The 57,459-nt window shown below is 55.7% G+C and carries 53 protein-coding genes and 1 pseudogene (1 of these 54 only partly in view); 42 read left to right on the top strand and 12 right to left on the bottom strand.

All coding sequences use genetic code 11. The features are described from left to right. The 11 genes from coxB to ACFSW5_RS09620 form a co-directional block, all read left to right on the top strand. Positions 1–1,016, top strand: partial view of a cytochrome c oxidase subunit II gene (coxB, locus tag ACFSW5_RS09670; RefSeq protein ID WP_379272013.1) — the 3' portion only. The gene continues 34 nt to the left of window position 1, outside the view; only the last 1,016 of its 1,050 coding nucleotides appear in the window; its start codon lies beyond the left edge, outside the window; it ends in the stop codon at positions 1,014–1,016. 68 nt (positions 1,017–1,084) lie between these two features. Continuing rightward, positions 1,085–2,914 carry a cytochrome c oxidase subunit I gene (gene ctaD / locus ACFSW5_RS09665; protein WP_379272121.1) on the top strand — a complete coding sequence of 610 codons (1,830 nt, stop codon included), beginning with the start codon at positions 1,085–1,087 and terminating at the stop codon, positions 2,912–2,914. Beyond that, positions 2,911–3,528 (top strand): cytochrome (ubi)quinol oxidase subunit III, encoded by a 618-nt coding sequence (locus tag ACFSW5_RS09660; RefSeq protein WP_379272010.1) that lies wholly within the window; start codon positions 2,911–2,913, stop codon positions 3,526–3,528. Before ctaD ends, ACFSW5_RS09660 begins: the two co-directional genes overlap by 4 nt. A 3-nt stretch (positions 3,529–3,531) precedes the next feature. After that, positions 3,532–3,855, top strand: a complete 324-nt coding sequence (locus tag ACFSW5_RS09655) for a cytochrome C oxidase subunit IV family protein (RefSeq protein WP_379272008.1) — start codon at positions 3,532–3,534, stop codon at positions 3,853–3,855. 170 nt (positions 3,856–4,025) lie between these two features. Continuing rightward, on the top strand, positions 4,026–4,922 hold the full coding sequence (ctaG, locus tag ACFSW5_RS09650) for a cytochrome c oxidase assembly factor CtaG (RefSeq protein WP_379272005.1): 897 nt from the start codon (positions 4,026–4,028) through the stop codon (positions 4,920–4,922). A 53-nt stretch (positions 4,923–4,975) separates the two neighbouring features. Then, positions 4,976–5,437: a DUF420 domain-containing protein gene (locus tag ACFSW5_RS09645; protein WP_379272003.1), complete on the top strand. Its 462-nt coding sequence runs from the start codon at positions 4,976–4,978 to the stop codon at positions 5,435–5,437. Positions 5,438–5,625: 188 nt separating this feature from the next. Then, on the top strand, positions 5,626–6,339 hold the full coding sequence (locus ACFSW5_RS09640; RefSeq protein ID WP_379272001.1) for a hypothetical protein: 714 nt from the start codon (positions 5,626–5,628) through the stop codon (positions 6,337–6,339). 33 nt (positions 6,340–6,372) lie between these two features. Continuing rightward, positions 6,373–6,786 (top strand): GntR family transcriptional regulator, encoded by a 414-nt coding sequence (locus tag ACFSW5_RS09635; RefSeq protein WP_379271999.1) that lies wholly within the window; start codon positions 6,373–6,375, stop codon positions 6,784–6,786. Positions 6,787–6,790: 4 nt separating this feature from the next. Next, positions 6,791–7,726: an ABC transporter ATP-binding protein gene (locus ACFSW5_RS09630; protein WP_379271997.1), complete on the top strand. Its 936-nt coding sequence runs from the start codon at positions 6,791–6,793 to the stop codon at positions 7,724–7,726. Next, the gene (locus ACFSW5_RS09625; protein ID WP_379271995.1) at positions 7,727–8,629 is read left to right on the top strand and encodes an ABC transporter ATP-binding protein; all 903 of its coding nucleotides are present in this window, start codon (positions 7,727–7,729) and stop codon (positions 8,627–8,629) included. Then, complete coding sequence (locus tag ACFSW5_RS09620) at positions 8,622–9,944, top strand: ABC transporter permease (protein ID WP_379271993.1); 1,323 nt, start codon at positions 8,622–8,624, stop codon at positions 9,942–9,944. Before ACFSW5_RS09625 ends, ACFSW5_RS09620 begins: the two co-directional genes overlap by 8 nt. 74 nt (positions 9,945–10,018) lie before the next feature. On the opposite strand, the gene ACFSW5_RS09615 is transcribed toward ACFSW5_RS09620, so the two are convergent. Further along, positions 10,019–10,576, bottom strand: a complete 558-nt coding sequence (locus ACFSW5_RS09615) for a TetR/AcrR family transcriptional regulator (protein ID WP_379271990.1) — start codon at positions 10,574–10,576, stop codon at positions 10,019–10,021. A gap of 241 nt (positions 10,577–10,817) precedes the next feature. On the opposite strand from ACFSW5_RS09615, the gene ACFSW5_RS09610 reads away from it, so the two are divergent. The 11 genes from ACFSW5_RS09610 (at position 10,818) to ACFSW5_RS09560 (ending at position 23,048) form a co-directional block, all read left to right on the top strand. Continuing rightward, complete coding sequence (locus ACFSW5_RS09610) at positions 10,818–11,867, top strand: NAD(P)-dependent alcohol dehydrogenase (RefSeq protein WP_379271988.1); 1,050 nt, start codon at positions 10,818–10,820, stop codon at positions 11,865–11,867. A gap of 180 nt (positions 11,868–12,047) precedes the next feature. After that, complete coding sequence (locus tag ACFSW5_RS09605) at positions 12,048–13,025, top strand: aldo/keto reductase (protein ID WP_379271986.1); 978 nt, start codon at positions 12,048–12,050, stop codon at positions 13,023–13,025. 218 nt (positions 13,026–13,243) lie between these two features. Beyond that, entirely contained in the window at positions 13,244–15,016 is a 1,773-nt protein-coding gene (locus ACFSW5_RS09600) for a cache domain-containing sensor histidine kinase (RefSeq protein WP_379271983.1), read from the top strand. Then, on the top strand, positions 15,009–15,836 hold the full coding sequence (locus ACFSW5_RS09595) for a response regulator transcription factor (RefSeq protein WP_379271980.1): 828 nt from the start codon (positions 15,009–15,011) through the stop codon (positions 15,834–15,836). Before ACFSW5_RS09600 ends, ACFSW5_RS09595 begins: the two co-directional genes overlap by 8 nt. Before the next feature lie 131 nt (positions 15,837–15,967). Next, a complete protein-coding gene (locus ACFSW5_RS09590) occupies positions 15,968–17,314 on the top strand; it encodes an ABC transporter substrate-binding protein (RefSeq protein ID WP_379271976.1) in 1,347 nt (448 codons plus the stop codon). 104 nt (positions 17,315–17,418) lie between these two features. Continuing rightward, positions 17,419–18,285 carry a carbohydrate ABC transporter permease gene (locus tag ACFSW5_RS09585; RefSeq protein ID WP_379271972.1) on the top strand — a complete coding sequence of 289 codons (867 nt, stop codon included), beginning with the start codon at positions 17,419–17,421 and terminating at the stop codon, positions 18,283–18,285. Beyond that, positions 18,285–19,112, top strand: a complete 828-nt coding sequence (locus ACFSW5_RS09580) for a carbohydrate ABC transporter permease (protein ID WP_379271969.1) — start codon at positions 18,285–18,287, stop codon at positions 19,110–19,112. The genes ACFSW5_RS09585 and ACFSW5_RS09580 overlap by 1 nt, the downstream gene beginning before the upstream one ends. A 355-nt stretch (positions 19,113–19,467) precedes the next feature. After that, complete coding sequence (locus ACFSW5_RS09575) at positions 19,468–20,667, top strand: acyl-CoA dehydrogenase family protein (protein WP_379271966.1); 1,200 nt, start codon at positions 19,468–19,470, stop codon at positions 20,665–20,667. Positions 20,668–20,957: 290 nt separating this feature from the next. Next, on the top strand, positions 20,958–21,365 hold the full coding sequence (locus ACFSW5_RS09570) for a MarR family winged helix-turn-helix transcriptional regulator (RefSeq protein WP_379272119.1): 408 nt from the start codon (positions 20,958–20,960) through the stop codon (positions 21,363–21,365). Positions 21,366–21,477: 112 nt separating this feature from the next. Next, positions 21,478–22,425, top strand: coding sequence for a ring-cleaving dioxygenase (locus ACFSW5_RS09565; protein ID WP_379271963.1), 948 nt, complete (start codon positions 21,478–21,480; stop codon positions 22,423–22,425). Between the two features lie 11 nt (positions 22,426–22,436). Next, positions 22,437–23,048, top strand: coding sequence for an alpha/beta hydrolase (locus ACFSW5_RS09560; protein WP_379272117.1), 612 nt, complete (start codon positions 22,437–22,439; stop codon positions 23,046–23,048). 196 nt (positions 23,049–23,244) lie between these two features. Here ACFSW5_RS09560 and tatA read toward each other — a convergent pair whose 3' ends face one another. The 6 genes from tatA to ACFSW5_RS09530 form a co-directional block, all read right to left on the bottom strand. Then, positions 23,245–23,421 (bottom strand): twin-arginine translocase TatA/TatE family subunit, encoded by a 177-nt coding sequence (tatA, locus tag ACFSW5_RS09555; protein WP_379271960.1) that lies wholly within the window; start codon positions 23,419–23,421, stop codon positions 23,245–23,247. 42 nt (positions 23,422–23,463) lie between these two features. Further along, a complete protein-coding gene (tatC, locus tag ACFSW5_RS09550; RefSeq protein WP_379271957.1) occupies positions 23,464–24,201 on the bottom strand; it encodes a twin-arginine translocase subunit TatC in 738 nt (245 codons plus the stop codon). Next, entirely contained in the window at positions 24,202–25,926 is a 1,725-nt protein-coding gene (locus ACFSW5_RS09545; RefSeq protein WP_379271954.1) for a GMC family oxidoreductase, read from the bottom strand. Between the two features lie 20 nt (positions 25,927–25,946). Beyond that, positions 25,947–26,732, bottom strand: coding sequence for a gluconate 2-dehydrogenase subunit 3 family protein (locus ACFSW5_RS09540; protein ID WP_379271950.1), 786 nt, complete (start codon positions 26,730–26,732; stop codon positions 25,947–25,949). Positions 26,733–26,992: 260 nt separating this feature from the next. Then, complete coding sequence (locus ACFSW5_RS09535; protein ID WP_379271948.1) at positions 26,993–27,997, bottom strand: aldose 1-epimerase; 1,005 nt, start codon at positions 27,995–27,997, stop codon at positions 26,993–26,995. 153 nt (positions 27,998–28,150) lie between these two features. Next, positions 28,151–28,501, bottom strand: coding sequence for a hypothetical protein (locus tag ACFSW5_RS09530; RefSeq protein WP_379271945.1), 351 nt, complete (start codon positions 28,499–28,501; stop codon positions 28,151–28,153). Positions 28,502–28,700: 199 nt separating this feature from the next. Here ACFSW5_RS09530 and ACFSW5_RS09525 point away from each other — a divergent pair, with 199 nt between their 5' ends. The 5 genes from ACFSW5_RS09525 (at position 28,701) to ACFSW5_RS09505 (ending at position 33,108) form a co-directional block, all read left to right on the top strand. Next, on the top strand, positions 28,701–29,789 hold the full coding sequence (locus ACFSW5_RS09525) for a lactonase family protein (protein WP_379271943.1): 1,089 nt from the start codon (positions 28,701–28,703) through the stop codon (positions 29,787–29,789). Between the two features lie 96 nt (positions 29,790–29,885). Then, positions 29,886–31,103: an MFS transporter gene (locus tag ACFSW5_RS09520; protein ID WP_379271941.1), complete on the top strand. Its 1,218-nt coding sequence runs from the start codon at positions 29,886–29,888 to the stop codon at positions 31,101–31,103. Between the two features lie 299 nt (positions 31,104–31,402). After that, a complete protein-coding gene (locus ACFSW5_RS09515) occupies positions 31,403–32,173 on the top strand; it encodes a DUF2087 domain-containing protein (protein WP_379271939.1) in 771 nt (256 codons plus the stop codon). 23 nt (positions 32,174–32,196) lie between these two features. Next, positions 32,197–32,610 (top strand): GIY-YIG nuclease family protein, encoded by a 414-nt coding sequence (locus tag ACFSW5_RS09510; RefSeq protein ID WP_379271937.1) that lies wholly within the window; start codon positions 32,197–32,199, stop codon positions 32,608–32,610. Between the two features lie 12 nt (positions 32,611–32,622). Beyond that, positions 32,623–33,108, top strand: a complete 486-nt coding sequence (locus ACFSW5_RS09505) for a GNAT family N-acetyltransferase (protein WP_379271932.1) — start codon at positions 32,623–32,625, stop codon at positions 33,106–33,108. Positions 33,109–33,213: 105 nt separating this feature from the next. On the opposite strand, the gene ACFSW5_RS09500 is transcribed toward ACFSW5_RS09505, so the two are convergent. Continuing rightward, positions 33,214–33,975 (bottom strand): DUF1836 domain-containing protein, encoded by a 762-nt coding sequence (locus ACFSW5_RS09500; protein ID WP_379271929.1) that lies wholly within the window; start codon positions 33,973–33,975, stop codon positions 33,214–33,216. Positions 33,976–34,208: 233 nt separating this feature from the next. Here ACFSW5_RS09500 and ACFSW5_RS09495 point away from each other — a divergent pair, with 233 nt between their 5' ends. Continuing rightward, a complete protein-coding gene (locus ACFSW5_RS09495) occupies positions 34,209–35,537 on the top strand; it encodes a hemolysin family protein (protein ID WP_379271927.1) in 1,329 nt (442 codons plus the stop codon). A gap of 93 nt (positions 35,538–35,630) precedes the next feature. On the opposite strand, the gene ACFSW5_RS09490 is transcribed toward ACFSW5_RS09495, so the two are convergent. Then, entirely contained in the window at positions 35,631–35,846 is a 216-nt protein-coding gene (locus tag ACFSW5_RS09490) for a hypothetical protein (protein ID WP_379271924.1), read from the bottom strand. A 133-nt stretch (positions 35,847–35,979) separates the two neighbouring features. Further along, complete coding sequence (locus ACFSW5_RS09485) at positions 35,980–37,176, bottom strand: ROK family protein (protein WP_379271922.1); 1,197 nt, start codon at positions 37,174–37,176, stop codon at positions 35,980–35,982. A 170-nt stretch (positions 37,177–37,346) separates the two neighbouring features. Between ACFSW5_RS09485 and xylA the strand changes: the two genes are divergently transcribed. The 12 genes from xylA (at position 37,347) to ACFSW5_RS09425 (ending at position 54,772) form a co-directional block, all read left to right on the top strand. Further along, on the top strand, positions 37,347–38,660 hold the full coding sequence (gene xylA, locus ACFSW5_RS09480) for a xylose isomerase (protein ID WP_379271920.1): 1,314 nt from the start codon (positions 37,347–37,349) through the stop codon (positions 38,658–38,660). A 20-nt stretch (positions 38,661–38,680) separates the two neighbouring features. Next, positions 38,681–40,177 (top strand): xylulokinase, encoded by a 1,497-nt coding sequence (gene xylB, locus ACFSW5_RS09475; protein ID WP_379271918.1) that lies wholly within the window; start codon positions 38,681–38,683, stop codon positions 40,175–40,177. A 430-nt stretch (positions 40,178–40,607) separates the two neighbouring features. Next, entirely contained in the window at positions 40,608–41,666 is a 1,059-nt protein-coding gene (locus ACFSW5_RS09470) for a LacI family DNA-binding transcriptional regulator (protein ID WP_379271916.1), read from the top strand. After that, complete coding sequence (locus ACFSW5_RS09465; RefSeq protein WP_379271913.1) at positions 41,667–43,544, top strand: sensor histidine kinase; 1,878 nt, start codon at positions 41,667–41,669, stop codon at positions 43,542–43,544. Further along, on the top strand, positions 43,537–45,042 hold the full coding sequence (locus ACFSW5_RS09460) for a response regulator transcription factor (RefSeq protein WP_379271910.1): 1,506 nt from the start codon (positions 43,537–43,539) through the stop codon (positions 45,040–45,042). The genes ACFSW5_RS09465 and ACFSW5_RS09460 overlap by 8 nt, the downstream gene beginning before the upstream one ends. A 112-nt stretch (positions 45,043–45,154) precedes the next feature. Further along, entirely contained in the window at positions 45,155–46,033 is an 879-nt protein-coding gene (locus ACFSW5_RS09455) for a carbohydrate ABC transporter permease (RefSeq protein WP_379272115.1), read from the top strand. A 2-nt stretch (positions 46,034–46,035) separates the two neighbouring features. Beyond that, positions 46,036–46,866: a carbohydrate ABC transporter permease gene (locus ACFSW5_RS09450; RefSeq protein WP_379271907.1), complete on the top strand. Its 831-nt coding sequence runs from the start codon at positions 46,036–46,038 to the stop codon at positions 46,864–46,866. A 188-nt stretch (positions 46,867–47,054) separates the two neighbouring features. Then, entirely contained in the window at positions 47,055–48,365 is a 1,311-nt protein-coding gene (locus ACFSW5_RS09445; RefSeq protein ID WP_379271904.1) for an ABC transporter substrate-binding protein, read from the top strand. Positions 48,366–48,681: 316 nt separating this feature from the next. Beyond that, positions 48,682–49,242: a glycerol-3-phosphate responsive antiterminator gene (locus tag ACFSW5_RS09440; RefSeq protein ID WP_379271901.1), complete on the top strand. Its 561-nt coding sequence runs from the start codon at positions 48,682–48,684 to the stop codon at positions 49,240–49,242. Positions 49,243–49,462: 220 nt separating this feature from the next. Next, the gene (gene glpK / locus ACFSW5_RS09435) at positions 49,463–50,959 is read left to right on the top strand and encodes a glycerol kinase GlpK (RefSeq protein WP_379271899.1); all 1,497 of its coding nucleotides are present in this window, start codon (positions 49,463–49,465) and stop codon (positions 50,957–50,959) included. A 163-nt stretch (positions 50,960–51,122) separates the two neighbouring features. Further along, a complete protein-coding gene (locus ACFSW5_RS09430; RefSeq protein ID WP_379271897.1) occupies positions 51,123–52,796 on the top strand; it encodes a glycerol-3-phosphate dehydrogenase/oxidase in 1,674 nt (557 codons plus the stop codon). Between the two features lie 254 nt (positions 52,797–53,050). Beyond that, positions 53,051–54,772 carry a methyl-accepting chemotaxis protein gene (locus ACFSW5_RS09425; protein WP_379271894.1) on the top strand — a complete coding sequence of 574 codons (1,722 nt, stop codon included), beginning with the start codon at positions 53,051–53,053 and terminating at the stop codon, positions 54,770–54,772. Between the two features lie 37 nt (positions 54,773–54,809). On the opposite strand, the gene ACFSW5_RS09420 is transcribed toward ACFSW5_RS09425, so the two are convergent. Next, on the bottom strand, positions 54,810–55,709 hold the full coding sequence (locus ACFSW5_RS09420; protein ID WP_379271892.1) for a PAS domain-containing protein: 900 nt from the start codon (positions 55,707–55,709) through the stop codon (positions 54,810–54,812). Between the two features lie 395 nt (positions 55,710–56,104). Between ACFSW5_RS09420 and ACFSW5_RS09415 the strand changes: the two genes are divergently transcribed. Further along, positions 56,105–56,512 (top strand): hypothetical protein, encoded by a 408-nt coding sequence (locus ACFSW5_RS09415; RefSeq protein ID WP_379271890.1) that lies wholly within the window; start codon positions 56,105–56,107, stop codon positions 56,510–56,512. 82 nt (positions 56,513–56,594) lie between these two features. Here ACFSW5_RS09415 and ACFSW5_RS09410 read toward each other — a convergent pair whose 3' ends face one another. Continuing rightward, a complete protein-coding gene (locus ACFSW5_RS09410; RefSeq protein ID WP_379271888.1) occupies positions 56,595–56,783 on the bottom strand; it encodes a hypothetical protein in 189 nt (62 codons plus the stop codon). A gap of 306 nt (positions 56,784–57,089) precedes the next feature. Here ACFSW5_RS09410 and ACFSW5_RS09405 point away from each other — a divergent pair. Beyond that, positions 57,090–57,459, top strand: a pseudogene (locus tag ACFSW5_RS09405) (hypothetical protein); the annotation flags it as partial.

Here is a 57,459-nt window from a genome sequence, read left to right as displayed (position 1 = left end):
TACCGCTAATGGCACTGATGGCAATCGTGCTGACTGCCTGCGGCCGGGAAGACTTGTCGGCTTTGAGGCCGCAAGGACCTGTGGCGGAAGAACAGTTCGGACTGATGAAGCTGGCAATCTCGATCATGGTTGTCGTAGTCGTCGTCGTGTTCGCGATCTCGTTCTACGTCATCATCCGGTACCGCAGACGTCCGGGAGACAAGACGATACCGAAGCAAGTTGAAGGCAATCACAAGCTGGAGATTATATGGACCGTCATTCCGATCATCTTGCTGATCATTCTGGGCGTTCCTACCGTTCAGTCGGTGTTCAACCTTTCCAAAGATTACTCCAAAGATCCGGAAGCCGTTAAAGTCATCGTAACTTCCCATCAGTACTGGTGGGAGTTCGAATATCCGGAATACGGCTTGAAGACGGCGCAGGAGCTGGTCATTCCGACCGGCAAGACGATTTCGATCGAAGCGAAATCGGCCGACGTGCTTCACTCGTTCTGGATTCCGTCGCTTGCGGGCAAGATCGATACGAATCCGGGCGGAAATATAAACAAAATGTACTTCTCTGCGCCAAACGAAGGCGTTTATTTGGGCAAATGCGCGGAGCTGTGCGGTCCTTCGCACGGACTGATGGACTTTAAAGTCAAAGCGGTAGACGGCGCTTCGTTCGACCGTTGGGTGGCCGCGCTGCAAGCTCCGGTTGCTCTTCCTGCGGATCCGGCCGTCAAAGAGGCGTTCGTGAACAAATGCTTGGTTTGCCATGCCGTAGGCGATCAAGGCGGACCGGCTTATCCGAATTTGACCGGCATTGCAAGCCGCGAGTCGGTCGGGGGTATTCTTGTAAACACGGATGATCCGAAATACGCAAACGAAGGCTCGGTATACGACAACCTGTACCGCTGGATTTCCGACCCGGATCTGGTGAAGCCGGGCAACGGAATGGGCAAGGTCGAACTGACGGAGCAGGAGCTTGAAGGCATATCGAAATACTTGTCCGAGCTGAAGCTTGATTATGAACAATAAATCATCCGTGATTAAAGGAGGTACCTGCCTTGTCGCACGCTCATACGGTTAAACGCTATACGGGGCTGATGGATTGGCTCACGACGGTTGACCATAAAAAAATCGGAATATTGTACATGATTGCGGGAGGATTTTTCTTCCTGATCGGCGGGCTCGAAGCGATACTGATCCGAATCCAGCTTTGGAAGCCGTTGAATAACTTCGTCGATGCAAGTACATACAACGAACTGCTTACGATGCACGGCACGACGATGATTTTCCTTGCCGCGATGCCGCTCTTGTTTGCGCTGATGAACGCGATCGTACCTTTGCAGATCGGGGCGCGGGACGTCGCTTTCCCGTTCGTCAATGCCCTTGGCTTCTGGACGTTTCTGTTCGGCGGCCTGCTGCTGAACGTGAGCTGGTTCGCAGGCGGAGCGCCCGACGCAGGCTGGACGGCCTACGCCACGTTGTCCGGCAAGACGTTCAGTTCCGGCCACGGACTGGACTATTATGTAATCGGCCTTCAAATCGCCGGTATCGGCACGTTGGTCGGCGGCATTAACTTCCTTGTAACGATCATCAACATGCGCGCGCCGGGCATGAGCTTTATGCGCATGCCGATGTTTACGTGGACGATTTTCATTACGTCGGCGCTTATCCTGTTCGCGTTCCCGGCCCTTACGGTAGGTTTGGTGGCGCTTATGTTCGACCGGCTGTTCGACGCCAACTTCTTTGAACCTTCGGCCGGCGGCAACGCCGTACTCTGGGAGCACATATTCTGGATTTTCGGTCACCCTGAAGTTTACATTCTGATATTGCCGGCGTTTGGCGTTATTTCCGAAGTCATCAGCACGTTCTCGCGCAAGCGGCTGTTCGGCTACAGCTCCATGGTGTTCGCTACGATTCTGATCGGATTCCTCGGCTTCATGGTTTGGGCGCACCATATGTTTACGACCGGCCTCGGACCGGTCGCGAACGCGTTGTTCTCGATCGCCACCATGCTTATCGCCGTGCCGACAGGCATCAAAATTTTCAACTGGCTGTTTACGATGTGGGGCGGCTCCATCAAGTTTACGTCGGCGAATCTGTTTGCCGTAGGCTTTATCCCGACCTTCGTTATGGGCGGCGTTACGGGCGTCATGCTGGCGGCTGCTCCGGCGGACTTCCAGTACCACGACTCCTATTTCGTCGTAGCGCATTTCCACTACGTCATCGTCGGCGGACTGGTGCTCGGCATTTTTGCCGGCCTGCATTACTGGTGGCCCAAAATATTCGGGCGGATGCTTCATGAAGGACTCGGCAAGCTGACGTTCTGGACGTTTTTTATCGGCTTCCATTTAACGTTCTTCGTTCAGCACTTCCTCGGCCTCATGGGTATGCCGCGGCGGATCTGGACTTACCTGGACGGACTTGGCTTCAACAACTTGAATCTGATCAGTACGATCGGCGCGCTTTTGATGGGGCTCGGCACAATCTTCTTCCTGATCAACGTCGTCGTGACGTCGTTCAAGCCGGCTGCCGCAGCGGACGATCCATGGGAAGACGGCCGTACGCTGGAATGGACGATCTCGTCTCCGGCGCCGGAATACAATTTCGCGCAAACGCCGCTTGTCCGCGGATACGATGCTTACTGGAAAGAAAAGATGGACGGCAACAAACGGATGACGCCTGCGGAGCCGCTTGGCCCGATCCATATGCCTTCGCCGTCGATTCTGCCGTTCTTTATGTCCGTCGGTCTGTTCATTGCGGGCTTCGGATTTATGTACGCCAAAGATTGGCCAAACAATCTGGGGCTTTATGTGGGCATTCTAGGTTTAGTGATTACCTTCTTCTGCATGATGCTCCGCTCCCTGAAGGATGATCACGGATACCATATCGATCCAGACGAGCTTCACGAACAGGGGGTTAAAGCATGAGTTCGCATACGCATACCGAAGGCCAATTGCCGCACGAGCCGGAGAAGGCGACGCTGGAGGGACGCAATAAAGTACTTGGCTTCTGGTTGTTTCTTGGCGGCGAGACGGTATTGTTCGGCACGTTGTTCTCGGCATTCCTTGCGCTTCGCGACCAGGTGCTTGACGGTCCGCCGCCAAGCGAGCTGTTCGATCTAACCCTTGTCGCGCTGGCAACCATACTCCTGCTGACGTCGAGCTTGACCAGCGTTATGGCGACGCAAGCGCTGCATCGCCATAACAAAGGCGGCGTTATCGGATGGCTCATTGTAACGGTACTGCTCGGGCTCGGGTTCCTCGCGCTCGAAATTTACGAATTCAATCACTATGTACATGAGGGTCACGGCTTTACGACAAGCGCCTTCAGTTCATCGTTCTATACGCTGGTCGGCTTTCACGGCGGCCACGTCTTGTTCGGCATATTGTGGATCTCGCTTATAATCGGCCAGATCGCAAGGAAAGGCTTGACGGTCGTAACCGCGCCAAAAGCTTACGTTGCCGGCTTGTATTGGCACTTTATCGACGTCGTGTGGGTTTTCATTTTCACCGTCGTTTATTTGATGGGAAAGGTGGGCTGACGGATGACAAGCGAAAGCCGTCATGAGGCTGCGGAGAAGCGTCCCGAACGGCATCGGCTGGAAGGGCCGCAGAAGCATATCGTCGCGTTTATATTTTCCCTTGTTCTGACGTTGATCGCCTTCGCCGTCGTTATATCCGGCGATGTCAACAAAGATTTCATTTACATCATTCTGATCGGAACGGCCTGCCTGCAAGTATTCGTGCAGCTGGCGTTCTGGATGCACATGAAGGATCGGGGACATCTTTACCCGATAATCGGAATCGTGTTCGGGATCGTCGTTGTCTTTACGATGGTTATTATGGCCGAATATTGGGCATGGTGGTAAAGAAAGGAGGGTTCCTTGCGGAGCCCTCTTTGCACTGTTGTCATAGTCATAGAGCCATCGCATGAGAAAAACTTTTATGGAAGTCATTCGAAGATGGCGTCCGGATTATCAGCGGTAGTTTTTATGGCAAGAAGCCGATCCCAAACAGAGGCAGAAAGGAGACCTCCACGATGCTAGGATTGGAATATTTCAGCTTCGAAGAATTGTGGAACCCTATATTTCTATTCGCCGTGGCGGCGGTTATTATCGGCTATTACTATGTCATCGGACCATGGAGAGAGAAACACGCGCCGGGCGAAGCGAGAGCGACGAAGCTGCAGCAGACGATGTTTATCGGCGCTGCGCTGCTTTTTTACTTGGTGCAAGGCGGCCCTCTCAATTTATTGGGCCATCTTATGTTTACGTTCCATATGGTCAACATGTCGGTTTCTTATTTGATTGTGCCTCCGATGCTGCTGCTTTCCGTTCCCGGCTTCGTATGGAGGAAAGCGTTCTCCTCCCCATGGTGGAGGAAACTTAGGCTGCTGACGAATCCGATCGTGGCGCTCCTTCTGTTTAATGTCATGTTCTCGGTCTATCATGTGCCTGCCGTTCACGATTACGTGATGACGCATTATACGATTCACCGGATTTATTATTTGCTGCTTCTGGTCGCGGCGATTCTGATGTGGTGGCAGATTGCTTGTCCCGTGCCGGAATGGAACCGGTTGACCGACCTGAAGAAAATGGCTTATGTATTTGCGAACGGCGTGCTGCTTACGCCGGCTTGCGCATTGATCATCTTTGCGAGCAATCCGATGTATGCCATTTACAACGATCCGGACGTCTGGGTGAAAGCGATGGGGTATTGCGTGTCCGGCGATCCGAGCCGGCTGCTGGAACAGTTCGAAGGCCCGCAGTTTTTTAACCTGATGAAGCCCGTCGAGGATCAGCAGCTTGGCGGCATCGTGATGAAGCTCGTTCAGGAATTAATGTACGGCATCATTTTGGCGTATATCTTTTTACATTGGTTTAGGAAAGAGCATACCGAAGACGATATGCCGAATTCGAATCCGAAAACGGCCTGAAGCGGACTACTCGATACGCGAATTTACGATCAAGGACATAGGTGGGGATGACGTTGTCGAGCTATGAGATTATGCCAGCCATTAGCACGTCGTTTATTGTGATAAGCGCAGTGCTTGTCGCAATCGGTTGGAGGTATGCCGTAAAACGGAGATTCGCCGAGCATGAGCGGGTGATGACCGGAGGAGCCGTTACGGCGCTGCTGTTTTTTATCGTTTATTTATCCCGTACCGTATTGGTGGGCAATACTTCGTGGGGCGGACCCGATTGGCTGAAGCCCTACTATTTGATCTTTTTGCTGTTTCATATCGTTCTCGCGACGGTGGCGGCCGTCTTTGGGATTACGACGCTTCTGCTGGCCTGGAACAAAAAATTCGCCAAGCATCGGAGATGGGGAAGGATCACGGCCACGATCTGGCTGCCTACTGCCGTAACGGGCGTATTTGTATATGTGCTGCTTTATTGGATGTATCCCGGCGGGCATACGAAGCCGGTGTTTGAAGCGATATTCGGTTAGGTTGTCACGGATCCGGGAAACAGAAACCGGGGGAAGCCGATCAGGGCGTCCTCCGGTTTTTTTGTGTCATGCTTCGTTAATTCCGTTCATCCGGCAGCCGTGATTCCTATTTACAAATGGCATCAATCTGTTTATACTGTGTATATTAATATATACAGTATAAACGGTGAATGAAAGCGAGGGAGCCTATGAATAAATGGCAAGGGGCGTGGCATATTGCGCGTCATGAATTGGCGCGGGGCAAAATCGGGAGCATAATAACCGTTTTATTTTCGGCCTATTTGGTGTTTACGACATTTCCGTTATACGATATCCCGGCGGAGCAGCCGGAATTGTCTCGGAACGTCTTGGATTTTATACTGCTGGCCGTTTTTCCGGTGCTGGGCTTCTCGTTTAACCGCTCGACGTTCCGTTATTGGCGGGAAGATATTTGCACGCATAGCTTGGCGCAATGGCGCACGATGCCGATTCCGGTGGAAAGCATCGCTTTGGGCAGACTGCTTATGCTGGCGATTCATCTGGTACCGGCTGCGGTACTCTACTTTACCGCCTTGTACTTCGCGGTGCCGGGCTTGAAAGAAGCTTACGATGTCGGGCCCTACATTCTAGGCGCCTTGTTTTGGTTGTTTTATTCCCTTGGCGTCGCTTCGGTCTACTTGTATTACGAATTGACGCTTTCCGGAAAAAGGTATACGGTCGTTTGCTTTGTCGTGCTTTTCTTGTTCGTGGCCGTGGCGATTGGCGCCGGAATGGCGGAACTGGCGCTTGTCGTAGGCGTGTTCGACGCCATTCAGCAAGGCTCTTGGTGGTACACCGCGCTCGCATTGCTGTTCGGTGCGGCTAGCTTGGTGGGCATTGGGTACAACCGCCTATGCGCCAAGCTTAAGGCAAGAACGTTTTAAGAATAACAGGCTTAACGAAAAGAAGGTGAAGGCATGTGGCTGCCGATTCATATTAACGAGCAGAGCGCCGAGCCGCTCTACTATCAGATCGAAGTGCAGCTTCGGGCGCTCATCGTCAGCGGCCAGCTTGCCGAAGGAACGCTGCTGCCTTCTATCCGCGAGCTTGCCCAAGCCTTGAAGTGCAGCGTCATTACCGTACGCCGGGTTTATCAGGATCTGGAGTCGGAAGGATTGCTTCGGACGAGGCAAGGCACGGGTACGTATATCGCGAAGGTCGATCAGGAAGAGAGAGACCGGTTCCGGCTCATGGAGGTCGCGCAAGCTTTTGAAGCGGCGATTGAAACGGGAATTCGGCTGCAATGCACGAAGGAGGAATTAACGGCTGCGTTCCGGGAAGCGCTGGAGCGACGGATGGGTGAAGACCGAAAGGAAACGGAAGGAGAGTGACGTCATGGAACAGTCCCAAACGGCTATCGCGCTTGACCAAGTCTCGCTTCAAAGGCAGAGATTTCAGCTTGGGCCGGTATCGCTTGCGATCCCGCAAGGCTATGTGACCGCAATCGTCGGTCCGAACGGCTCGGGCAAAAGCACGCTGTTCCGCATGATGCTGGATCTTGTAAAGCCTGAGCGGGGCACGATTCGCTTGCTCGATCACCAGGTCGGCACGGCCGGCGATACGTCGCTAAAGCAGCGGATCGGTTATTTGGCCGAAGGCCCGACGGTCGGAGAGGACAATATGACCGGCGCGTTCAAAACGGCCTTCGTCCGGCGCTGGTATTCCGGCTGGGATGACCGGCATTACCGCGATCTGCTGGCCATGTTCGAAGTCGACGACAGCCTGAAGCTGGGCAAAATGTCGAAAGGGATGCGGCGCAAATACGATTTCGCCTTGGCGCTGGCGCATCGGCCGGAATTGCTGCTGCTGGACGAACCGTCCTCCGGTCTCGATCCGCTTGCTTGGCGGACAATGCTGGAGGTGCTTCACCGCTATATGGAAGACGGCGATCGCACGATTCTGATGGCTTCGCATGTCGTGGAGGAAGTAAGGCGGCTGGCCGATTACATCGTCTTTATGGCCGGCGGGGAAGTGCTGGGCATGTACGAGAAGGATGAGCTGCTTGGGAGATGGCAGATATTGTTCGTGCAAGGCACCGGGTTAACGTCCGGCGGGGCGGCTGGGATGCCCGGATTGTGCGAGCTGGCGCCGGCCGGCCAAGCATGGAGGGTCGTTACAAGAGAAGCGTACGACGCGGAGCGGTGGTGCGCGGAGAATGACATTGACATAACGCACAGGCAGCCGATGGGGCTGGACGATATTTTGGCCGAATTGATGAAACAGAAAAAAACGGGCGGCCGGATGAATACGGGATCGGGAGGAATCGTTTAGATGAAGCCATTGCAAGTTGAACATGTCGTGAAGCAATACGGCGATAAAACGGCGGTGAACGGCGTCAGTCTCGAGGTGGAAGCCGGCGAAATATACGGACTGCTCGGCGCCAACGGCGCGGGTAAAACGACGACGATGCGGATGGTGCTTGGGCTGATCTACCCGGATCAAGGGCGGATTTCGTATTTCGGCAAGCCTTACAGCGCCGACCAGCTGCGGATGATGGGTTATTTGCCGGAAGAACGCGGTCTTTACCCGCGGGTGAAAGTATCCGATCAAATTACGTATTTGGCGCAGCTGAGAGGCATTTCGAGGCGGGACGCCGAGCGGAATTTGAAACGGTGGCTGGAGCGGTTCGAGGTTCCGGAATATTACGACAAGAAGGTCGAGGAGCTGTCCAAAGGCAACCAGCAAAAAATCCAGTTTATCGCTTCCGTCATCCATCATCCGAAAATCGTCATATTGGACGAAGCGTTCAGCGGACTCGACCCGGTTAACGTCGAGATGCTGAAAGGGGTCGTGAAGGAGCTGCGCGACGAAGGAATGGCGATGCTCTTCTCGACGCACCGGATGGAGCATGTCGAAGAGCTGTGCCGCAATATGACCATCCTGCACCGGTCCGATGTCGTGCTTCAAGGCAATATTAAACAAATTAAAAAGCGTTACCCGAGAGAACGGGTCGTCTTGCGGACGGCAGGGGAAGTCGCCGGGCTTGAAGGGCTGCGTGGCGTGACCCAGGTCGAGCGGCACGAGCAAGGCTACGATATCCGCATTACGGGCGAAGAGGCGGCGAGCGAAATTATTAAGCTGGCGGTCAGCCAGACCGAAGTGCAGCGTTTTGAAGTGATGGAACCGACGCTGAACGAAATTTTTATCCGATCGGTAGGTGAAAGCCATGAATAGCTTCTGGACGGTCGTCGGATTTACGGTCAAAAACAAACTGCGCGGCAAAGCGTTTCTGATCACGACGCTTGTAATGGTCATTATTATCAGTATCGGAACGAACTTGCCTTATATTATTTCGTTATTCAATAAAGACCAAGGCCAAGTGAAAGTAACTTCTATCGGCTATGCGAAGTCCGGGCAGGCGGACGGCATCGCGGGAACCAAGCTTGCGGAGGAGCTGGAAAGCTATTACGCTTCGCAGGAGCAGGCCGACATCAAGCTGGTCGCTTATCCCGACGCAGGCGGCGCGGACAACAACGAAGCTCAGCTGAAGAAAGCGGTCGCGGCGAACGAAATCGACGGTTATTTGACGTTTGGCCCGGTTCAAGCGAACGGGCTGCCGGCCGTCTATTACAATCTGGAGAACCTGATGAGCGACTCGGCTTCGTCTTCGTTGTCCGGCGCGCTGCAAGTGATTAACGTAAACCGCGTGCTGCAGGATGCCGGCATTTCGGAGGAACAGAAGAAGCTGCTGTTCGAGCCGGTGAAGGTGGAGACGGTGCAAGTGCCGATCGGCGAAGGCGCCGGGCAAGGCTCCGAAAGAACGCCGGAGCAGCAAGGGATGGCTATCGGATTAACGACGGTGATCTCGCTCATGTTGTTCATGGGCATTATGATTACCGGCCAGATGATTGCCTCGGAAATAACGGCGGAGAAAAGCTCCCGCGTCATGGAGCTGCTGATTACGAGCGTATCTCCGCTCAAACAAATGTTCGGCAAAATTGTGGGCATGTGCATCGTCGGTCTAGCCCAAATCGTACTGTACGGTCTTGTTATTCTCGCCAACCTGTCCATGTCGCATAACCGGTCGGCTTTCCAAAGCTTGAATATCGATTTGAGCGCGATCGATCCTTCAATTATTGTCTATGCGTTATTGTATTATCTTTGCGGCTATTTTCTTTACGCGACGCTTTATGCCGCAATCGGCTCGACGGTGAGCCGCACCGAGGATCTCGGCCAGGCGGTGATGCCGATTACGTTGGTAACGTTGGCCAGCTTCTATATTGCGTCGTTCAGTGTTGGAACACCTGACAGTACGCTCGTCAACGTCGCTTCCTATGTGCCGTTCTCCTCGCCGTTTGTCATGATGCTGCGCATCGGTCTGACGAATCCGCCCGTATGGCAGGTGCTATTGTCGCTGGCCATCCTGATTGCCTCCATTCTGGCGGCCGGGTGGCTGTCGGCGAAAATTTACCGCACGGGCGTCCTCATGTACGGCAAGCGCCCAAGCTTTAAAGAGCTCCGCAAAGCGATGAAGGCGTTTAAAGCGTAATAAAGACTCGCGTTGATTGCCGATGAAAAGAAGCGTCCCGGAAGTACCCGGGACGCTCTTGTTATCACATGGAACTATAAACTTCTCTCTAACAAAGTGCCGACTTGCTTGGCCATCACTTGCGGCGGGTACGGCATCCCATTCCTGATCCACCACTCAATTACCCCTACATATGCCGTCCCGGCATATTGCAGCATAACATCTTCGCTTAAACCGGTATTCCTGCCGCTTTCCCTGTCAATCTCGCCTTTGAACCCTTCCATAAAAGCAGCAAGAAGCCGGGATCTGAAAGCTGATGGGGCACCCTTGGACTCTTTGCTTGCTAACATGGTCGAAAAAAACAAATAATTTTTCTCAAAATATTCAAAATACGGCACAAGGGCATCGGTCCAATTCAACTCGCACGCCCACTTATCCATTTCGCCGATTTCATTGAAGTAGGTTTCTATGAGTTTATCCAATAAATCATATTTGTCCTGATAATGAAGATAAATGGTTCCGCGGTTTACGTTTGCCCGGTCCGCAATATCTTGAATGGTAATTTCATCGAAGTTTTTTTCAGACATCAGTTCTATAACAGCTTTTTTTAAGGATTCTTGTGTTTTAAGAACTCTCCGGTCGACTTTGGGCATCGAATATACTCACCTGGCTTTCTAAGATAATGAACGTTTTTTGGTTGCTTTGTTGATAAATCAACGTTTTGCGTTGTTTTAACCATTGATTGCGCGCTACTTCCTTTTATAATAATAAACAAGGGTTGAATAAACAATGTACTTTGTTTATTCGTTTCCTGTTGTGTAGGAACTACCGGTTCGCTGAATGGCGGGCAGCGACAAAATCAATAATTCATGGATAACAGGAGGATGTATGTATATGATTACTGCTAATGCACGTGCTGTATTCAATCCGGAAGGTCCGTTCAAACTGACCACGATCGAGCGCAGGGATCTTAAGCCGCATGATGTCCTCATTGAGATTAAATACGCAGGTATTTGCCACTCTGACATTCATACCGCTCGCGGCGATTGGGGACCGGTTCAATATCCACTCGTGCCGGGGCACGAGATCGCCGGAATCGTCACCCAGGTTGGTTCGGAAGTTACCAAATATGCCGTCGGCGACCGGGTAGGGGTTGGCTGCATGGTTGACTCCTGCGGGGAGTGCGTGAACTGCCATAAAGGGGAGGAGCAGTATTGCCTAAACGGCAATACGGGCACTTATGGAGCCATCGACCGGTATGGGCAATATACGCAGGGCGGCTATTCCACCCACATCGTCGTAACCGAAGATTTCGTGGTTAAAATTCCCGATAGTTTGGAGCTTGACGTGGCCGCCCCGCTCTTGTGCGCCGGCATCACAACGTATTCGCCGCTGCGCCATTGGGGAGCCGCCCCCGGCAAGAAGGTAGCTGTCGTTGGACTGGGCGGACTTGGACATATGGCTGTGAAGCTCGCTCACGCCATGGGGGCGGAGGTTACGGTTTTATCGCAAACATTGAAGAAGAAAGAAGACGGTTTGCGGCTTGGTGCGGACCATTATTATGCCACGAGCGATCCGGAGACGTTTAAGAAACTCGCCGGTTCGTTCGACCTCATCGTGAATACGGTGAGCGCGGAAATCGACATTAATGCCTACCTTTCGTTGCTGGCGTTGGACGGTACGTTGGTCAACGTCGGTGCGCCGGCGGAACCGCTGCCGGTTCAAGTATTCTCGCTGATCCCTCATCGCCGGTCGTTTGCAGGATCGATGATCGGCGGAATTCGCGAAACGCAGGAGATGCTGGACTTTTGCGCGGAACATAACATTACGCCTGAGATCGAGGTCATTTCCGCCAATCAGATTGATGAAGCGTGGGACCGCGTATTAGCGTCGGATGTCCGGTACCGATTCGTAATCGATATCAGCACGATGGAGGAAGAATAACGATTCATCCTGACGAAACAGGAGGGGCGCGCCTGCACCGGCGTGCCTCTTCATTTGTTGCGACAAAACAAACGTAACGGCGGCGATACAGCTCCGGAATTCGGTATTGACTTAGAGTTAACTCTAAACTGTATAATTTGGAGGAAGGCAAATATTGGAATCGAAGGAGCGTGTCGACGAATGGACTATGTCAAACTTGGACGGAGCGGTTTGGAAGTTTCCCGAATATGTCTTGGCTGCATGAGCTATGGGGTAGCCGACCGCGGACACACCTCATGGTCGTTGAATGAAGAAGAAAGCCGGCCGTTTATAAAAAGAGCTCTGGAGCTGGGCATTAACTTCTTCGATACCGCAAATATGTATTCCGGCGGGACAAGCGAGGAAATCGTCGGACGCGCATTAAAGGATTTCGCCAGCCGCGATGAGGTCGTCATTGCGACAAAGGTATTTTTCCGCATGCGCCCGGGTCCGAATGGAGCGGGGCTTTCCCGTAAGTCGATCATGAGCGAAATCGATAACAGCCTAAGGCGTCTCGGAACGGATTACGTCGATCTGTACCAAATTCACCGCTGGGATCAAACGACGCCGATCGAAGAGACGATGGAGGCTCTTCATGACGTCGTCAAGGCGGGAAAGGCAAGGTATATCGGAGCCTCCTCGATGTATGCCTGGCAGTTCTTGAAGGCTCAGCATGTCGCCGAGCGCAACGGGTGGACCAAGTTCGTTTCCATGCAGAACCACCTCAACTTGCTCTATCGGGAAGAGGAGCGGGAGATGCTGCCGCTTTGCCGCGAAGAGGGAATTGGCGTTATTCCGTGGAGCCCGCTCGCAAGAGGCCGATTGACCCGGGATTGGGATGAACAGACGGCCCGTTCGGAAAGAGACCAGGTCGCAAATGCGCTTTATTCGAAAATGGCCGAAGCCGACCGCGCGGTTGTGGAACGTGTGGCCGAAATTGCCGCGAAGCGCGGCGTTCCCCGGGCGCAAGTCGCGCTTGCTTGGGTGCTTCAGAAGGAGCCTGTAACGGCGCCCATCGTCGGCGCAACCAAGCCGCATCATCTGGACGATGCCGTCGCGGCCTTGTCGGTGAAGCTGGATGCGGAAGAAATTGCAGCCCTAGAAGAGCCTTATGTGCCGCATCCGGTTGTCGGCATCTAGGCCGGAATGAGGAAAGCCGACTGGCGGCCGTAATATTGGTAAATAAGTCCAAGAAGATTCCTATTTAACTTATAGGGATCTTCTTTTTTTCGTCTGATACAATAGAGAGAATCCAAAAAAAACGGACATCTCGCCAAAAAAAGTCCGACAACGCAGCGCGCGCGGCCGATATTAGAATAGAAGTAATCACGGCTTCGACTAAACGGGAGGATAACCAGATGAATTTTTGGAAACGCATACAAATTCCCCGCATCCGGTTTCGGAAGCTGAGAAGCCGGTTTTTGGCCGCAATGATCGTCATCTCGCTGCCGCCCCTTTGCATCCTCGGCTATTTCTCGTTTGAGACGGCCAAAAGCACGCTGATGCGAACCAATGCCCAAACGAACGTCGATCATCTGAAAACGTCGAGCGAAGTGGCCGATTTGCTGTTCCGCAATTTGACGAACCTGAACCGGTTCATCGTCATGAATGACGAAATTCGGGACGAGCTAAAGAAAAAGAAACCGGACGACGAGGAGACGCAGACGGCCATCAGCGAACGCACGGCGAACCGGATTCAGCGCGTCATCAACAATCATTTGCTGGACAACCGATTCGTGAATTCGATTTGCCTGTTCGATCTCGAATTTCATACGTATTGTCTCGGGAGATCCGACGACGCCGGGGTTTACGAAGGCAGCGGCAAGGCGGTCGCCATCCGGTCATCGGATTGGTATAAGGAGGCGGTTGCGGCGCAGGGGCGGGTTGTCTTCTTCGGAACGGACGTGCTGGACCGGAAGGACAATTCGTTCTCGACCGTCAAGCTGTACCGCGATTCCGCCAGTCCGAACGGCGAGCCGATCGGCCTCTTGATCGTGAATGTATCCGACAATATTTTCGGGGACATCTTTAACCGCAACAGCAGCCTTGGCAGCTTTATGGCGATCGATACGTCGGAGACGCCGGTTCATCTCGTATATGGCAACGGGAAGAACGGAGAAAGCCGGCTCGTCAAAACGACGATGGACGATACGATCGACGCTTTGGAATCGCATGATTATTTGGTCAGCCTATACCGGAACGAAACGACGAACTGGACGTTTGCCCACCTGGTCGAGAAGAAGGCTCTACTGACAGAATCGAACCGGATCGGCACGGCGACGGCCGTCATCGCCTCGCTGATCGCTTTGGTCGCCATGATTTTGTCGTATATTTTATCGGGGACGATTACCCGCCCGCTTATCGCGCTCAAAAAAATGATGGTCGAGTGGACGAAAGGCCGACGAGCGTTTGACGCGACGTTCGAGCGGGACGAAGTCGGGGCGATCGGCGAGACGTTCAAGCGGATGGCCGCCGAAAACGAAGAGCTGAACGACAAGCTCGTATCTTCCGTGCTGAAGGAGCGGGAGGCGGAGCTCAAGGCGCTGCAGGCGCAGATCAAGCCGCATTTTTTGTACAATACGCTGGATTCGATCTATTGGATGGCTACGCTCCAGAACAACCGCGACGTCGCCCAGATGGCGGTATCCTTGTCCGAAAGCTTCAAGCTCAGCCTGAATAAAGGCAAGGAGACCATTCCCGTCTACAAGGAGCTGAAGCATATCGAGCATTACATGACGATTCAGAACATCCGGTACAAAAACCGGTTTCGTTACGAGGAAGACGTCGATCCGCAAATTAAAGGGATGGAAATGCTGAAGCTGCTGCTTCAGCCGCTGGTGGAGAACGCTATCTACCACGGGCTGGAGCCGAAGGTAGGCGAAGGGACGGTCCGCTTGACCGGCAGGCGTGACGGCGACCGGATCCGGTTCGTCGTGGAGGACGACGGAGTCGGGATCGGCGAGATGGCGGATATCGAGAAAGGCTACGGACTGAACAACGTCAAGGAGCGGCTGGAGCTGTATTACGGGAAGTCCAGCTTCTTCCGCATCGATACCGTGCCGGATCAAGGCACCCGCATTGTGCTTTCGTTCAAGCCGTATCGGGAACAGGAGGAGGAAGGCGATGCTTAAAGCGGTTGTTTTCGACGACGAATATATCGTGCTGGAGGGCCTGAAAGTTATGATCGACTGGGCGGGCTTCGGAATCGAGCTGGCCGGCACGGCCGGCGACGGGAAATCCGCCTTGAATCTTGTGCGGGAGCTTGCGCCCGATCTCGTGCTGACGGACATCCGCATGCCCGGCATGGACGGGCTGGAGCTGATCGAGAAGATCGCGGAAGAACGGCCGGACACCGCCTTTATTGTCTTTAGCGGGTTTAACGAGTTCGAGTACGTCAAACGGGCGATTCATCTAGGCGTCGCCGATTATCTGGAGAAGCCGATTACGATCGAAAGCATCGGCAAAGCGCTCGGCAAAGTGGTTCGGCAGCTCGAGAAGCAGCGGGAAGCGTATTTGATCAAGGAGCAGTGGGAGAGGAGCAGACGGGAGGAGAGCGGGCAAGCCGAGCAGGCGGAGCCGAAAGGATCGCCCGTCGAGCAGGCCCGCGCTTATATCGACCGGCACGGCATGCGCGATTTGACGCTGCAGGAGGTGGCCGACCACGTCGGCCTGAACGCCGCTTATTTAAGCGTGTTGTTCAAGGAGACGATGGGAGAGTCGTACATCAAATATTTGACCCGGATCCGGATGGAACGCGCCAAGACGCTGCTGCTGAAAGGGATGAAGGTCGGCGACGTCAGCGAGAAGGTCGGTTACCATACGTACAGGCATTTCTCGGAAATTTTCAAAAAATATACGGGCATCCCGCCCGGCCAATACAAAGAGTCGAGCCGTCCGGAACCGGATTCGGCGGCGATGTCCGCGGGCGAATCGAAGCGTGACGAACGCTAAGCTTGACTGCTAAAAAATACGGACACGAATCGTAAAAAATCGGCACTGCCTGCCGCTTGTTCGTTCGGATTACAATAGAGCCACAGGGTACCCGGGCCCGCTAAAGTCCATCACATGATCATATGGGGGATATGTCCATGAAGAAGACAAAAAAAGCGTTAACCATCGCAACCGTAACCCTTCTGCTGGCGGGACTTCTGTCGGCGTGCGGCGGCGGCAGCGGCAATACGAGCGCCGGAGGCGAATCGGGCGAACCGGATTCGGGTTCGGCCAGCAACGTAACGCTGACGATGCTTGTCGACAACACGCAGGACTCGGTGAACAGCGCCAAAGCGATGGTCGAAGCCTTCGAACAAGCCAATCCGAACATTACGATCGAAGTGGAAACGCGCCCGGGCGGGAGCGAAGGCGACAATCTGGTCAAGACGCGTCTGTCGACGGGCGATATGACCGATATATTCATGTACAATTCCGGCTCGCTTATGCAAGCGCTTAACCCGGAGCAGAACCTCATGGACCTGACGAACGAGCCGTTTATGGCGAATGTCATCGATTCTTTTAAGCCGACCGTTACCTACAACGGCAAAATATACGGAGCGCCTAACGGCTCGACGATGGCGGGCGGCTGGTTTTACAACAAGAAGGTTTACGAAGAGCTGGGGTTGTCCGTCCCGAAGACTTGGGAGGAGCTGATGGCCAACAACGAAAAAATTAAAGCCGCGAACATCGTTCCCGTCATCGGCACGTATAAGGACAGCTGGACGTCGCAGCTCGTCGTGCTCGCAGACTACTATAACGTTCAGGCGCAAAGCCCGTCCTTCGCCGACGACTACACGGCGGGCAAAGCGAAATACGCTACGACGCCGGCCGCGCTGCGCAGCTTCGAGAAGCTGCAGGAGCTTTTCGATAAAGGCTACATGAACAAGGATTTCCTTGCGACGACGTACGACGCCGGCCTGAAAATGCTGGCGGAAGGCGAAGGGGCGCATTACCCGATGCTGACGCTTGCGATCCCGCCGCTGGAGCAGAACTATCCGGACCAAACCCAGGATATCGGCTTTTTCCCGCAGCCGGGAGACAGCGCGGACGACAACGGCTTGACCGTATGGATGCCGGGAGCGGCTTATATTTACAAGAACACGGAGCATCCGGAAGAAGCGAAAAAATTCGTCGCTTTCGTCGCCTCCAAGGAAGGCATGGCGGCAGCCGCGACCGTATCCAAGCCTTCGGGCCCTTACGCGATCAAGGACGCGGTTATTCCGGACAACGTCGCTCCGGCCGTCAATGACATGCTGCCTTATTTCGGCTCGGGGAAAACGGCCCCGGCGCTCGAATTCCTTTCGCCGATCAAAGGGCCGAGCCTGGAGCAAATTACGGTCGAGGTCGGCGCGGGCATCAAAAAAGCGGCGGAAGGCGCCGCCGTATACGACAAAGACGTCGAGAAGCAAGCGAAGCAGCTCGGGCTCGAAGGCTGGTAAGCCGCCGACGTTGTCGAGAAGCGGGACGGATCGGCCGGCCCGGCCGTTGAACGGCAGGCCGGCCCCTTCTTTGCGAATCGGTTGCACCGGGGAGGGAAAGCAGGATGCCTAAAGTATTCAGAAACACGTATTCGCCTTTGTTTTTGCTGCCTGCGGCGGTCATCTATCTCGTTATTTTCATCGTGCCGACCGTCATGGCGTTTTTTTTCAGCTTGACCCGCTGGAACCTTACGGATTGGGAATTTATCGGACTGGAAAACTTCCGCATGTTTTTCGAGGAGCCGTCGCTTTCCATCGGTTTCAAAAACACGTTTGTATACGCGGTCGTCACCTGCTCGCTTAAAGTGGTATTCGGCCTGCTGCTTGGCGTCTTCCTCACGTCGAAGATTAAGACGAAAGGGTACTTGCAGTCCGTCGTCTTTTTCCCGACGCTCGTCAGCACGATCGCCGTCGGCATCGCGTTCAGCATGATGATGCATCCGACGGACGGGCTTATCAACGCGGCGCTGTCGGCAATCGGCATTCAAGGCCCCGACTGGCTCGGCGATACGCGCATCGCGCTGTTGTCCGTGGCGTTCGTGGACGTCTGGAAGGGCGTAGGCTTCGCGACCGTCATTTATATCGCCGGCATTTTGTCCATCCCGTCCGAATATTATGAAGCGCTTCAGATCGACGGCGGGGGCTCGTTCCGGAAGTTCTGGAACATCATCCTCCCGCTTAGCCGTCCGGCTACCAATTCGGTCATTATTCTAGCCTTCATCGGCGGTTTGCGTTCGTTCGATCTCGTATGGGCCATGACGAAGGGCGGCCCGGGCTTTACGACCGACCTGATCGCTTCGATCATATACAAGCAGTACCAGGGAGGATTTTACGGACTCTCGACGGCGGGCAACGTGATTCTGTTCGTATTCGTGACCGCGCTGGCGTTTCCGCTGTACATGTACTTGAATCGAAAAGAGGTTGACCTGTGATGAAAACGGCGAGAGGAGCGCTTATCGAAGTCATTGCCGTCCTGGCGACCGTCGTTATTTTCTGGGTGCCGCTATATTTCGTGTTCGTCAACGCGATCAAAAACCAGCAGGAAGCCTCGCTTCTGAACTTAAGCTGGCCGTCCGCCGTCCATCTATGGGACAACGTCGCGGAGGTGGTCAAAGCGCGCGATTATATGCTGATCCGCGCGTTCTTCAACAGTGCGGCGTTAACGGTGCTTTCCATCGTCGTGCTCGTCGCGGTATGCTCTATGGCCGCTTTTGTCATTCAGCGGAGGGTAAGCAAAGCGACGCCGTGGATCAACTTCTTTGTCCTGGCGGGGCTTATCATTCCGCCGGCCATCGTTCCGACGATCTGGGTGCTCGACGGGATCGGCTTGTACAAGACGATGACGGGGCTTGTGCTGGTGGAGGTTGCGCTCAGCTTCCCGTTTGGCGTGCTGCTGTACAGAGGCTTCATGGCAACCATTCCGCGCGAGGTCGACGAAGCGGCCGTCATGGACGGGGCAAGCGGCATGAAGCTGTTTGGCCGGATTATATTTCCGCTGCTTCAGCCGGTTACGGCGACGATCGTCGTCACTTCGTCCGTCGGCATTTTTAACGATTTTACGAATCCGCTGTATTTTTTTCCGGGGGCGAGAAACGCGACCGTACAGCTGACGCTTTACAATTTCCAAAGCCAATTCAACACGCAGTGGAATTTGCTGTTCATGAACATTTTGCTCATTACGATTCCGCCGCTTGTCCTGTTTCTAATTTTCAACAAGAAGATCGTGGGCGGCATGACGGCAGGCGCCGTCAAAGGGTGATCGCGGATGGAGAAGATTTCGCCGGATGAACGTCCGGCGGCGGTTAACGAGCGTTCGCTTCGGTTACGCTACGGATAGAGAGGAGCGTGAGAAGCGATGGATTGGTACATCGTCGTCATGTCGATCGCTTTCGTCGCGGGAATCGCGGTTCTGCTCTATTACGGGGCGAAAGCGATCAAAAGCGGAGAATAAGCCGTTGCGAAGGCAAACGCCGAGCGGGTAAACCCGTTCGGCGTTTTGTGCATAAAGCGAAGGACTGCGTGCGGGCCGGAAAGGTGACAGCTTCCCTTTAACGGGTATACAATGGAAGCAACAGATGCAATTATCCAGAAATCCAATGGGGAAGGTGAGATAAATGGCTGCTGCCACTACGGATCCTTACGTCCGGAACGAACGGGAGGCGGAGATTGCCTTAAGATCGGAGCGTCTTGCGCGGATATTTGCGGAGCGGGCGCCGCTCCACGACAGGGACGGCTCGTTTCCTTTCGATAACTTCGCCGACTTGCGGGAAGCGGGATATATGAAGCTGACCGTCCCGCGCGAATACGGAGGGGATGAGGCTTCGCTGTACGAGCTCGTGCTGGCCCAGGATTATTTGGCCCGCGGCGACGGCTCGACGGCGCTGGCGGTCGGCTGGCATGTCGGCCTGATGCTCCAGCTTCGCTGTACGAAATCGTGGCCGGAGCGGCTGTACGCCCGCTTCTGCGAGGAAGTCGTCCGGGAAGGCGCGATGATCAACAACTTTGCGAGCGAGCGGGCGACCGGCAGCCCAAGCCGGGGCGGCAGGCCTGAGACGACGGCGGTGCGGACGGAGGGCGGCTGGCTGCTGTCCGGGCGTAAAATATTCAGCACGTTAAGCCCGATTTTGGAGCAGTTTACCGTATCGGCATATGTGGAGGATGAAGGGAAAACGGGGCTGTTTTTCGTCCGCAAAGGAGCGGGTGTTACGATCGAAGAAACTTGGGACACGCTGGGCATGCGCTCGACCGGCAGCCACGACGTCGTGCTGGACGGCGTGTTCGTGCCGGAGGAGGAGCGCCTCGACGGCGAGCCGCGAAGCGAAGGCATCTCCGACCATGGCGGCGCGCTGCTGCATATTCCGGCTTGCTATATCGGCATCGCCCATGCCGCGCGCGATTGTGCCGTTCGGTTTGCCGTCAGCTACAAGCCGAACAGCCTGCAAGGGGCGATCGCCGGGCATCCGAACGTCGAGCGGCAGATCGGGGAGATGGAAGCGGAGCTGCTGACGGCGCGCTCGTTCCTCTACGGCGTCGCGGACCGCTGGGACCGCGACCCGGAAGGCCGCGCGGCGCTGAAGCCGGAGCTTGGCCTGGCCAAGAAGCTCGCGACCAATTCGGCGATTCGAATCGTCGACATGGCGATGCGCATCGTCGGCGGCTCCAGCCTGTCGCGTTCGCTGCCGCTGGAGCGGCTGTACCGCGACGTGCGGGCCGGACTTCATAATCCGCCGATGGACGACGCCGTCACCGCCATGCTGGCCCGCCGCGCGGTTGCCGAAGCGATGCCGGGCGCCGGGGAACGGGCGGATGAATAATAGGCCGGGGCGGCGATTGGCGCCGTCCCGAGATTTAACCACCAAGCGATATGCCGGTGGCGCCGGAACGCCCCGCGAGGTGCAAAAGTGCACCACATGAGCGGGAAACGGCGCCGAAATGCCCCGCGAGGTGCAAAAATGCACCTTATGCCGCAAAACAGCCAGAGGCGCTTAAGTGTTGACAAACCGATAAGCTTTGGTTTATATTTATCTTAAATTTAAGATATTAACCGGGAAGGGAGGCGGTCGGCTTGGACGAAAATCGGGATAAGGAGCTGTCGCTGAAGCTGATGGTCGTTTTGTCCAAAGCGTACAAGACGATCATGGATCTTGCCATGCGGGATATGAAGCGGTACGGCTTTTCATCGTCCGAGTTTGCGGTGCTGGAGCTGCTGTACCACAAGGGACGCATTCCGCTGCAGCAAATCGGCAGCAAAGTATTGATCACGAGCGGCAGCATTACCTACAACGTCGACAAGCTGGAGACGAAAGGCTACCTGAAACGCGTGCCGTGCGAGAACGACCGGAGGGTAACGTACGCGGAGATGACGGAAACGGGGAAGCGGCTGTTTGACGATATTTTCCCTCTTCATGCGGAAGCGATAACGTCCGCCATGAGCGGCTTGACTTCCGAGGAGAAGGCGACCGCCGTCGAGCTGCTTAAAAAGCTTGGGCTTCAAGCCGCGCAAAAGGCTTAGCCCTTATTTTTCGGCAAATATCTTAAATTTAAGATTTTGTACGCAAAGACATCGATAAAATTTTTCTCCTAAATGGAGAACAATATCTACAATAAAAAGGAGAGTGTTTGAAATGAAACAAACGAACGGCATTCATCACGTAACGGCTTTTGCCGGCGGGGCGCAAGAGAACGTCGATTTTTACGCCGGTTTGCTTGGATTGCGCCTGGTCAAAAAAACGATCAATTTCGACGCGCCGGAAGTATACCATCTGTATTTCGGCAACGAAACGGGCAGCCCGGGTACGGCCATGACGTTTTTCCCGGCCCGCGGCTCGCGCAAAGGCAAAGTCGGCGGCGGACAGGTCGGCTATACAAGCTTTGCCGTACCGGCCGGATCGCTCCCGTTCTGGGAAGCGCGCCTTGCGAAGTTTAACGTTCCTTTCGCGGTAGCCGAGCGGTTCGGCGAGCGTTACCTCCGGTTCGCCGACACCGACGGGCTGCAGCTTGAGCTGGTGGAACGCGAGGAAGGCAAGCCAAGCGAATGGTCGTTCGGCGAAGTGACCGCGGACAAAGCGATTAAAGGCTTCGCGGGGGCGCTGCTGTACAGCGTCGCGCCGGATAAGACGGTCGACGTGCTGACGAACGTGCTCGGCCTGCAAAAAATCGCCGAAGACGATCAATTCGTCCGCTTCCGGGCTGCCGGCGACATCGGCAACGTGATCGACATTAACCGTGAGCCTATGCCTTGGGGCGCAGGAGGCGCGGGTACCGTCCATCATATCGCATGGCGGGCGCATAACCGGGCGGATCAGGAGCAATGGAGAGAACATGTTCTAAGTCACGGCTTTCAACCGACGCCGATCGTCGACCGGCAATATTTTACGGCGGTCTATTTCCGCGAAGCGGGAGGCATTTTGTTCGAGATCGCGACGGACGATCCGGGTTTCGTCACGGACGAAACGTTCGAAGAGCTGGGGCAAGAAGTGAAGCTGCCGGAATGGTATGAGAAGCACCGCGCCGTGATCGAACGCAACCTGGAGCCGATCGAAGTACGCGTATTGGAGGGAGACCGGGCATGAGCACCGAAACGATGAAGCATCTATACCGGCAAGGTGCAGCCCCGTCCGCTCCCACGCTGCTGCTGCTGCACGGGACAGGCGGAACGGAGCATGATCTGCTGAAGCTCGCCGAGATGATCGCTCCGGAAGCGGGAGTGCTGAGCGTACGCGGCAACGTGCTGGAGAACGGCATGCCAAGGTTTTTCCGGAGGCTGGCCGAAGGCGTGTTCGACATCGAGGATTTGATCTTCCGGACGAAGGAGCTGTACGACTTCGTGGACGCCGCGGCCGAGCGGTACGGATTTGACCGCAGGAACGTCGTTGCCGTCGGGTATTCGAACGGCGCGAACATTGCGGGCAGCCTGCTGTTCCATTACAAGGACGCGCTTAAGGGCGCCGTCCTGCATCATCCGATGGTGCCGATTCGGGGCGTAAAGCTGCCCGACCTGAGCGGCGTTCCGGTGTTTGTCGGCGCGGGCGTAAACGACCCGATCTGTTCCCCGCAGGAAACGGAGGAGCTGAACAAGCTGCTCGCCGCAGCAGGCGCCGAGGTGGAGCTGCATTGGGGCAATCGCGGGCATCAGCTGACCGGCGACGAAGTCGAAGCCGCCAAGGCATGGTATGCTAGCCGTTTTGGAAGGTAAAGCCCGGCATAGCAAGCGTTCGGATAGAATGCGTGCTGGAGCGGGCCGTCTCGCTGGGAGGCACGGACGATGCGCCTGAATCTTAGCGATTAAAAAAAGCAGCTGCAAGGAGACGGCCCGGTCGAAACCGGAAACCGCTCCTTTGCCGCTGCTTTTTTTCCGAATGCCGGACGAGCGCGTATGCGCGGACGGGCGGCTACTTCAATAATTGATCGTCCTGCGGGTCGTCCGCAATGCCTTTGGTCGAGTTGCGGAATTCGCGCAGCGTGTCGCCGAACGCGCGTCCGAGCAGCGGCAGCTTGGCCGGGCCGAAGACGATGAGCGCGATCGCCAGAATGATGATCAGCCCCGAAACGCCGATATTGTTGAACATGGACCGTTCCTCCTTTCCGTATCAGTTTCCGGTATTCCGGTTCTACGTCGGGCTCAATCGCGGCTTCGCAGCCCGTCTGAGCGAATACCGCCAAGAGACGAAGACGCTGATCTCGAACAGCGCAATAAGAGGCACCGTAACCGACAGATGGGAAATAAAATCGGGCGGCGATATGCAGCTGCCGACGACGGCAAGGCCGACGTACGCGTATTTGCGGACCTGCTTGACCCGCCCGGGAGTAAGCACCCCGACGAAGGTCAGGAACAACGCCGCCAGCGGCATTTCAAACGCCAGTCCCATCGGGTACAGAAACCCGATCAGAAACGAGACGTAATGCTGCAGCCCGTATACCTCATGCGCGCCGATGGCGTGGTTCAGCTTGACCATAAACGATATCATCATCGGCAGCGCCACCGTGTAGCCGAACGTCACGCCCGACGCGAACAGAAGAAGCGAAGCCGGCACGAACAGCAGCGTTGTCCGAGCTTCCTGCCGCGTCAAGCCCGGCCGGGCGAACGCCCAGAGCTGGTAGAGCAGGCAGGGAAGCGTCAGCGCGGTGCCGAACAGCAAAGCGCATTTCATGTAGACGACAAGCCCGTCGGACAAGGAGAAGACGCTCCATTCCACCTGGATCCGGCCGACATGGTTTTTGATGAAAACAAGCAGCTGAGGCGACAGGTACACCCCGATGCCGAACGCGCCCAAAAACCAAACCGCGACGACGATCAGCCGCTTCCGGAGCTCGGTCAAATGGCTGACGACGTCCTTCTGCATATCCATTTACACGAGCGACCCGCCTTTCTCCAAATATTTCAGTATCCCTTCGGCGGCCCGGTAAGCAAGCGCTCCGACCGTCGCGGTCGGGTTGTAGCCGCTGTTATGGGCGAATGCCGAAGCCCCCACGACGAACACGTTTTCCGCGTCCCACATTTGCAAGTAGTTGTTGACGGTCGAGATCGACGGATCGTCGCCCATGACGGCGCCGCCCGTATTGTGGGTCGACTGGTAAGGGACGATGCTGTACGTTTTGATCTCGCTGCTCGTCTCCGTTTTGGTCGGCTTCATCGCTTCCATAATGTCTTTCGTTTTGCCGGACAAATATTTGACGAGCTCCCGGTCCTGCTCCTCGAAGTCGAACGTAATGCGCAGCAGCGGGTTGCCAAGCGCGTCTTTGTATACAGGGTCCAAATCCATGTAATGGTGCCTGAACGGCATGCTCGAGCCTTGAACGCCAACGCTTAAGGTGCGGTTCGCGTAGAACAGCGACTGCTTCTTGAATTCGGCGCCCCATGCCGGCGTGCCCGCGGGCGTAATGTTATTCTGGATCGGCCGCATGCCGAGCTGGGACAACGCGATATTGCCGCCATGCAAAAATTTCAAGTCGGAATGGTCGAAATTGTCCCCGTTGAAATCGTCGATGCACATGCCGAGCGCGCCGGCGCCCATATACGTATTAAATTGCTTTTCGTCAAAAAATCCCCGCGAGCTTGCGCCCATAACCTGATAGCAGTAATTGCGCCCGACGACACCCGTTCCGGTTTTCGGATCGTACGGCTTGCCGAGCTTGGACTGCAGCAGCAGCTTGACGTTGGAGAAAACGAAGCCGGCCAGTATTACGACGTCGGCGGGCTGCTCGTATTCCTCGCCGGTCGGGGAATTGACGTAAACGACGCCCGTCGCTTTGCCGCCGCTGTGCGTAATTCGCGTCACGTTGGCGAAGGTGCGGATCTCCAGCTTGCCCGTGTTTTGGGCGACCGGAAGCACCGTGACGGTAGGGTCGGCCTTGGCGCCGTATTCGCAGCCGAACCGTTCGCAGAACGAGCAATATTGGCAGGCGCCGCGGGCGATGCCGTCCGGATTCGTGTAATCCTCCGACAGATTGGCCGAGCTCATCATATAAGGCGAATAGCCCAGCGATTTGGTCGCTTCCTCGAACAGAAGGATGGAAGGCGTTTTTTTCATCGGTCCGGTCGGGAAAGGCTTGGACATCGGTCCGCGATGCTTCTCGTTGACGGTCTGCTCGCCGGAGATGCCGGCCATTTGCTCGAATTTGACGAAATACGGCTCAAGCTCGTCATATGTAATGCCCCAGTCCTGAAGAATCATGCCTTCCGGAATTTTGTTTTTGCCGTATTTTTCGACCGTTTTCGTTTTGATCTGGAAATCGTACGGCAAAAACCGGAAGTATTGGCCGTTCCAATGCACGCCGGCTCCGCCCAGCCCGTCGCCCATCAGGAAGGAGCCGTAGGAGCGCATCGGCAGCGAGCGTTCTTTCTCGTTATGACGGAACGTGATCGTCTCCTTGGACAAGTCCTGCATCAGCTCGTAGCGCTGCGCATACCGCAGCTCGTCATGAACGTGGAAATAATCTTCCGTCGAGCGCGATTTGCCGCGTTCCAGGCCGACGACTTTATGACCCGCCTTCGTCAGCTCGGCGGCGATAATGCCGCCGACCCATCCGAGGCCGACAACGACAATCGGGACTTTCGGTAGTTTGGTAGCCACTTGTCTTTTCTCCTCCTTGCTTATCCTAAATTCAGATGATCGTGAAGGCTGAGCGGTTCGATTTTCAGAAACTCGTCTTTTTCGATATCGTTATAGTAGCTGTACTGATTGCCCGGATAGCTTCTCATGCGCCAGCCGTCCATATTTTTGTTGCCGCCGTACAGCGGATCCGCGTATACGCCTTCGATCGTCAACTGGCGCAGCAGGTTGAAGAACGTCGCGGCCGGCAATCCTTTAATGTCCGCTTTGTTTTCCGCGAAAGCCGTAAGCACCTCGTCCTGCTGCTCGGCCTTCAGTGCGGTGAACGGGTTGTTGAATTTGTTTTTGCTGTAATCCTCGAGCCCTTTCAAGCCAAGCGTAAACAGCTCGTGGCGCTTGAAGCTGAGCTGGTAGCCTTGCTCGGCTTCGGCCTCGTAGAACGGGCCCATCATATAATCCCGCGCATTGATGCCCCATGAGCCCGCCAGCTGATGGTCGATAAAATAAGCGACGCCCAGCGTTTTGGCTCCGGGTCCGCTCTCGTCCTCCGGAAAAATCCGTTCCGCGGCGGCCTGCGTCGTCTGGAACTGGCTTTGCGTCAAGAACATCAGCGCCTGGTTGTAATCCTTATTATTCGACTCGCCCGGCGCCGCTTCATTGCTTTGGTTCGGCGGCTGCTCAGTCTCTCTGTTCGTATTAGCGCCGATTAATCCGCCGATCACGCCGCCTACGACAACCCCGCCGAGCGCCGTGCCGGTATATTTCAGGAAGTTGCGCCGCGACGCGTCTTGCGGCTCGTTTTTTCTCGCTTCGTTATTGTCGGCCATTTCAGGATCAACCTCCGGTGTTCGTAGTTGGTACAATGGCAAGTACCGCTAGTTTTACCTGCGCCGAACAAATTCATCCAATCGGGTTCCGTTTTTTTTGGGGATATTGCTAACTAGCAAGGAATTGAAGCGCTTATGCAAAAAAAACAGCCCTGCATTACGGTTGGTCCGTAATGCAGGGCTGTTTAAGGAAGCCGTTGTCCCGTCGCAGGTACTGCGGCTCCGCGATTCGATTGCCTTAAGCGGGCAGCTGCGTGCCGTTAGCGGGCTTGCTTGACATACAGGCGGCTGCTTGTTTCCCAGATGCCGCCAGGCTCAAGCGCCACAAGGCCGATCTCGTCCGCCGGCAGCTCGACGTTCGGCGCGTTGACGAGATTAAGCTGCGGCTCCGGGCAGAAAAACTTGCGGGATGCGTTGTTGTTCCAAATCATCCATTGCTTGAACGCGGAGCTGACGTCGTACACCAGCGTCGTTCCCGTGCGGTTGTCCGTCAGCTCCATGACGTTGCGGCCGTTCTGCGGCAGCGCCGTATAGTGGTTGTCCATCGAGCTCCAGTACGGCGACAAGCCGCCTGTCTTCATTTGCTCTTCTTCTGCGGTAAGAGTCTGCTTGCGTCCCGTCGGCAGCATCCGGTCGCTCAGTTCCCAACGTTCGCCGATCGTCAGCTTGAACGTGTAATCGTCGGCCGTGCTTGCCGGATCGAACGGTGCGTTAATCGCCGTATGGAAGGCCAGCATGCAAGGAAGCGTATCCGTTCCTTCGTTATGTACCGATACATGCTGGAGAAGACCGGCTTCGCTTAGCGCATAGCGCAGCTTCAGCGTAAAACGGTGCGGCAAGTACTGGTAGATCGGGTGATCTTCGGTTACCGAAATGGCAAGAGAGACGTAGCTTTCGGTTTGGGTCGTGCCGTAATCTTCGACCGTCCATGCCGCCGTATGGAAAAAGCCGTGCAGATGATTGCCGGTGGCCGGCTCATTGACGGGGAAGCTGTAGGCGCGCCCTTGGAACGTAAATTGGCCGTTATCGTAACGGTTCGGCGGGAACAGCACCGGAATGCCGTATACGCCCGGGTTGGCCTTGAACGCTTCCATTTCGTCCGCCTCCGGCTCGCGAAGGAAGCGGAAGCCGCTTTCCGTGTCGCGGAACGCGATCAGATTCGCGCCTACGGCCGGGACGACCGCCGCTTCGTAACGTCCCCATTTCAGCCATACGGCCGGTTCGCCGTGAAATTGCTGCTCGAATGCTTGCCCGATAGTGCTCATAATTTCCTCCCTATTCGCATCATACTTAATTAGTTAACAAAGGAGCATATCCGTTATTAAGGATAGCAGGATGGAGGGCCTCAAACAACCGTTTCGTTGGCCCCATAACGACGGAGCGCTCCCTCCAGATAAGAGAGAGCGCATTATTTTTGCTCATGCCTGCCGGGCTTCGTTCCGTTTGTCGAGCAGCTGCTGAAGCTGCGCTTGCTTCCACCATGGAACCGGAAGATGCTTGGTTTCCCGGTAAGCCGGGCCGAAGTAGACGATGCCGCCCGTAAACGAATTGATTTTGCCGATGTTGACGTAGCAGTTCGAACCGATCGGGCAGAAGCTTTTCTCTTTTGTGAGCTTCTTGAGTTGATCGGGCGTCAGCCGTTTTTTCAGATTGTAATTTTTCCCGTGAAAGCTAACCAGTCCGAACGACCCGACTCGAAAATAGAAGATGTCCCGTTCCAAATCGAATTTCTCGTACAAGTCCGTTTCCCTCAGTGGTAAATTCATCATTCCATTCCCCCTTTATCCGAAATGTGAACCCTGAGTTTGTTAGCGCTTACATTATAGCATAGCAAATAACGCTTTTGAAGCTTTATTTTGCCGGGATTGTCCCGCCGTTTTCGCAAAAGCGATTGTTTAATCGCAAACCTTGTGCTATGGTCACTTTATTGGATTCGGAATTGGAAAAATAACGGGAGGATTGATTGCGATGACTATATCCGGTGCGGCATATTCGGGAACCGTCTATATCGGATCTTACGGACCGGCGGATCAAGCTACGATCCATGTGTGCTCCTTCGACGGCGCGACCGGGGAACTGACGGTCAAGGAAAGCTACGGCGGCATCGAGGAGGCGTCGTTTCTGGCGCTTCATCCGAACGGAGGCACCTTGTACGCCGTCAGCGAGACGGAATCGGCGCACGGGGTGCCGGGAGGCTCGGCCGCGGCCCTTTCCATCGGCGCCGACGACGGCAAGCTGACGTTTCTCGGCGATGCGCTGACGCACGGCGAGCATCCTTGCTACATCAGCACGGACGCGGCGGGGACGACCGCATTCGTCAGCAATTACAGCGGGGGAACGATCGCGCTTTTCCCGATTGCACAGGACGGCTCGCTGGGCGAAGCGACCTTTGTCATTCAGGAAGAGGAGGAGCTCGGGCCGCGGGCGGACCGGCAGGAGAAACCTCACCCGCATTCGATTCAGCCGTTTGGTTCTTACGTCTACATGGCCGACCTGGGGACGGATACGATTTTTATATTCAAGCACGGGGGAGACGCATCGGCATTTGCATACGTCGGCACTTGCCGCCTTCATCCCGGAGCGGGGCCGAGGCATATCGCTTTCCATCCGGAGCTTCCGTACGCATATGTCGCCAACGAGCTGGATTCTACCGTTACGGCGCTGCGCCTCGAGGACGGCGGGGCCAAGCTCGTTCCGGCCGGCACCGTATCGACGCTGCCGGCGTCTTGGGAGGGCGCCAATTATCCGGCGGACATCCATCTTTCGCCGTCGGGCGAGCGGTTGTACGTGTCCAACCGGGGGCATAACAGCATCGCCGTGTTCGAGACGGCGGAGGACGGGGGGCTCACGGCCGTACAGCATCATGACTGCGGCGGCGATTGGCCGCGCAATTTCGCGCTGACGCCGGACGGGAACTATTTGCTGGCCGGCAATCAGAACTCGGGCAACGTGGCGGTTTTTGCGCTTGATCCTGAAAGCGGCAAGCTGCTCAAGCAAGTATCGTCGCTCGCATTGCCGAGCCCGGTATGCATTTTGTTCGGGGGATCGAACCTGTAAATCAGGCCGCTTTCACCCTGCGGCTGGAGATCGCTTTCTGTTGAGAGAAACGAGACGATAACTTTCTAAGAAGCCGGAAAGAAGGTTAGGACTTTTATGTTGGAAACCCGCACGGCCAAGCTGACTGCGATACGGACGGGAGCGGTTTATTCGATTCTTGTCGCAATCAGCGCGGTCCATTTGCTTAACGATTCGATGCAAGCCGTCGTATCGGCGTTGTTTCCGGTATTGACCGATTCGTTGGGACTTACGCTCGGCCAGATCGGCTGGGTGGCATTCACGCTTAACATGACTTCGTCCGTTCTGCAGCCGGTGGTCGGGATCGTATCGGATAAACGGCCGGCGCCCTGGATGCTGATCGCGGGCATGACTTGCAGTATGGCGGGAATGGTGGGGATCGCCTATGCCCCGAATTTTTGGGTATTGCTGCTGGCCGTCATGTTTGTCGGGTTCGGTTCGGCGGTATTTCACCCGGAAGGCTCGCGCGTCGTTCATTTTGCGGCGGGCGGCAGACGGGGATTTGCGCAGTCGATTTATCAGGTCGGCGGCAATTTCGGCCAGATGCTCGCGCCGCTCATGACGATGTATATTTTCATCCCGCTTGGCCAGCAGGGCGCGGTATGGGGAACAATTCTCGCGGCGGCCGCCATCGCCGTCTTGATCCGCGTCGTCCCTTGGTACAGCGGCAAGCTGAGAACGGAGGCTCTGCCGGTCAAAAGCCGCAAAGCCGCTTCTAACCCGGAGCAAGCCGCGTACAGCAATCGGGTCGTGCTTTTTGCTCTCATCTTGCTGCTCGTGCTCGTATTTGCCCGGTCCTGGTACGCGGCCGGAATATCGACCTTTTATCAATTTTACGAGATGGAAGCTTACGGCTTGTCCGCGTCGGCGGCGCAAATTCCAATCTTCTTGTTTATGGCGGCGGGCGTCGCGGGCACGTTCTGCGGCGGACTTCTGTCCGACCGGTTCGGGCGCAAGCGGATGATTTTGTATTCGATAGCCGGAGCGGCGCCGTTTGCTCTGATGCTTCCGCATTTGCCGCTTGGCTGGGTGTACCCGGTTATGTTCGTGCTCGGCTTTATATTGCAGTCGGGCTTCTCCGTTACGGTTGTGTATGCGCAGGAGCTGATGCCGGGCAAGGTCGGAATGGCTTCGGGCCTCGTCACCGGGTTAGCCTTTGGTATGGGAGGACTCGGCGCGATCGCGCTCGGTCACGCGGCCGATATTTACGGCCTCGCCAATGTAATGGCCGTTGCCAGCGTTCTGCCGGTGATCGGACTGCTGGCTTTGCTGCTGCCGAAGGAGAAAAGCATGTAATTCAAGCTGTCAAAAAATTCGAACCCCCGAGAGCAAGCGAGGACGCTTGCTTCGGGGGTTTTTGTTTTTCTCATCATATCGTCAATATCCCTTCGACTCAGGAGATCTGAAGCGTCTCTCCTACGATTGAGGAGGCTTGTCCGATTCCTGAGCAATAGGGATATTGTTCGGAAAAGTGGGAAAAGGGGGAAAAGGGGGATAACTGTGGCGGATTAAAACAACAACAGTTGCCAAAAACAAAACATAATCATATAATGTCTATATTATTATCAAACGAAATGCAGAGGTGTTTGTTTATTATGTTGATATATGACGGTTCGGTTCGTCTGGACGACTTGAAGAGAGGCTTTCGTTACGACCCGGCGAACGAACGGTACGAATGCCTCGTTTGCGGCGAGCAGTTCGAGGAAGGGGCGGTCTATCGCGTCCCGGGCGTCGACGACCGCATGTACGAAGCGCGCAAATACGCCGCTTACCATATCGAAGCCGCGCACGGCTCCATGCTGTCCGCGCTTCTGGCTCTTGACAAGAAGGCGACGGGACTGACCGATTTGCAAAAAAGCTTGATCCGCGATTTCGCCATGGGACTTACCGACGCCGAAATCGTCAAGCGCGCGGGCTCCGGCAGCGCTTCGACGATCCGCAATCACCGGTTCGTGCTCAAGGAGAAGGCGAAGCAAGCGAAGCTGTTTCTTGCGGTGATGGAGCTGATGGAAAGCGGGGCTTCGCCGGATGCGCCGCGTTTCGTCCCGATCCATCCGACCGCCACGCAGGTCGACGAGCGGTATGCGATTACCGAAGAGGAATACGCGAAGCTGATGAAGCAATATTTTCCGGAAGGGCCGGACGGTCCGCTAACCACCTTCCCTCGCAAGGAGAAGAGGAAGATCGCGATCTTGCGGCATATCGCTTCTTATTTCGAGAAGGGGAGAACGTATTCGGAGAAGGAAGTGAACGAGCGGCTGAAGCAATTCTATAAAGAAGATTACGTGACGCTTCGCCGCTATTTGATCGAATACGGCTATTTGGACCGGACGGACGACTGCAGCGCTTATTGGGTGAAAGGCTAGAACATAACTTGAGGTGAGGGACGATGAATAAAGAACAGCGCAAGCGAATGGTGGAAAGCTACCAGGAGAAGCCCAGGGAGATGGGCGTTTATTCCATTACGAATCTAATGAACGGGCGCCGATTGATCGGGTCTTCGACGAATTTGGAAGGGGCTTGGAACCGCGAGCGGTTCGGGCTTGAGCTTGGGACTCACGAGAACAAGGAGCTGCAGGCGGACTGGAACGAATACGGGTGCGAAGCTTTTCGATTCGAAGTGTTGGAAAAGTTGAAGACGGAAGAGAAGCTTACGCATGATTACAAGGATGTGCTGAATCCGGCGATCGAAGGGCAAGGCGTGGAAATCATGCGCCGCTACCGCAAGGAGGTCGCGAAGAAAGAGAAGTCGTGGATCGAGCAGCTTGACAGCTTCGTCCCGAACGGCTACAACGTCAGATAGGAGGGAGCGGTTATGCTTCAATTAGAGGAAACGGGTACCTCCCCGTCGCGCATCGAGATGGATATTTTGAATTCGGACGCTTTCTTTAATCTTATATCCGTCGATCATGAGACGTTGACCGAAGAGGAGGTGGCGCTTGAAAACAAACAATCGGCCGAAATGGGAGCGGAGCGATACCTCGTCAAGGATGGTCCGCAATACGTCGGGATATTGGACTTTCTGATGCGGAATCCGAAGGACGGTTGTCCGTGGCTCGGGCTGCTGCAGGTGGACAAGAAGCTGCAGCGGCAAGGTTACGGCAGCCGAATGCTGGAGACGTACATCCACGTCATGAAAGAGAGAAAAGCGGAACGGTTCCGCATCGGCATCATCCGGGAAAACGAGCCCGCGCTCCGGTTTTGGACCCGGCACGGCTTCGAATATGTAACGACAAAGCTGAACGACCGCGGCAAAACGATTCTGATCTACGAAAAAACGTTAAGCGGGCAAGAGGTGTGACCGCTGCCCGGAAACATGTAAAGCGGGGGCGCCCCTTTCAGCGAAAGGACGCCCCCGCTTTCCGTTCCGGCCGCGATATCGGCCTCGAACGCGAATCGATTATTACTACAAAAACATCGTGGCGTTAAAATACCGCCGCGATACGGAATGGAAATAAGCCGTCTGGATCGATATGGCGGCGATAAACAGGAAGTTGCGTACCGCCTCCCGCTGCTTGGCCGTCAGCTCGGGCAGCTTGGCGGCGCATTGGTCGGCCGCGGCCAGGACGACGTTCTCCGTGACGAAATCCTGTTTCCTGCTGTCGCTGACGAAGCCCGCCGTATCCATCAACTGGTCGTTGTTGGCGTCCAGCTTCTCGAACAAGGCGGAGTACGCTTCGTACAGGCTGACGGGGCAAATAAGATCGTCGGACTCGTCCTCCGGCTTGTTGAATACGATGCAAAACAGCTTGCGTATCGACTCGAAGTCCAAATTGCCTTTCAAATCGTCTATTATAAACAGCAATGCGGCTTGATTAATCGAATATTTCTTCCCGACTTTAGGCGAATCGAAATATTCCTTAAAGTCGCGTTTCACCCAATTTTGCATGGCGGTAATCGACAAGCTCGAGTATTCGATCAGCCTTCCGAGAGCGGCGATTTCCTGCAAGGAAAACCCTTTGACGCGCGTTCCCTTGATCAGCTTTTCGACAACCGGGGGCAATGCCGCCGATAGAAAGGCGGGCGCGGCTTTCCGGTTGTCGGCGTCGCCCTGATGATTTCTCATCCAGGCGCACTGCAGCACTTGCAGCGGATTTCCGCCGTTATCGCCGTTTAACGCTAGCAGCAGGCGAGCCATGTCTTTTCGAGTAAGAGTAAAGGATTCCATATGCCCCCCTCCTCGTATTTCAAGTTCATATGACCACATCATACGCCTCCGAAAACGGCTTGTAAAGCTTCGATAATAAAAGATAATCGTTCGCTTAACCCGAAAATTACCCGAATTCAGACAATTGCTGCCGGAAGCGGCCGGATTGGAAGGTTGATGACGGAGCTTCAAGTTCGTTATATTAGTTCATAAGAACTTAAAATCTAAATATAAAAGGATTGTGAAAACCGAAAATGGGTATAGGATTTAATCTGTTCTTGTTTGCAGTTCTAATTTTGCTGTCGGCGTTTTTCGTTGCGACGGAATTTGCGATCATACGACTGCGTTCCAGCCGTGTCGATCAGCTTGTTCTGGAAGGCAAAAAGAACGCTCTCGCCGTGCAAAGAGTGACCAGCAATCTTGACGCTTATTTGTCCGCCTGTCAGCTCGGTATTACGATTACCGCGCTTGGCCTCGGCTGGCTGGGCGAACCGACCGTAGCGAAATTGCTTGAGCCTTTGTTCGAGAGATTGCACCTGAACGGAGAAATCAGCCATCTTGCAGCTTTCATTGTCGCATTCGTTATCGTAACGTATCTGCACGTCGTGATCGGCGAGCTTGCGCCAAAGACGCTTGCCATTCAAAAGGCCGAGGCGATCAGCTTTTTGTTCGCCAAACCGATTATCGCGTTCCATAAAGTTATGTATCCGTTCATCTGGCTGCTTAACGGCTCGGCGAACGGGCTTGTGCGGATTTTCGGCCTGAAGCCGGCGAGCGAGAAGGAAGAGGCGCACTCCGAGGAAGAGATTCAAATTATTTTGTCGGAGAGCCTGGAAAGCGGCAAAATCAATACGACCGAATACGGATATGTGAGCCGGATTTTCGCCTTTGACGAAATGCTCGCGAAGGAAATCATGGTTCCGCGTACCGATATGGTGGCCTTATATACAAACAAATCGTTTGACGAAAACCTGGAGATCATCCGCAAGGAACAATATACGCGTTTCCCGGTGGCGACGGACAGCAAGGACAACATCGTGGGCATGATCAACACGAAGCAGCTGTTCCTCGAATACGACGCGGACAAGGGGATCGACTTCAAAAGCTTGATCCACCCGGTGCTGACCGTTCCCGAAGTGATTCCGGTCAAGCAGCTGCTGAAGCGGATGCAGCAGGAGCGCGTTCATATCGCGATTCTGATGGACGAATACGGCGGCACGTCCGGACTCATTACGATCGAGGACATTCTGGAAGAAATCGTAGGCGATATCCGCGACGAGTTCGACCAGGACGAGCGCAAAGAAATCGAGAAGCTGGAAGAGAATTGCTATTTGCTTGACGGCAAAGTATCGCTGGACGATCTTGCGGATTTGACGGGCGTTGCGTTCGACGAGGAAGAGGTCGATACGGTCGGCGGATTCCTGTACATTCATGTCCGCGAGCCGAAGCCGGGCAAGGAATATCACCACGAGAATTTGCGCTTTATCGTCCGGGAGGTAGGCAAAAACCGGATCAAAAAAGTGGAGCTTATTATTCAGAAAGAAGAGGAGATGGAGGCGCTGGCGGAGATCGAGCCGGCGTAACCGGATCCCTGCATATAGACCACAGCGCTTCGCGCGACAAAGGTGCCGTTCTTGACAAGGACGGCACCTTTCTTTGCATACGGAAAATAGGATTTACAAGTGGTGGCGCTGCCCGTTATCGGATGCGCCGCCGTTTCGGCCGATGAAAGTGCTTGCCAGCTTTCCCGCGTTAATTAAGCCGAACAACGAAGCGTCGGCGAGCAAAGCGCCCGTAACCGGAGAAAGCGTGCCGTCATAGGCGAGCAGCACGATCCAGATCAGGGCGAGCCAAAAGTTCAGGCGCACATATTGCGTCAGAAGCTTCATCATGGCATGCGGCTCCTTTCCCCGGCGAGCCGGGCAACAAGCGAATGCAGTAGCTTCTATCAGTTTATGACGGAAACCGGGGAATGTGCCTTTTGCTCTGAACGCGGTCGACTATCTTGAGCCGGCCTTGGCTGAGCTACATGCTTTTGATTCGGGCGAAAAACCGGCTGATCGCGTAATGGGCCGCGCCGCGCACCGCCGAACGGTCCTGCAGCTCGGCGAACGTCAGCCGAACCCGTTCCCGGTGGTAAGGCAGCGTCCGGCGGGACACTTCGTCCCGGACGGCTTCCTCGAGCCAGGCTTTCGCCCGGCTCATCCGGTTGCCGATAATGACGACGTCCGGGTTAAACACGTTAATAATGTTCGCGATGCCGGTTCCGAGATAGACGCCGATCGACCGGAACAGCTGGCGCACCCGCTCGTCGCCCGCATCGGCCGCCTGGATCAGCTTGCTTAAGGAGCGGTATTCGCCGAGACCAAGCTCCGATGCGCGCGTGAGCAGCGCGTTCTCGGAGGCGTACAGCTCCCAGCAGCCCCGGTTGCCGCAGCGGCACGGCTTGCCGTCGTATTCGATCGAAAGGTGGCCAAGCTCGCCGGAGAAGCCGGAAGCCCCTTTGTACAGCTCTTTATTCAAAATAATGCCGGTACCGATGCCGATTCCGACGCTGACGTAAATCTGATGCGCGATGCCGCGTCCCGCGCCGTACTTCTGCTCGCCTTGCGCTCCCGCATTCGCTTCGTTGTCGATCGTCACCGGGATGGAGAAGCGCTCCTCCAGCATCCGGCGGAGCTCCACGCTGCGCCACTCCATGTTCGGAGCGAACAGGATGTCGCCGGAGTCGTTTACGATGCCGGGGACGCCCATGCCGATGCCGACGACCCCGTAGCGGCTGGCCGGCGCTGCGGCGATCAACCGCTCGATGCAGGATATCAGCTCGGAAAGAGCATACTCCGGCTCGTGCCGCTTCAGTTCCAGCTCCTGCTCGGCAACGGCGCTGCCGTCCAGATCGGCAAGGACGCCGCGAATATAATTGACGCCGAGATCGATCCCGACCGCATAGCCGGCCGTCGCGTTAAACGCGAGCATGACGGGCTTTCGGCCGCCGCTCGATTCCCCGGGACCGGTCTCCGTTATCAGATCGCCGTCCAGCAAATCCTGCACCAGGCTGGAGACGGTCGCTTTGTTCAGACCGGTCCGCTCCGATATTTGGGCGCGGGAGAGCGGCGCATGCTTGATTACGGCATCCAGCACGATCGACGTGTTCATTTTTTTGATGAAAGCAAGATCTCCTGTCTGTTTCTTAGCCAACAGCTTGTCCTCCGTTCCGTTCATTCCGTTCGCGTCCCATTGTAACAAGGATAAATCGATTTTAACATAAAAACTTTGTTTGTTTAATAGACAAACTAAGTCTCGGCATGTTATTCTTATGGAGACGTTTACACCAATCACTTATTTTCGGGGCTTGTTCGCAAGCTCCGCCAACTTAAAGGAGGATTTTACCCATGTCCGTATTCAGCCATATTCCAACGATCAAATTCGAAGGCAAAGGCTCCGACAATCCGTTTGCGTTCAAACGCTACAACCCTAGCGAAGTCGTGCTGGGCAAAACGATGGAAGAACATCTCCGTTTCGCCGTCGCTTATTGGCACACTTATGTCGCTACCGGTTCCGACCCGTTCGGCGTAGGCACCGCAGACCGCGAATGGGACAAATACGACGGTCTGGACCGCGCGAAGCTGCGCGTGGAAGCGAACTTCGAATTTATGGAGAAGCTGAACATTCCTTACTTCTGCTTCCATGACGTCGACATCGCGCCGGAAGGCAGCACGCTGGCCGAAACGAACAAAAACCTCGACGTTATCGTTGCCCAAATCAAGGACAACATGAAAGCGACCGGCAAAAAACTGCTCTGGAACACGGCGAACATGTTCTCCAATCCGCGTTATGTGCACGGCGCAGGCACGGCCGTAAACGCCGGCGTATACGCTTATGCCGCTGCGCAAGTGAAGAAAGGGCTTGAGGTCGGCAAAGAGCTCGGCGCCGAAAACTACGTATTCTGGGGCGGCCGCGAAGGCTACGAAACGCTGCTGAACACGGATATGGGCTTCGAGCTGGATAACCTGGCGCGCCTGTACCGGATGGCGATCGATTACGCGAACGAGATCGGCTTCGACGCGCAATTCCTGATCGAGCCGAAGCCGAAGGAGCCGACGAAGCACCAATACGACTTCGACGCGGCTACGACGATCGCGTTCCTGCAAAAATACGGCCTGCAAGACAAGTTCAAGCTGAATCTCGAAGCGAACCACGCGACGCTGGCCGGCCACACGTTCGAGCATGAAATCCGCGTGGCGGCAATCAACGGCATGCTTGGCTCGCTCGACGCGAACCAAGGCGACTACCTGCTTGGCTGGGATACGGACGAGTTCCCGACCGACCTGTACGCGACGACGCTGGCGATGTACGAAGTGCTGAAAGCCGGCGGTCTCGGCCGCGGCGGCGTAAACTTCGACGCGAAAGTGCGCCGCGGCTCGTTCGAGCTGGAGGATCTGGTGTACGCGCATATCGCCGGCATGGACAGCTTCGCCTGGGGCCTCAAGGCGGCTGCGAAGCTGATCGAAGAGCGCGTCATCGACGGCATTATCGAGAACCGCTACCGCAGCTTCAAGGAAGGCATCGGCGCGGACATCGTATCCGGCAAAGCGACGCTTGCATCGCTGGAGCAATACGCGCTGCAAAACAGCGCAGTCCGGACCGAATCCGGCCGTCTGGAGCGCATCAAACACGTCCTGAACGAAATTATTTTCAGCGTATAATATAGGAGGTCTTAACCGGCATGCCTTATGTCATTGGGATTGACCTCGGAACAAGCGCCGTCAAGGCGCTGCTGGTAGACCAGAACGGCGTAGTTGCGGGAGAAGCGTCCCGCAGCTACCCGCTGTTCCACGAGCATTCCGGCTGGAGCGAGCAGCGTCCGGACGATTGGGTGGAAGCGACCGTTGAGGCGCTGAAGGAGCTCGCTTCGCAAGGCGGCGTATCGGCCGCCGATATCGAAGGCGTCAGCTTCTCCGGCCAAATGCACGGCCTGGTGCTGCTGAACAAGGAAGGCGAGCCCGTGCGGAACGCCATCCTGTGGAACGACACGCGCACGACGGCGCAGTGCCGCGAGATCGAAGCGACGCTTGGCGGCAAGCTGCTGAGCGTCACCCGCAATCCGGCGCTGGAAGGCTTCACGCTGCCGAAAATTTTGTGGGTTCGCGAGCACGAACCCGAAGCTTTCGCGCAGGCCGCGATCTTCGTCCTGCCGAAAGATTACGTGCGCTACCGCCTGACCGGCGAGCTGCACATGGATTACTCCGACGCAGCGGGCACGCTGCTGCTCGACGTAGCGGGCAAGCGCTGGAGCGACGAAGTGCTCGCAGCGTTTAACCTTGACGCCGGCTTCTGCCCGCCGCTCGTCGAATCGCACGGCCTCGTCGGCACGCTGCTGCCGCAGATTGCCGAGCGGACCGGTCTGTCGCCGGCGACGAAGGTGTTCGCCGGCGGCGCGGACAACGCCTGCGGCGCGATCGGCGCAGGCATCTTAAGCGAAGGCCTCACGCTATGCAGCATCGGCACGTCCGGCGTCATTTTGTCGTATGAGAACGACAAAACGAAAGATTTTGCCGGCAAGGTTCATTTCTTCAACCACGGCAAAGAGGACGCCTTCTACGCGATGGGCGTAACGCTTGCGGCCGGCTACAGCCTCAGCTGGTTCAAGAAGACGTTCGCCCCGGGCGAATCGTTCGACGAGCTGCTGGCCGGCGTCGGCGACGTGAAGCCGGGCTCGAACGGCCTGCTGTTCACGCCGTACCTCGTCGGCGAACGGACGCCGCATGCGGATTCGACGATCCGCGGCAGCTTCATCGGCATCGACGGCTCGCACGAGCGGAAGCATTTCGCCCGCGCGGTTATGGAGGGCATTACGTTCTCGCTGCACGAGTCGGTCGATATGTTCCGCCAGGCGGGCAAGTCGGTCGACCAAATCGTCTCGATCGGCGGAGGCGCGCAAAATCCGGTCTGGCTGCAAATGCAGGCCGATATTTTCGGCGCCGAGGTCGTCGCGCTCGAGAACGAGCAAGGCCCGGGCCTTGGCGCGGCCATGCTGGCGGCTTACGGCTGCGGCTGGTTCGCCAGCCTCGACGATTGCGCCGCAAGCTTCGTCAAGCATGCGCGCTCGTACAAGCCGAATGCGGAGGCGGCTGCCGTCTACGGCAAGCTGTTCCGCGTATACCAGCAAGTGTACGGCGCGACTCGCGGACTGAACGCCGAACTGGCGGCATTCCGGGGGTAGTCGGCGGGGCGGTTGCCTGCAGGCTCCCGCATCGTCATAAGCTCTCTTGCAAGCTGCACAATAATACGCTCAAGAACCCGCCCAAGGCTGTACGCCGAAGGCGGGTTTTTTGCGCTTGCGTCTCCAGTGAACAATAACCGGTTGAAGAACTTAATTGCATAAATACAGTTGAAGGTGGACGAGTTTATCGCTTTATACCTGTTCGTTTACAGATCACTTCCTCGAAGCTGACCCGGCCGGCATCTTAATCGCATAAACAAGCAAAAACGGCATTGACCCTTCCCGGGACGATGCCGTTTTTGCATGTGATATCGATGAATGGCGATGCTCAAGGCGAAAGGAGGCCGTTAATCATTTTCAAATTGTTTTGCTAACAAAACCTGTGTTATGATAACAAAAAATAAACAAGAATAGTGAAGGGTGGCAGCATATGGCGGGCAACAAGGTTACGATGCAGCAAATTGCCGATCATCTCGGCCTTTCGAAATTCGCAGTTTCTAAAGCGCTTTCAGGCAAGCCCGGCGTCAGTCTGGAAACGAGAGAGAAAATCGTCCATACGGCGACGCAGCTCGGATACTTCGCAGGCAAGCCGCCGAAGGCGGCCGCGAAAAAAAACGATGCGGACCCAAGCGGCGTGTCATCGCCCGAAACCGTTATCGTACTCGTGCCGAATGTTAGGTATCAGACGCGCGATTCGTTATATTGGGGAAGAATTATCGACGGCATTACCGCGGAGCTCGAAGCGAGAGGCATCGGAATGGTGATCGTCACGGATCAATTCAAGGACAGCTTCTCCAATTTGATCAATCCGAGCGGCGTTCGCGGCATTATCGGCGTCGGTCTTATTTCCTCCCAGCTGCTGCTCGAAATTCGAAGCCTGGGCATACCGTTCGTGCTCGTCGACCATGAGGATCCGCTTATTCCGTCGGATACGCTGTTTATGAACAATACGGAATGCATGCGGCGGGTAACGAATTACCTGCTCGGCTGCGGCCACCGGAAGCTGCAATTCGTCGGCAATATCCGTTATTCGCGCAGCTTCGCCGACCGCTATCAAGGCTACCGCTCGATGCTGAAGGAGCAAGGGATCGCCGCCGTTCAGGAGGAGGAGCTGCTCGCCTTCGAAGGCGACAACCGTTCGGAAATGACGGAGGCGCTCGAGCGCATCATGAAGCGCATGAAGGAGCTGCCGACCGCGTTCGTCTGCGCGAACGATTCCATTGCCATATGCGTGATGACGGTGCTCGGACGAATGGGCATTGCGGTTCCGGAGCGCTGCTCCGTAACGGGCTTTGACAACATTGAGGACGCTGCTCTTTCGTCGCCGACGCTTAGCACGGTCCACGTCCATAAGGAAGCGCTCGGCCGCCGCTCGGTCGAAACGCTGCTGAGAAGAGTGGCGCAGCCGGACAGCCCGCAGGAGAAAATAATGCTGGCGGGAGACTTCGTGCTGCGCGAGTCGACGGCCTATGCGAAAGCGGCGGATTAAATGAGCGTCGGGAGATCTGTGCTGAGACGATGGACCGAACGGCCGGCAAGCCGCATGGAAGGGAAGCTGTTCGTCGTGTTTCTGTTCCTTATCATTTTGCCGATCGGGCTTATTACATATATCGCCGCGCTCCGTTACACGTCGACGATCGAATCGAACACGGTCGCTTATGTCTCGCAAATATCGAGCAAAATGATGGGCAAGCTGGACGACTATGTCAACGATATGAAAAAAATATCGATCATTCCGTCTTATCTGAACGAAATTCAGTCCGGTCTCGTCATGTCCAACCGGCATTACGCGAACGCCGGGGAATCGGGATCGGCCGGCGAAGCGGGCGGAAATCAAGTGAAGCTGCAAATTACGCGAAAGGTCGAACGCAGCATTTATTTTATGAACAATATCAAGGAAGGCACGAGCAACGTTTATTTGTTCGACCTTTACGGCAACCCGTATTACGTCATTAAAAGCGGAGGCAAGCGGTCGGATCTGCAGCAATATTACGCCGGTTGGCGGGAGATGGCGTCCGCGGCCCAAGGAAAGCCCGTCTTGGTCAGCACGCAGGAAATCGCGGTTCTGCCCGGCAGCAATCAATTTATGTTCACCGTCGTAAGGGACATCATCGACAAGTCTTACCGTTCGATCGGCACGATCGCGGTGGACGCGAACATCGCGGTGATCGAAAATATCGTGACCGATCTGGACGATACGACGCACGGATCGACGTTTATTTTCGACGACAACGGAAAAGTGATTTACGACAGCGAAAAAAAATATTTGGCCCGCAATATGGCAAGCAATGAAGCGTTCGTCAAAGCGAAGGGCGGCGAGGGCAGCTTTCATCTGGACGTGAACGGGAAGCCGCATCTGGCCGTCTATAAAAGATCGGAACAGACCGGCTGGCTGATGCTGATCACCGTCCCGGAGGAGCAGCTGATGCGGGAGGCCGTTCAAACGCGCAACTACACCTTTGCAGCCGCAGCGGGAGTGACGAGCTTTGCCCTGGTCATCTCGCTTATTCTCATTTATGCGTTAACGCGGCCGCTGCGCTCGATCGTCAGCTTGATGAAGCGGGTGCAGACGGGCCGGTTGGACGTCGCTTTTCCAGTCCGAAGACGCGACGAAGCGGGAATGATCGGCCTTGCGTTCAACCGGATGATGGCCCGCATCAAACAGCTGATTGAAGATATTTACCGGATCGAGAAGCGGAAGAAGGAGATCGAGCTCGAAAGTCTCCAGCATCAGATCAACCCTCATTTTATCTACAACACGCTGGAGACGATTCGGATGACGGCCGTGCTTCATAACGATACGGAAGTGGGAGAAATGGTGCAGCTGCTCGGGCAGCAGCTGCGGTACAGCATTCATGCCGGGAGCGAGATCGTTCCGGCCGAGCTGGAATGGGAGCATCTCCGCGCCTATATCCGGCTGCTGAACTACCGGTACGGGGAGCGGTTCGTCCTTGAATTGCCGGAGGATCCGGCGGTAGGCGGCATTCGGGTCATGAAGCTGCTATTTCAACCGATCGTAGAGAATGCCGTGAACCACGGGTTCGACGAGACGAAGCAGTTGCTCCGTATTTGCATCGGCTACCGGCGGGAGGGAAGCGATCATTGCTTTTCGGTCAAGGACGACGGCGCGGGCATGGATGAAGCGGCTTTGCACCGTTTGCGGCAAATGCTCGAAGCGCCGGAGCCGTTGGGGAACGGAGAACGCGGCATCGGACTGCGCAACGTAAACGACAGATTGAAGCTGCGTTACGGCATGTCTTACGGCCTTGCCGTAGAGAGCGAAGAAGGACGAGGCACGGTCGTTGCGATCCGGTTTCCCGCAATCGAAGCGAAATTGAACGAATCGGGAGGAATGGACGATGCTTAGAATAGCGGTCGTAGACGACGAGGAACGGATCAGGCTTGGGCTCGGCAAGCTGATCGCGGATGCGGGAGCGCAATATGAAGTCGTCGGAACTTTCGCAAGCGGCCAAGAGCTGCTTAATCAATGGTCCGCAATGAAGCCTGAGCTGGTCATCACCGATATCCGAATGCCGCAGATGAGCGGCCTGCAGCTTATGGCTCAAGCGAAGGAGCAAGGATGGAACGCGAAATTCGCCGTACTGAGCGGCTATAACGATTTCGAATATGCCCGGACGGCCATGCGGCAAGGCGCGCTGGAATATTTGCTTAAGCCGGTGAATATGAAGGATCTTTATCGGCTGCTGGCGACGGTGCACGAAACCCTCGAGCGGGAGCGCGGCGAGGAGAGGCTGGAGTCGGACGATCTGGTCAGCTTCCTGTTATGCGGGGAGGAGCGGCGATTGCCGGAGCAACTGCTGCAGGAGGTGACCGGCAGACTGGACCGAATGCCGCTGTTCCGCAAGTCCTATGCCGTTCTGCTGCTTCGCACATCGCCGGATCTGACGGAAGCGCAGCTGGCCGGGCTGACGGAGGATTGGGGAGCCGACCGGCAAATCGCGGCCAGCGACGCCAACCGGAAGGCGGTTATTTTCTCCATTGGCCCGTCCGGTCATGCGAATACGGTCCGCGAACGGGCAGTGACGCTGCTGCAGCGGATGCCGCCCCATACGCGGGCGAAGGCCGGCATGAGCGGCGTGTTCTTCGGGAGCGGCTGGCTGCCGCAGGCTTATCGGGAAGCGGAGACGGCGTTCGAGCATGCCTGGTACAGCGCGGAGTCCCGCTGGTGCTCCGGAGAAACGGAGCGCGTTCCGCGCAAGGAGGAGAGGTACCGGCTGCTTCGAATGGCGGAGAAGGGGCTGCTTCCGGCGCTGCAGCTCGGCGAATACGCGCGTGCGGAAGAGGCGTTCGGCTTGTGGCTGAACGAGACGGCCGCGCTTCGGCTAGGCTGGCGGGAGCTTGCGGAAGCGTGCTCCGATTTGGAGGCGCTCCTTGCGGAGGAATTGGAGCTTCGCAGCATTCGCAATGAACAATTCGGGGATCTCGGCGCTCCCCGCGATTACGAGAACTGGCGGGCATTCGCGGAGATGCTGAAGGAAAGAATGACGCGCAAGATCGGTTTGCTGGAAAACGCCAGAAACGAGAACCGGACGGTGGAAACGATCAAATGCTACATCCACGAGCATTATGCGGAGGAGCTCGAGCTGCAGCAACTGGCCGATATCGTCTATTTGACGCCCAGCTATTTAAGCAAGCTGTTTAAGACGGAGACGGGCGAAACGATAACCGACTACATTATCCGGGAACGTATCGAGCATGCGAAGCGGCTGCTGCGCGAGGATATCGGCTTGAAAACCTATATGGTCGGGGAGCGGGTCGGATACCCCGATCCGGCTTATTTTACGAAAGTGTTCAAAAAAATGACCGGGAAGACGCCCAAAGAGTACCGCGATCTTGTTAGGTAAAGATTATCAAAAATAAAGACAATAAAACAAAACGAAGGCCATTATCATTTGAATCATCCTGTTTTATAATCTTGAAAGCGGTAACACTCTGATGGAAAGCGAGGAGAGGAACGTGTTCAACTTCAGCTACAAAACGCAGCGCTATCTTATTTTGTTCGGGTTTCTGACCATTCCCGTTCTTCTGTCCCTCACCTTCTCGTATTATCCGGCCGTATCTTTGCTCTATTACAGCTTGACGGATTGGACCGGCTTGGGCTGGGATATGAACTTTATCGGCTTCGACAACTACAAGGAAATTTTCACGAAGCCCGAAGTGTTCGCTTCGCTCAAGAACAATCTTTATTATTTCGTCGGAGGGCTCGTTCAGGTTGGCTTTGCGCTCTACTTTGCGGTCATTCTGACCGGCAGGCTGCGCGGCAGGAACGGATTCCGCGTCGCCTTGTTTTTGCCCTACGTGCTGCACAGCGTGGCGACGGTCATTATGTTCAAGAACGTCTACCATATGGAATACGGCTCGCTGAACGCGCTTCTTGGCGCGCTTGGGCTGGAATCGTGGCAACAAAGCTGGCTGGGCGACAAGCGGCTGGTCAATTTCTCGCTGGCTTTCATCTCGATGTGGAAGTACATGGGACTGAATATGGTCATTTTTATCGGGGCTCTTCAATCGATACCGAACGACCTTTACGAAGCGGCCTCCATCGACGGGGCGTCGGGATGGCAGAGGTTCCGGTACATTACGCTCCCGAGCATCCGCAGCGTGCTCGAGCTGATGCTGATTCTGACGCTAACGGGGGCGCTCGAAGCGTTCGACATCCCTTACGTCATGCTGCTTGGCGCCAACGATACGTCGACTTTCGTCATCAAGACGGTCGATACGGCATTTAAGTACCAGAATTTCGGTCTGGCGTCCGCGATGGCGGTTGTTCTTCTGGTTATCGTATTGCTGTTCATCGTCATTCAACGGAAGCTGCTGTTCAGAGGGGAGAAATAAAGATGAAGCAAGAGCAATCGATCGGTTTTTTGGTTTTCAAATATGTTACGCTCGCTATCGCCTTGTTCGTCGTTTTCTTTCCGATCTATTCCGTCGTCGTCGGGGCGTTCAAGACGCAGGTGGAATATTACCAGTCGGGCCTTGCCCTGCCTGACGACTTCCTGAACTTCGATAATTTCGCCAAGGTGATCCACGTCGGCGATCTCGGTCTCGGCTTCCGGAATATTCTAATCGTTCTTGCCGTTTCGGTGGTCGGCAATATTATGTTCGGAACGATGGTCGCCTACGCGATCGGGCGTTTCGACTTTAAGCTGAAGAAAGGCATTATGGGAATGTATCTCGTCGCGCAGGTCATTCCGATGGTCACGACGCAAGTCGCAACCTTCAGCGTCATCCAAAGTCTTGGCGTTTACAATACGATGCTGGCGCCGATCCTGCTTTATTTGGGCGCGGATGTGCTGCAGATCGTCATTTATTTGCAGTTCGTGAACAGCATCCCGAAGGATTTGGACGAAAGCGCCATGATCGAAGGGGCATCCTTGTTCAAAATATACCGTTCGATCATCTTCCCGCTGCTTGCGCCAGCGACGGCTACGCTCGTCATTCTGAAAAGCATCAGCATCTATAACGATTTTTACACGCCGTATCTCTATATGCCGAGCCAGAAGTTAAAAGTCGTCTCGACGGCGATCTATTCCTTCATCGGGCCGAACGCGGCTCAGCTTAACGTCATCTCGGCCGGTATTCTTATCATTTTCATTCCGACCGTTCTGCTGTTCTTGTTCATGCAGCGCTACATTTTTGCGGGAGTGACGAACGGGGCGGTCAAGTAGAGGGAAATCGCGTTATCGTTCCCTGTTGAAAGAATGTCCGCCTAACAAGCATCGTTGTTGTTAGCATAATTGATGACAATAAAAACAAATAAATCTCATTTGTTTTCGGCCCGCTCGTAGATAAGATGGTAAATGTAAGCGATATCAATTGCGTATAGACGCAAAATCAAAGTGCAGGGGGTAACGAAATGAAAAAAGGTTTGGTAGCCGCGCTCGTTCTTGCATTAACCGTATCGATTCTGGCTGCTTGCGGAGGCAACAATTCGAACCAGGCGAATAACGCATCGCCAAGCGGCGAAGCCTCCAGCCAGCCATCCGCTTCGAGCGGCGCCGCCGAGCTCGGCGGCAAGCTGAAGGTGCTCACGCACCGCACGGATTTGGTCAACGACGGAACGATGGACAAATACGAGGCCGAATTTAAGAAGAAATACCCGAATGCCGAGCTTGAGTTTGAAGGTCTTACCAACTACGCGACGGATATTCAAGTTCGCATTACGACCGGAGAAGCCGGCGATGTGCTGATGATTCCGCCGGGAATGGCCGTATCGGAGTACGGCAAATATTTCGAGCCGCTCCCGGATTCCATGTTCGAGAACGTCTACTTCGCGGACAACACGCTTTATGAAGGCAAACGGTACGGCATCACGACCGGCGTCAACACGCAAGGGATCGTTTACAACAAGAAGGCGTTCGAAGCCGCAGGGATCGACAAAGTGCCCGCTACGCTCGACGAGCTTTATGCGGCAGCCGAAAAATTGAAAGCGGCGGACATCATTCCGCTTTATATGAACTTCGGCGCCCAATGGCCGATGGGCAACTGGGCGGACAATTCCGCTTGGTACGTAGCCGGAGATCCGCAGTTCGTCTCGAAGCTGGTGGCGGAAGAAGCGCCTTTCAAAGTCGACAACGCTTGGGGGACGCTCGCCAATATTGCCCGCACCTTCGTGCAGAAGGGCTGGGTCGAGAAGGATCTGTATACGAACAACTGGGAAATGTCGAAAGGAGAAATGGCTGCGGGGAAAGCGGGCATGTATTTCCTCGGCAACTGGGTTATTCCGCAAATTATCGGTGCGGGCGCGGCATCGGAGGATATCGGCTTCTTCCCGCTGCCTTACGACAACAGCGGCAAATATAACGCTCCGCTCGGCTCCGACTATATCGTTGGCGTAAGCAAAGAAAGCGAGAACAAGGAGCTCGCCATGGCATGGGTCGAGTTTTTCGTGAAGGAATCGGGTTATGTGGAAGATTCCGGATTTATGCCCATCGACAAGACGAAAGAGTCCTCGATTCCGCAATTGGCCGAATTCCAGTCGTTTAATCCGACGTTTATCGAAAGCGAAGCGACGGATCCGAAGTTCAACGAAATCGCCAACAAAGCGCAAATCGGCATCGGCGTCGGCGACTACGTCCAGGAGTATATCGTAGCGGACGATTTGCAGGCTGCTTTCGACCAGCTTAACGCGAAGTGGAAGGAAGCGAAAACCGCTCTCGGCTACTAGTCGGGACCGGTTCCCATTAAGCACAAGCGGCCTTGCTCCGAATGCGTTCGGGGCGAGGCTGCTTGCGCTAATGAGGACATGAGTTGATTCGATAAGAAGGATCGGGCTGCGGGGCTGTCGGGCGTGCGCTCCGCAAGTCGTTGAAGCGGTCGGCAATTATTTATAGACACCGCTTACAGTTTGCTATATAATGAGTGGCAAGTTGATATGGTGACGGAGAAAAGGAGAGCACGGTTATCTTGGCCCCATAAAGGGACGGGTGCGTGATTTTTTCCTTTTCTTTTTTTTCTCAGCCGACAGACGGGAGGAACGGATCATGCTTGCTAATCGCCAACGGATTCTTCCGGCGGCCCGTAAAGTGAAAGATTTGGAGAAGCTGCTGAAGCTTTCGTATGAATACATCGTCATTCTCGACACGCATGTAAGCCAGCTCCAGCCGATCGTGCAGCTGGCAAAGTCCCACGGCAAAAAGCCGATTCTGCATGCGGACTTGATCGAAGGGCTTAAAAACGACGAGTATGCGGCCGAATATTTGTGCCAGGTCGTATGCCCCGCGGGAATCGTGTCCACTCGGGCCGGCGTTATCGCCAAGACGAAGCAGAACGGGCTCTTGGCCATTCAGCGGATGTTCCTGCTGGATACGAACGCGCTCGAGAAAAGCTACGCCATGTTCGAGCGGACGAAGCCCGATTACATCGAAGTGCTGCCGGGCGTCATTCCGCATATCATTACCGAGGTGTCCGAAAGGACGGGTATTCCCGTCTTTGCGGGAGGCTTGATCCGCACCGTAAACGACGTGGAGCAGGCGCTTGCGGCGGGAGCTTCCGCGGTAACGACGTCGAACGCCGAGCTTTGGAAACATTTTGAACGCAAGTAGCGAATAGGTGAGTGCTTCCGCAGCGCGATTTTGCTGCGAAGAAGATCAGGGGAGCCTTGCTCCGCAAAACGAAGCAGATGCTTTCGAAGCAAGATTTTGCTGCGAAGCAGATCAGGGGAGCCTTGCTCCGCAAAACGAAGCAGAGGCTTCCGAAGCACGATTTTGCTGCGAAGCAGATCAAGGGAGCATTGCTCCGCAAAACGTTGAGGAGGGGAAGGTCGTGACGGCGAAGCGGTACGTTCTTGCAATCGACCAAGGAACGACAAGCACGCGGGCGATTTTATTCGATAAGGAAGGGCATGCCGTATGCTCCGCGCAGCAGGAGATCCGGCAATATTATCCCGAGCCGGGATGGGTGGAGCATGACGCCGGCGAAATCTGGGTTTCGGTTCTTGGCGTTATAGCGCAAGCGCTGACGAAAGCGGCCGTACAGCCGGACCAGATTGCGGCGATCGGCATTACGAACCAGCGGGAAACGGCGGTCGTATGGGATAAGCATACGGGGCATCCGATCCATCGCGCGATCGTTTGGCAGTCCCGGCAGACGAACGATATATGCGAAAAGCTGAAGGGCCAAGGCTATGACGAGCTTTTCCGGCGGAAGACGGGGCTTCTTATCGATCCTTATTTTTCCGGCACCAAAATCAAGTGGATCCTCGATCATGTGGAGGGCGCACGCGAGAAAGCGGAGAACGGGGAGCTGCTGTTCGGGACGATCGACACATGGCTCGTCTGGAAGCTGAGCGGCGGCAAAGCCCATATTACCGATTATTCCAATGCGTCCAGAACGCTTCTGTATAATATCCGGGATCTGCGCTGGGACGAGGAGCTGCTCGGTATTCTCGGTATTCCGTCCGCGATGCTGCCCGAGGTACGGTCTTCGTCGGAAGTGTATACGTACACGGTGGAGCATCATTTCTTCGGCAGCCGCATTCCGATCGCGGGCATTGCGGGCGACCAGCAGGCGGCTTTGTTCGGGCAAGCTTGCTTCGACAAGGGCATGACCAAAAACACCTACGGCACCGGCTGTTTCATGCTGATGAATACGGGCGCCGAAGCCGTCGAATCGAAGCACGGCCTGCTGACGACGATCGCCTGGGGAATCGACGGAGAGGTGCAATATGCGCTGGAAGGCAGCGTATTCGTGGCGGGCTCGGCGCTGCAATGGCTGCGGGACGGTCTCCGGATGCTGAAAACTTCGGCCGACAGCGAAGCTTACGCGTCGAAGGTAAACTCCACCGAAGGCGTCTACGTAGTGCCGGCGTTTGTCGGATTGGGCACGCCTTATTGGGACAGCGAGGTTCGAGGCGCCGTATTCGGGCTGACGCGCGGCACGACCAAGGAGCATTTCGTCCGGGCCACGCTCGAATCTCTCGCTTACCAGAGCAAGGACGTGCTGGACGCGATGGCGATCGATTCCGGGCTGCTGCTTCCTGCCTTACGCGTCGACGGCGGCGCCGTCCGCAACGATTTTCTGATGCAGTTCCAGAGCGATATGCTGGGCGTGGAAGTGGAGCGGCCCGTCGTGAACGAGACGACGGCGCTTGGGGCCGCTTATTTGGCCGGGCTGGCGGTCGGCTATTGGAAGAGCAAGCAGGAAATCCGGGAAAGCTGGAAGCTGGACCGGGCTTTCACGCCAGGCATGCCGCAAGAGGACAGGAGCCGCCTGTACGCCGGCTGGAAAAAAGCCGTTCAAGCGGCTATGGCTTTTAAATGATAAGGGCAATTATTGGTAAAACGATTTACAAGTTACGACAAGTTAATAGTTCCGGTAGGAGATTAGGAGAACCGCGATAGAACCCGGCTAAAGCTTTGGCGCTTTAGTCCGGGTCGTCGCGGTTTTTTTCACATATCGAAGCTGCGGAGAGGAAGGATACGGGATGAAGCATTCATTTTCGGCAACGGACCGGGCGGGCAAGCTGGCAGCAATGGAACAAGAGCTGTACGACGTCGTCATTATCGGCGGCGGCATTACGGGAGCGGGCATTGCGCTTGACGCGCAGAGCAGGGGGCTGAAGACGGCGGTCCTGGAGATGCAGGATTTTGCGGCGGGCACGTCCAGCAGGTCCACGAAGCTCGTACACGGGGGACTGCGTTATTTGAAGCAATTCGAGGTGAAAATGGTTGCGGAGGTCGGGAAGGAACGGGCCGTCGTGTACGAGAACGGGCCGCATGTGACGACGCCGGAACGGATGCTGCTCCCGCTGTACCGGGGGGGCACGTTCGGGCCGTTCAGCACGTCGATCGGGCTGCGCGTTTATGACTATCTGGCCGGCGTAAAGCGCGAGGAGCGGCGCACGATGCTAAGCAAGGAAGAAACCCTTAAGAAAGAGCCTCTGCTGAAGGCGGAAGGAATGAAGGGCGGCGGCTATTACGTGGAATACCGGACGGACGACGCCCGGCTGACGGTCGAGGTGCTCAAGAAGGCCGCGGAGCTTGGGGCGGACGCCGTCAACTACGTCAAAGTAGAGGAGTTCGTATACCGCGAGGACGGTAAAGCGGCCGGCGTTCGTGCGCGGGATATGATCGGCGGCGAATCGTTTACGATTCGGGCGCGCAAGGTCGTGAACGCGACGGGGCCTTGGGTAGACGGGCTGCGAGAGCTTGACCGCTCCAAAAAAGGAAAAACCCTCCGTCTGACCAAAGGGGTTCATCTGGTATTCGACGGAGACCGGTTTCCGCTGCGTCAAGCGATCTATTTCGATACGCCCGACGGCAGAATGGTGTTCGCCATTCCCCGCGACGGGAAAACGTATGTCGGAACGACCGATACCGATTATACCGGCGATACGGCCAATCCGAGAATGACCGCAGCGGATCGGGATTATTTGCTTGCGGCCGTGAACGGCCTGTTTCCTGGCTTGAAGCTTGCGGCCCGCGATGTCGAGTCGAGCTGGTCGGGCTTGCGGCCGCTTATTTACGAAGAAGGGAAGTCGCCTTCCGAAGTGTCGAGACGGGATGAAATATTCGTGTCGCCGTCCGGGCTGCTGACGATTGCCGGAGGCAAGCTGACCGGCTACCGGAAGATGGCGGAGACGGTAACGGACCGTCTTGTCGCCGATTTGAAGGCGGAAGGGCGCGGTCCGTTCGCCGCTTGCGCAACGCGTACGCTGCCGATTTCCGGAGGCGACGTCGGCGGCTCGGCGAAGCTGCCCGCATTTGTTGCGAGCATGCAAGAGAAGGGGGTTAGCCTCGGACTTTCCGCGTCAAGCGCGAAATGGCTTGCGGCCCGTTACGGCTCGAACGCGCCTAAATTGTTCGACCGGATCAAGAAGTGGAGTCCGGATCTGCCGTCCGCGCACGGTCTCCCGGCCGATGTGTACGGCATGCTCCTGTATTCGGTCGAAGAAGAAATGGCCGTAAAGCCGGTCGATTTTTTTGTAAGACGGACAGGGGCGTTGTTTTTCGACATTGCTTGGGTGCGGCGATGGAAAGACGGCGTATTGGAATGTATGGCGGAGTGTCTGCGGTATAGCGATGACGAGAAGCGGGAGTATGCGGAAGAGCTGGAGCGGGAGCTGAGAGCGGCGACCGAACCGGCATCGAACGATTGAACGGAGCCATGATTATAAGCTTCGGCCGTACGGCCGTTCCTTTAACCGGTTTAAAGGAACGGCCGTTTTTTTGAGCCTTTTCATAAAAATTAAAACTATTTAACTTTTTGTCGATAAATAGAGAATTTCAGATGATGACAGAAATCGACCGATATCGTTCATGAAAATAATGAAAAAATAGGGCTTTAGTAATGATAGGAGTGTAATATATACTATATTTTATACATAATTAATCGAGACGAAGGGGGCAATTTATGCGCTTAAGGAAGTTCAATCTAACGGTCAGTCAACGTCTGACGGCATCATTTCTCGTCATTCTTGTCATATTGGCGGCGAACGGCATCATCTCCTTCACGCAGATGGGCAAGATGAACGAGAACGCGGCGAAAATATCGGGCATTTGGCTTCTAAACACGCAGGCGATTCTTGAATTAAACCATGCCAACGAAAACTTGTTGACCATTCAGTACAAGATGATCTACCAGAAGGATACTCCGGCTCAAATGGAGAGCCTGAAGTCGCAAGGCGAGGCGGCGATCGCCGAGCTCGAGCAAATATTCGCATCCTACCGGACAGGGTATACGAAGACGGACGATTCGAGGCTGTATGAATCGCTGAAATCCCAGTGGAGCATCTACATCGAGGGCTACAACCATCTGGTCGACGTTCTCGATTCCAAAGGGGACGACCGCCAAATCGACACGGCGATCCGCGATTCGGAAAATTCCTTTAACGCGCTTAGCACCTATACGGACGCGCTGATCTGGCAGAATCAGTCGGGGGCGAGCGACGAAAGCGCGTCAAGCCGGCGCATTTACAACCAGAGCGCAATAGTGTCGGGAATCGGCATCGGCGTTGCCGTCGCGCTTATTGCAGGGCTTCTATTCTACATACGGAGAACGATTTCCGTTCCGCTGAAGAAGGCGTCCGAAACGGTACGCCTCGTATCGGAAGGAGATCTGCAAGTCACGGTGCCGAAGGTGCGTACCCGCGACGAAATCGCCGTCCTGATGGATGCGCTAAGCGGGATGATCGCCATGATGCAAGGGGCTGTAGGCCGCATGCAAGCGGCATCGGCGGGCATATCCGCATCGGCGCAGGAGCTGCTTGCGGTTTCGCAGGAGAACGCAAGCTCCGCGGAAGAGGCGGCATCGCTTGTGCGCGAAGCGGCAGCGGGCGCATCCGAGCAGCTCGTCAGCTTCGGCGAAATCGCCCGTTCGACGGAAGAGATGTCGACGGGGGTACAACGTATCGCCGAGAGCAGCTCCATCGTATCGCAAATATCGGCGGAGGCGGCCGAACGGTCGAAGGAGGGCGCCGGCACGATCGAAGATGCCGTCCGGACGATGAACGCCATCGACGAGTCGATCCGCGGAGCCGCGCAGCAGGTCGAGCAGCTGGAAAGCCATATGCAGAGCATCGGGAACATTATTAATCTCATCGGCAACATATCGAAGCAAACGAATCTGCTTGCGTTAAACGCCTCGATCGAGGCGGCGCGCGCCGGCGAGCACGGCAAAGGCTTCGCCGTCGTGGCGGAAGAGGTGCGCCAGCTTTCCGGGCAAACGGCCAAAGCGGTATCGGAAATTACGGAGACCATTACGAAAATTAAAGACGATACGCTGCAGACGGCCGCGTCGATGCACGCCAGCAGGGAGGAATCCGGCAAAGGCATCTCCAAGATCAACGAGGCCGGAGCGGCGTTCCGGCGGATCGCGGACGCTTCGGACGACGTATCCGCCAAAATTCAGGAGGTCGCCGCTGCAGCCGAGCAGCTCGCAGCCAGCTCCGAGCAGGTGGCGGCATCGGTGGAGCAGGTGATGGACATTGCCCGAAGAACGTCGGATATTTCGGGCCATGTGGCCGCCGCATCCGATAAGCAAGCCGCCGCGGCGGGAGGAATCGCTTCGTCCGCCGGTTCGCTCAGCGAAATCGCGCTCGATATGAACGAGGTCGTTTCGCGCTTCAAGCTGTAGCTTAGCAACGTTTAAGATGCGATAAAAAAGGAGCGGCTTACCGCTTGAAGCTGCTCCAGATCGTTTCGGGTTTGACCCCCAGCCTGCCGGCAATGAGCTCTGCCGTCAGCCGCTGGGGCTTTTTTATTTTGCCGTTGCGGATTTTGGATATCGTCGTAAGGGATATAAGCGTCGATTGCGCGAGGGAGGTGGCGGATATGTTTTTGTTCAGCATCAGCATGCGCAGCTTGAGCGACGGGTCCTCCTCCTGCTCGTGGAAACGCAAGCTCGTAACGATCACGATATAGCCTTTAAAGGCGCGCGATCCGTTAAACAGGGGCTTGATCAGCGCGCTCACATAATAGACCGAATCGCCGATTTGCAGCGTTGCTTCGGCTTGCTCGACGGCGCCGCCGGTGCGGGCGTTGTCGAACGCTTTGCGCAGCGGCTTGCGCGAGCTCTCGGCTACAAAATCGAATAGGGACGCATTCAAATAATGCGACGCTTTATTTTTAACCGGGGAGTAATAACGCTCGAGCGAACGGATTTTAAATTGCGCGTCGACGCTGAGTGAAGCGTCGATATGGTTTTCGACGGCATATTCCTCGATCCATCTTTGCCCGGCGATGTCCTGGCACATGATGACGTAACAGGTTCTGTCGTCCGATTGCAGCGTCCGGCAGGAGAGGCGAACCGGAACCGCGGCCGTCGACTTGGAGATCAGCTCCCACTCCAGCGACGCGGCCGCTTCTTCGGCTTCGTCGGTCAAGCGGGCGATCAATTGCCCGAAGGGCAGCCCTTCCTTCAGCAGTCCGGCGGGATCGGCCTCCAGCAGCTCGTTCTTTTTGTACCCGGACAGCGCCGTAAACGATTGGTTCAGATCGCGGATGGACCACCGGTCATGCTCGAGCTCCACAATGAACATCGGTTCCTTCATCAAGTAAAATACGTTTTGCATCGTTTGCACCTTCCTTGTTTATCCATAAGTTGAACGAATGAACGACTTGCAAGACACATGGCGCGGGAGTCGTAAAATATCCGCTGCTCTAGAAGTGCAGCCATGTTCATAATCGAAGATAACTAGTGTATATTTGTTAGTGACACATACCTCACATAATCCATGCCCTGGTTTAACCTATTATGTTATATAACCTAACAGAAACCTTCTAAAACGATTATGCAAAATTATTTGGCAATTGACAACAGTCTTTTTCGAATCGTTTACGATGAGTCCGTTCTTATTTTTGCCGGATCTTGCACGGACGACATGATTGCTGCCAACGTTGGGCACTCTAATGTTGTTAACGGGAAATGAATCGGCGGCTATGTGCCGCAAGAAAGAAGGGAACTCGCATGCCGACGGATACAAAAGCGTTGTTGTTTAACTTTGCAGATTCAAAGAGCGCGGCCATTGCGTGCGACACGCTGCAGGAGCTCGGTTACGACCCGGTGCTGCACGAAGGAAACCGCGTCCATATTCATCTGAACGGGGACGATTTGACTTCCGCCCTCGAAATCGCGCAGGCGAACGGCGGAGTGCTGGCGGAGCAATCGAACTTGAGCGAATCGCTGGTGGTGAACACGGCGTACGCGCTGGACGGGCTTTCGATACCGGCGCATATCGTCAACGAGGATTGGTTAGCCGAGGAAGAAAACGAAGCGGCCGGACTTCGAAACCGGGACGAAGATGCGGATACAGACGGGGAATTTCTTCCCGACGCCGGGGATTACGGATATTTTTCCGGCGACGTGAAAATATGAGACGAAGCTACGCAACCCAAAAAACCGCAGCGCGGGCGATATGCCCGTCTGCGGTTTTTTGCCGGAAAAGCGCTCCGGCCGCTCAGTCTTTGTCCCGAAACGTCATTGCGTCGATGGGCTCCAGCCGGTCGTCCATATTAAAGACGTTGATCAGGACGTTTTTTTTGTCGGAAACGGCTATGCGCACTTCGTAATCGCCGGTTGCGCCGGCAATGTCCGCCGTAATGTATTCGCTGTGTTTGGCCGGAACGGAAATAAGGCTGTGCGTCACGGTCTTCGAGGTATCGGACGAAGGCCATTGGACGACGGCGACCGCGGCCTGAATCGGTTGAAGACGGCGGTTGTGAATAATGATGCGGGCGAAAGCCGCCGGATTGGATTTTCTTGATATGATGCCGGTGCTGTAGAAGGACGCTTCGTTTCCCCTTGGTAAGGGAGAAGCTCCTTCCGTTAGCGGGAAAGATCCTCTGCGAATGCCGCGCGAGGAGTTGACTGTCCCGGCGGAAGCGCCAGCGCTGCGGGCAGCACTGCGTGCGCCGCTAGAGGCGGCAGAAGCGCCAGCGCTCCGAGCAGCGCTATGCGAGCCGCTAGAGGCGGCAGAAGCGCCAGCGCTGCGGGCGGAGCTGAGCGTGCCGCTAGAGGCGGCAGAAGCGCCAGCGCTCCGGGCGGAGGTGTGCGAGCCGCTAGAGGCGGCAGAAGCGCCAGCGCTCCGGGCGGAGGTGTGCGAGCCGCTAGAGGCGGCAGAAGCGCCAGCGCTCCGAGCAGCGCTATGCGAGCCGCTAGAGGCGGCAGAAGCGCCAGCGCTCCGGGCGGAGGTGTGCGAGCCGCTAGAGGCGGCAGAAGCGCCAGCGCTGCGGGCAGCACTGCGTGCGCCGCTAGAGGCGGCAGAAGCGCCAGCGCTGCGGGCAGCACTGCGTGCGCCGCTAGAGGCGGCAGAAGCGCCAGCG

The organism is Paenibacillus thailandensis (genome assembly GCF_042685365.1).
Classification (GTDB): domain Bacteria; phylum Bacillota; class Bacilli; order Paenibacillales; family Paenibacillaceae; genus Paenibacillus_AP; species Paenibacillus_AP thailandensis.
This window is presented reverse-complemented; position numbering and strand designations above follow the sequence as displayed.

Excerpts from the sequence above, each read along its gene's own strand:
- ctaD (WP_379272121.1), top strand. The coding sequence starts at position 1,085 with ATGGATTGGCTCACGACGGTTGACCATAAAAAAATCGGAATATTGTAC.
- ACFSW5_RS09660 (WP_379272010.1), top strand. The coding sequence starts at position 2,911 with ATGAGTTCGCATACGCATACCGAAGGCCAATTGCCGCACGAGCCGGAG.
- ACFSW5_RS09655 (WP_379272008.1), top strand. The coding sequence starts at position 3,532 with ATGACAAGCGAAAGCCGTCATGAGGCTGCGGAGAAGCGTCCCGAACGG.
- ctaG (WP_379272005.1), top strand. The coding sequence starts at position 4,026 with ATGCTAGGATTGGAATATTTCAGCTTCGAAGAATTGTGGAACCCTATA.
- ACFSW5_RS09640 (WP_379272001.1), top strand. The coding sequence starts at position 5,626 with ATGAATAAATGGCAAGGGGCGTGGCATATTGCGCGTCATGAATTGGCG.
- ACFSW5_RS09635 (WP_379271999.1), top strand. The coding sequence starts at position 6,373 with ATGTGGCTGCCGATTCATATTAACGAGCAGAGCGCCGAGCCGCTCTAC.
- ACFSW5_RS09630 (WP_379271997.1), top strand. The coding sequence starts at position 6,791 with ATGGAACAGTCCCAAACGGCTATCGCGCTTGACCAAGTCTCGCTTCAA.
- ACFSW5_RS09625 (WP_379271995.1), top strand. The coding sequence starts at position 7,727 with ATGAAGCCATTGCAAGTTGAACATGTCGTGAAGCAATACGGCGATAAA.
- ACFSW5_RS09620 (WP_379271993.1), top strand. The coding sequence starts at position 8,622 with ATGAATAGCTTCTGGACGGTCGTCGGATTTACGGTCAAAAACAAACTG.
- ACFSW5_RS09615 (WP_379271990.1), bottom strand. The coding sequence starts at position 10,576 with ATGCCCAAAGTCGACCGGAGAGTTCTTAAAACACAAGAATCCTTAAAA.
- ACFSW5_RS09610 (WP_379271988.1), top strand. The coding sequence starts at position 10,818 with ATGATTACTGCTAATGCACGTGCTGTATTCAATCCGGAAGGTCCGTTC.
- ACFSW5_RS09605 (WP_379271986.1), top strand. The coding sequence starts at position 12,048 with ATGGACTATGTCAAACTTGGACGGAGCGGTTTGGAAGTTTCCCGAATA.
- ACFSW5_RS09600 (WP_379271983.1), top strand. The coding sequence starts at position 13,244 with ATGAATTTTTGGAAACGCATACAAATTCCCCGCATCCGGTTTCGGAAG.
- ACFSW5_RS09595 (WP_379271980.1), top strand. The coding sequence starts at position 15,009 with ATGCTTAAAGCGGTTGTTTTCGACGACGAATATATCGTGCTGGAGGGC.
- ACFSW5_RS09590 (WP_379271976.1), top strand. The coding sequence starts at position 15,968 with ATGTCCATGAAGAAGACAAAAAAAGCGTTAACCATCGCAACCGTAACC.
- ACFSW5_RS09585 (WP_379271972.1), top strand. The coding sequence starts at position 17,419 with ATGCCTAAAGTATTCAGAAACACGTATTCGCCTTTGTTTTTGCTGCCT.
- ACFSW5_RS09580 (WP_379271969.1), top strand. The coding sequence starts at position 18,285 with ATGAAAACGGCGAGAGGAGCGCTTATCGAAGTCATTGCCGTCCTGGCG.
- ACFSW5_RS09575 (WP_379271966.1), top strand. The coding sequence starts at position 19,468 with ATGGCTGCTGCCACTACGGATCCTTACGTCCGGAACGAACGGGAGGCG.
- ACFSW5_RS09570 (WP_379272119.1), top strand. The coding sequence starts at position 20,958 with ATGGTCGTTTTGTCCAAAGCGTACAAGACGATCATGGATCTTGCCATG.
- ACFSW5_RS09565 (WP_379271963.1), top strand. The coding sequence starts at position 21,478 with ATGAAACAAACGAACGGCATTCATCACGTAACGGCTTTTGCCGGCGGG.
- ACFSW5_RS09560 (WP_379272117.1), top strand. The coding sequence starts at position 22,437 with ATGAAGCATCTATACCGGCAAGGTGCAGCCCCGTCCGCTCCCACGCTG.
- tatA (WP_379271960.1), bottom strand. The coding sequence starts at position 23,421 with ATGTTCAACAATATCGGCGTTTCGGGGCTGATCATCATTCTGGCGATC.
- tatC (WP_379271957.1), bottom strand. The coding sequence starts at position 24,201 with ATGGATATGCAGAAGGACGTCGTCAGCCATTTGACCGAGCTCCGGAAG.
- ACFSW5_RS09540 (WP_379271950.1), bottom strand. The coding sequence starts at position 26,732 with ATGGCCGACAATAACGAAGCGAGAAAAAACGAGCCGCAAGACGCGTCG.
- ACFSW5_RS09535 (WP_379271948.1), bottom strand. The coding sequence starts at position 27,997 with ATGAGCACTATCGGGCAAGCATTCGAGCAGCAATTTCACGGCGAACCG.
- ACFSW5_RS09530 (WP_379271945.1), bottom strand. The coding sequence starts at position 28,501 with ATGATGAATTTACCACTGAGGGAAACGGACTTGTACGAGAAATTCGAT.
- ACFSW5_RS09525 (WP_379271943.1), top strand. The coding sequence starts at position 28,701 with ATGACTATATCCGGTGCGGCATATTCGGGAACCGTCTATATCGGATCT.
- ACFSW5_RS09520 (WP_379271941.1), top strand. The coding sequence starts at position 29,886 with ATGTTGGAAACCCGCACGGCCAAGCTGACTGCGATACGGACGGGAGCG.
- ACFSW5_RS09515 (WP_379271939.1), top strand. The coding sequence starts at position 31,403 with ATGTTGATATATGACGGTTCGGTTCGTCTGGACGACTTGAAGAGAGGC.
- ACFSW5_RS09510 (WP_379271937.1), top strand. The coding sequence starts at position 32,197 with ATGAATAAAGAACAGCGCAAGCGAATGGTGGAAAGCTACCAGGAGAAG.
- ACFSW5_RS09505 (WP_379271932.1), top strand. The coding sequence starts at position 32,623 with ATGCTTCAATTAGAGGAAACGGGTACCTCCCCGTCGCGCATCGAGATG.
- ACFSW5_RS09500 (WP_379271929.1), bottom strand. The coding sequence starts at position 33,975 with ATGGAATCCTTTACTCTTACTCGAAAAGACATGGCTCGCCTGCTGCTA.
- ACFSW5_RS09495 (WP_379271927.1), top strand. The coding sequence starts at position 34,209 with ATGGGTATAGGATTTAATCTGTTCTTGTTTGCAGTTCTAATTTTGCTG.
- ACFSW5_RS09490 (WP_379271924.1), bottom strand. The coding sequence starts at position 35,846 with ATGATGAAGCTTCTGACGCAATATGTGCGCCTGAACTTTTGGCTCGCC.
- ACFSW5_RS09485 (WP_379271922.1), bottom strand. The coding sequence starts at position 37,176 with ATGAACGGAACGGAGGACAAGCTGTTGGCTAAGAAACAGACAGGAGAT.
- xylA (WP_379271920.1), top strand. The coding sequence starts at position 37,347 with ATGTCCGTATTCAGCCATATTCCAACGATCAAATTCGAAGGCAAAGGC.
- xylB (WP_379271918.1), top strand. The coding sequence starts at position 38,681 with ATGCCTTATGTCATTGGGATTGACCTCGGAACAAGCGCCGTCAAGGCG.
- ACFSW5_RS09470 (WP_379271916.1), top strand. The coding sequence starts at position 40,608 with ATGGCGGGCAACAAGGTTACGATGCAGCAAATTGCCGATCATCTCGGC.
- ACFSW5_RS09465 (WP_379271913.1), top strand. The coding sequence starts at position 41,667 with ATGAGCGTCGGGAGATCTGTGCTGAGACGATGGACCGAACGGCCGGCA.
- ACFSW5_RS09460 (WP_379271910.1), top strand. The coding sequence starts at position 43,537 with ATGCTTAGAATAGCGGTCGTAGACGACGAGGAACGGATCAGGCTTGGG.
- ACFSW5_RS09450 (WP_379271907.1), top strand. The coding sequence starts at position 46,036 with ATGAAGCAAGAGCAATCGATCGGTTTTTTGGTTTTCAAATATGTTACG.
- ACFSW5_RS09445 (WP_379271904.1), top strand. The coding sequence starts at position 47,055 with ATGAAAAAAGGTTTGGTAGCCGCGCTCGTTCTTGCATTAACCGTATCG.
- ACFSW5_RS09440 (WP_379271901.1), top strand. The coding sequence starts at position 48,682 with ATGCTTGCTAATCGCCAACGGATTCTTCCGGCGGCCCGTAAAGTGAAA.
- ACFSW5_RS09430 (WP_379271897.1), top strand. The coding sequence starts at position 51,123 with ATGAAGCATTCATTTTCGGCAACGGACCGGGCGGGCAAGCTGGCAGCA.
- ACFSW5_RS09425 (WP_379271894.1), top strand. The coding sequence starts at position 53,051 with ATGCGCTTAAGGAAGTTCAATCTAACGGTCAGTCAACGTCTGACGGCA.
- ACFSW5_RS09420 (WP_379271892.1), bottom strand. The coding sequence starts at position 55,709 with ATGCAAAACGTATTTTACTTGATGAAGGAACCGATGTTCATTGTGGAG.
- ACFSW5_RS09415 (WP_379271890.1), top strand. The coding sequence starts at position 56,105 with ATGCCGACGGATACAAAAGCGTTGTTGTTTAACTTTGCAGATTCAAAG.